This is a genomic window from Rhizobium sp. CF122, from assembly GCF_000282035.1.
Classification (GTDB): Bacteria; Pseudomonadota; Alphaproteobacteria; order Rhizobiales; family Rhizobiaceae; genus Rhizobium.
On the sequence record NZ_AKKA01000023.1, the window covers coordinates 1 to 55,550 of the forward strand.

56 protein-coding genes (1 of these 56 running past the window's edge) are annotated in these 55,550 nt (G+C 61.3%); 30 read left to right on the plus strand and 26 right to left on the minus strand.

Features of this window, described 5'->3' with window-relative positions; all coding sequences use genetic code 11:
• Together PMI09_RS05545 and PMI09_RS05550 are read right to left on the minus strand one after the other, a co-directional pair.
• Positions 1–784: alpha-E domain-containing protein (locus PMI09_RS05545; protein ID WP_007789745.1), on the minus strand; the 784-nt coding region annotated here is incomplete at its 3' end.
• Positions 784–2,193, minus strand: coding sequence for a circularly permuted type 2 ATP-grasp protein (locus PMI09_RS05550; RefSeq protein WP_007789746.1), 1,410 nt, complete (start codon positions 2,191–2,193; stop codon positions 784–786). The genes PMI09_RS05545 and PMI09_RS05550, both read right to left, overlap by 1 nt.
• Positions 2,194–2,548: 355 nt before the next feature.
• Here PMI09_RS05550 and PMI09_RS05555 point away from each other — a divergent pair, with 355 nt between their 5' ends.
• Positions 2,549–3,451, plus strand: a complete 903-nt coding sequence (locus PMI09_RS05555) for a DMT family transporter (protein ID WP_007789748.1) — start codon at positions 2,549–2,551, stop codon at positions 3,449–3,451.
• A 48-nt stretch (positions 3,452–3,499) separates the two neighbouring features.
• Here the strand turns inward: PMI09_RS05555 and PMI09_RS05560 are convergent, their stop codons facing one another.
• Positions 3,500–5,209 (minus strand): DEAD/DEAH box helicase, encoded by a 1,710-nt coding sequence (locus tag PMI09_RS05560; RefSeq protein ID WP_007789749.1) that lies wholly within the window; start codon positions 5,207–5,209, stop codon positions 3,500–3,502.
• A 335-nt stretch (positions 5,210–5,544) separates the two neighbouring features.
• Positions 5,545–5,955 carry a hypothetical protein gene (locus tag PMI09_RS30075; protein WP_007789751.1) on the minus strand — a complete coding sequence of 137 codons (411 nt, stop codon included), beginning with the start codon at positions 5,953–5,955 and terminating at the stop codon, positions 5,545–5,547.
• Positions 5,956–6,213: 258 nt separating this feature from the next.
• On the opposite strand from PMI09_RS30075, the gene PMI09_RS05565 reads away from it, so the two are divergent.
• Positions 6,214–9,054: a response regulator gene (locus tag PMI09_RS05565; RefSeq protein WP_007789753.1), complete on the plus strand. Its 2,841-nt coding sequence runs from the start codon at positions 6,214–6,216 to the stop codon at positions 9,052–9,054.
• Here PMI09_RS05565 and mnmD read toward each other — a convergent pair.
• On the minus strand, positions 9,051–9,767 hold the full coding sequence (mnmD, locus tag PMI09_RS05570; RefSeq protein WP_037082015.1) for a tRNA (5-methylaminomethyl-2-thiouridine)(34)-methyltransferase MnmD: 717 nt from the start codon (positions 9,765–9,767) through the stop codon (positions 9,051–9,053). The two genes, PMI09_RS05565 and mnmD, sit on opposite strands and share 4 nt — an antisense overlap.
• On the opposite strand from mnmD, the gene PMI09_RS05575 reads away from it, so the two are divergent.
• From PMI09_RS05575 to PMI09_RS05615, 9 genes are all read left to right on the plus strand, one after another.
• On the plus strand, positions 9,766–10,944 hold the full coding sequence (locus tag PMI09_RS05575; protein ID WP_007789757.1) for an NAD(P)/FAD-dependent oxidoreductase: 1,179 nt from the start codon (positions 9,766–9,768) through the stop codon (positions 10,942–10,944). The two genes, mnmD and PMI09_RS05575, sit on opposite strands and share 2 nt — an antisense overlap.
• A 112-nt stretch (positions 10,945–11,056) precedes the next feature.
• On the plus strand, positions 11,057–11,779 hold the full coding sequence (locus PMI09_RS05580; protein WP_007789759.1) for a DUF1045 domain-containing protein: 723 nt from the start codon (positions 11,057–11,059) through the stop codon (positions 11,777–11,779).
• Positions 11,780–11,877: 98 nt separating this feature from the next.
• A complete protein-coding gene (gene puuE / locus PMI09_RS05585) occupies positions 11,878–12,801 on the plus strand; it encodes an allantoinase PuuE (RefSeq protein ID WP_007789761.1) in 924 nt (307 codons plus the stop codon).
• Positions 12,801–13,298 carry a 2-oxo-4-hydroxy-4-carboxy-5-ureidoimidazoline decarboxylase gene (gene uraD / locus PMI09_RS05590; protein ID WP_007789763.1) on the plus strand — a complete coding sequence of 166 codons (498 nt, stop codon included), beginning with the start codon at positions 12,801–12,803 and terminating at the stop codon, positions 13,296–13,298. Before puuE ends, uraD begins: the two co-directional genes overlap by 1 nt.
• Before the next feature lie 51 nt (positions 13,299–13,349).
• Complete coding sequence (locus PMI09_RS05595) at positions 13,350–13,640, plus strand: nucleotidyltransferase family protein (protein ID WP_007789765.1); 291 nt, start codon at positions 13,350–13,352, stop codon at positions 13,638–13,640.
• The gene (locus PMI09_RS05600; protein ID WP_007789767.1) at positions 13,637–13,999 is read left to right on the plus strand and encodes a HepT-like ribonuclease domain-containing protein; all 363 of its coding nucleotides are present in this window, start codon (positions 13,637–13,639) and stop codon (positions 13,997–13,999) included. Before PMI09_RS05595 ends, PMI09_RS05600 begins: the two co-directional genes overlap by 4 nt.
• A 4-nt stretch (positions 14,000–14,003) precedes the next feature.
• Complete coding sequence (locus PMI09_RS05605) at positions 14,004–14,504, plus strand: ureidoglycolate lyase (RefSeq protein ID WP_007789768.1); 501 nt, start codon at positions 14,004–14,006, stop codon at positions 14,502–14,504.
• Entirely contained in the window at positions 14,501–14,857 is a 357-nt protein-coding gene (uraH, locus tag PMI09_RS05610; protein WP_007789769.1) for a hydroxyisourate hydrolase, read from the plus strand. Before PMI09_RS05605 ends, uraH begins: the two co-directional genes overlap by 4 nt.
• A 3-nt stretch (positions 14,858–14,860) precedes the next feature.
• Positions 14,861–15,601 (plus strand): metallophosphoesterase family protein, encoded by a 741-nt coding sequence (locus PMI09_RS05615; RefSeq protein WP_007789770.1) that lies wholly within the window; start codon positions 14,861–14,863, stop codon positions 15,599–15,601.
• A gap of 8 nt (positions 15,602–15,609) precedes the next feature.
• Here the strand turns inward: PMI09_RS05615 and PMI09_RS05620 are convergent, their stop codons facing one another.
• Together PMI09_RS05620 and PMI09_RS05625 are read right to left on the minus strand one after the other, a co-directional pair.
• Complete coding sequence (locus PMI09_RS05620) at positions 15,610–16,752, minus strand: alpha-hydroxy acid oxidase (protein WP_007789771.1); 1,143 nt, start codon at positions 16,750–16,752, stop codon at positions 15,610–15,612.
• Positions 16,753–16,828: 76 nt separating this feature from the next.
• Positions 16,829–17,797, minus strand: coding sequence for a quinone oxidoreductase family protein (locus tag PMI09_RS05625; RefSeq protein WP_007789772.1), 969 nt, complete (start codon positions 17,795–17,797; stop codon positions 16,829–16,831).
• 97 nt (positions 17,798–17,894) lie between these two features.
• On the opposite strand from PMI09_RS05625, the gene PMI09_RS05630 reads away from it, so the two are divergent.
• The gene (locus PMI09_RS05630) at positions 17,895–18,746 is read left to right on the plus strand and encodes a LysR family transcriptional regulator (RefSeq protein ID WP_007789773.1); all 852 of its coding nucleotides are present in this window, start codon (positions 17,895–17,897) and stop codon (positions 18,744–18,746) included.
• Positions 18,747–18,758: 12 nt separating this feature from the next.
• Here PMI09_RS05630 and PMI09_RS05635 read toward each other — a convergent pair whose 3' ends face one another.
• From PMI09_RS05635 to PMI09_RS05650, 4 genes are read right to left on the minus strand one after another with little or no spacing between them, the layout of a single operon-like run.
• Positions 18,759–19,436 (minus strand): dihydrofolate reductase family protein, encoded by a 678-nt coding sequence (locus PMI09_RS05635; RefSeq protein WP_007789774.1) that lies wholly within the window; start codon positions 19,434–19,436, stop codon positions 18,759–18,761.
• 57 nt (positions 19,437–19,493) lie between these two features.
• Entirely contained in the window at positions 19,494–20,207 is a 714-nt protein-coding gene (locus tag PMI09_RS05640) for an SDR family oxidoreductase (RefSeq protein WP_007789777.1), read from the minus strand.
• Between the two features lie 31 nt (positions 20,208–20,238).
• Positions 20,239–21,228: an aldo/keto reductase gene (locus tag PMI09_RS05645; RefSeq protein ID WP_007789779.1), complete on the minus strand. Its 990-nt coding sequence runs from the start codon at positions 21,226–21,228 to the stop codon at positions 20,239–20,241.
• A gap of 13 nt (positions 21,229–21,241) precedes the next feature.
• Complete coding sequence (locus PMI09_RS05650; RefSeq protein ID WP_007789781.1) at positions 21,242–21,637, minus strand: (R)-mandelonitrile lyase; 396 nt, start codon at positions 21,635–21,637, stop codon at positions 21,242–21,244.
• A gap of 123 nt (positions 21,638–21,760) precedes the next feature.
• Here PMI09_RS05650 and PMI09_RS05655 point away from each other — a divergent pair, with 123 nt between their 5' ends.
• Positions 21,761–22,654, plus strand: coding sequence for a LysR family transcriptional regulator (locus PMI09_RS05655; protein ID WP_007789783.1), 894 nt, complete (start codon positions 21,761–21,763; stop codon positions 22,652–22,654).
• A 50-nt stretch (positions 22,655–22,704) separates the two neighbouring features.
• On the opposite strand, the gene guaD is transcribed toward PMI09_RS05655, so the two are convergent.
• From guaD to puuD, 3 genes are read right to left on the minus strand one after another with little or no spacing between them, the layout of a single operon-like run.
• Positions 22,705–24,012: a guanine deaminase gene (gene guaD / locus PMI09_RS05660; RefSeq protein WP_007789785.1), complete on the minus strand. Its 1,308-nt coding sequence runs from the start codon at positions 24,010–24,012 to the stop codon at positions 22,705–22,707.
• A 41-nt stretch (positions 24,013–24,053) separates the two neighbouring features.
• Positions 24,054–24,479, minus strand: coding sequence for a COG3650 family protein (locus PMI09_RS05665; protein WP_037082019.1), 426 nt, complete (start codon positions 24,477–24,479; stop codon positions 24,054–24,056).
• A complete protein-coding gene (gene puuD / locus PMI09_RS05670) occupies positions 24,476–25,714 on the minus strand; it encodes a urate hydroxylase PuuD (protein ID WP_007789789.1) in 1,239 nt (412 codons plus the stop codon). The genes PMI09_RS05665 and puuD overlap by 4 nt, the downstream gene beginning before the upstream one ends.
• A gap of 765 nt (positions 25,715–26,479) precedes the next feature.
• Here puuD and PMI09_RS05675 point away from each other — a divergent pair.
• Entirely contained in the window at positions 26,480–26,812 is a 333-nt protein-coding gene (locus PMI09_RS05675) for a hypothetical protein (RefSeq protein WP_007789791.1), read from the plus strand.
• Here PMI09_RS05675 and PMI09_RS05680 read toward each other — a convergent pair.
• Positions 26,809–27,720, minus strand: a complete 912-nt coding sequence (locus PMI09_RS05680) for a LysR substrate-binding domain-containing protein (protein WP_007789794.1) — start codon at positions 27,718–27,720, stop codon at positions 26,809–26,811. The two genes, PMI09_RS05675 and PMI09_RS05680, sit on opposite strands and share 4 nt — an antisense overlap.
• Before the next feature lie 101 nt (positions 27,721–27,821).
• Here PMI09_RS05680 and PMI09_RS05685 point away from each other — a divergent pair, with 101 nt between their 5' ends.
• On the plus strand, positions 27,822–28,025 hold the full coding sequence (locus PMI09_RS05685) for a hypothetical protein (protein ID WP_007789796.1): 204 nt from the start codon (positions 27,822–27,824) through the stop codon (positions 28,023–28,025).
• A gap of 46 nt (positions 28,026–28,071) precedes the next feature.
• Here PMI09_RS05685 and xdhB read toward each other — a convergent pair whose 3' ends face one another.
• From xdhB to PMI09_RS05700, 3 genes are read right to left on the minus strand one after another with little or no spacing between them, the layout of a single operon-like run.
• Complete coding sequence (gene xdhB / locus PMI09_RS05690; RefSeq protein ID WP_007789798.1) at positions 28,072–30,411, minus strand: xanthine dehydrogenase molybdopterin binding subunit; 2,340 nt, start codon at positions 30,409–30,411, stop codon at positions 28,072–28,074.
• A complete protein-coding gene (gene xdhA / locus PMI09_RS05695; protein WP_007789800.1) occupies positions 30,411–31,877 on the minus strand; it encodes a xanthine dehydrogenase small subunit in 1,467 nt (488 codons plus the stop codon). Before xdhA ends, xdhB begins: the two co-directional genes overlap by 1 nt.
• Positions 31,878–31,911: 34 nt before the next feature.
• Positions 31,912–32,688, minus strand: coding sequence for a 3-hydroxybutyrate dehydrogenase (locus PMI09_RS05700; RefSeq protein ID WP_007789802.1), 777 nt, complete (start codon positions 32,686–32,688; stop codon positions 31,912–31,914).
• Between the two features lie 179 nt (positions 32,689–32,867).
• Here PMI09_RS05700 and glpK point away from each other — a divergent pair, with 179 nt between their 5' ends.
• From glpK to map, 8 genes are all read left to right on the plus strand, one after another.
• On the plus strand, positions 32,868–34,361 hold the full coding sequence (gene glpK, locus PMI09_RS05705) for a glycerol kinase GlpK (RefSeq protein ID WP_007789804.1): 1,494 nt from the start codon (positions 32,868–32,870) through the stop codon (positions 34,359–34,361).
• Between the two features lie 252 nt (positions 34,362–34,613).
• On the plus strand, positions 34,614–35,531 hold the full coding sequence (locus tag PMI09_RS05710) for an MYG1 family protein (RefSeq protein WP_007789806.1): 918 nt from the start codon (positions 34,614–34,616) through the stop codon (positions 35,529–35,531).
• Between the two features lie 216 nt (positions 35,532–35,747).
• A complete protein-coding gene (locus PMI09_RS05715; protein WP_007789807.1) occupies positions 35,748–36,122 on the plus strand; it encodes a YciI family protein in 375 nt (124 codons plus the stop codon).
• A complete protein-coding gene (locus tag PMI09_RS05720) occupies positions 36,119–37,378 on the plus strand; it encodes an RNA polymerase sigma factor (RefSeq protein WP_007789809.1) in 1,260 nt (419 codons plus the stop codon). Before PMI09_RS05715 ends, PMI09_RS05720 begins: the two co-directional genes overlap by 4 nt.
• Positions 37,379–37,479: 101 nt before the next feature.
• The gene (locus PMI09_RS05725) at positions 37,480–37,947 is read left to right on the plus strand and encodes an SRPBCC family protein (RefSeq protein WP_007789810.1); all 468 of its coding nucleotides are present in this window, start codon (positions 37,480–37,482) and stop codon (positions 37,945–37,947) included.
• A 30-nt stretch (positions 37,948–37,977) separates the two neighbouring features.
• A complete protein-coding gene (locus PMI09_RS05730; RefSeq protein ID WP_007789812.1) occupies positions 37,978–38,394 on the plus strand; it encodes a DoxX family protein in 417 nt (138 codons plus the stop codon).
• 152 nt (positions 38,395–38,546) lie between these two features.
• Positions 38,547–39,608, plus strand: a complete 1,062-nt coding sequence (locus PMI09_RS05735; protein WP_007789814.1) for an LLM class flavin-dependent oxidoreductase — start codon at positions 38,547–38,549, stop codon at positions 39,606–39,608.
• A 106-nt stretch (positions 39,609–39,714) separates the two neighbouring features.
• Entirely contained in the window at positions 39,715–40,473 is a 759-nt protein-coding gene (gene map, locus PMI09_RS05740) for a type I methionyl aminopeptidase (protein WP_007789816.1), read from the plus strand.
• Positions 40,474–40,477: 4 nt separating this feature from the next.
• Here map and PMI09_RS05745 read toward each other — a convergent pair whose 3' ends face one another.
• Entirely contained in the window at positions 40,478–41,047 is a 570-nt protein-coding gene (locus PMI09_RS05745; protein ID WP_007789818.1) for a PadR family transcriptional regulator, read from the minus strand.
• A 127-nt stretch (positions 41,048–41,174) separates the two neighbouring features.
• Here PMI09_RS05745 and PMI09_RS05750 point away from each other — a divergent pair, with 127 nt between their 5' ends.
• Positions 41,175–42,383, plus strand: coding sequence for a YbfB/YjiJ family MFS transporter (locus PMI09_RS05750; RefSeq protein WP_007789820.1), 1,209 nt, complete (start codon positions 41,175–41,177; stop codon positions 42,381–42,383).
• A 123-nt stretch (positions 42,384–42,506) separates the two neighbouring features.
• Positions 42,507–43,772 (plus strand): bacteroid development protein BacA, encoded by a 1,266-nt coding sequence (gene bacA, locus PMI09_RS05755; protein WP_007789822.1) that lies wholly within the window; start codon positions 42,507–42,509, stop codon positions 43,770–43,772.
• A 187-nt stretch (positions 43,773–43,959) separates the two neighbouring features.
• On the opposite strand, the gene PMI09_RS05760 is transcribed toward bacA, so the two are convergent.
• The 3 genes from PMI09_RS05760 to PMI09_RS05770 all read right to left on the minus strand — a co-directional run bounded on the left by PMI09_RS05760 (position 43,960) and on the right by PMI09_RS05770 (position 46,506).
• Positions 43,960–44,226, minus strand: coding sequence for a DUF2277 domain-containing protein (locus PMI09_RS05760; protein WP_007789825.1), 267 nt, complete (start codon positions 44,224–44,226; stop codon positions 43,960–43,962).
• Positions 44,227–44,528: 302 nt separating this feature from the next.
• Positions 44,529–45,299, minus strand: a complete 771-nt coding sequence (locus tag PMI09_RS05765; RefSeq protein ID WP_007789827.1) for an SDR family NAD(P)-dependent oxidoreductase — start codon at positions 45,297–45,299, stop codon at positions 44,529–44,531.
• Positions 45,300–45,507: 208 nt separating this feature from the next.
• Positions 45,508–46,506 carry a hypothetical protein gene (locus PMI09_RS05770; RefSeq protein ID WP_007789829.1) on the minus strand — a complete coding sequence of 333 codons (999 nt, stop codon included), beginning with the start codon at positions 46,504–46,506 and terminating at the stop codon, positions 45,508–45,510.
• Between the two features lie 117 nt (positions 46,507–46,623).
• Here PMI09_RS05770 and PMI09_RS05775 point away from each other — a divergent pair, with 117 nt between their 5' ends.
• The 3 genes from PMI09_RS05775 (at position 46,624) to der (ending at position 49,436) form a co-directional block, all read left to right on the plus strand.
• Entirely contained in the window at positions 46,624–47,208 is a 585-nt protein-coding gene (locus tag PMI09_RS05775) for an NnrU family protein (protein WP_007789831.1), read from the plus strand.
• 104 nt (positions 47,209–47,312) lie between these two features.
• Positions 47,313–47,996, plus strand: a complete 684-nt coding sequence (locus PMI09_RS05780; RefSeq protein ID WP_007789834.1) for a tetratricopeptide repeat protein — start codon at positions 47,313–47,315, stop codon at positions 47,994–47,996.
• 15 nt (positions 47,997–48,011) lie between these two features.
• On the plus strand, positions 48,012–49,436 hold the full coding sequence (gene der / locus PMI09_RS05785) for a ribosome biogenesis GTPase Der (RefSeq protein WP_007789837.1): 1,425 nt from the start codon (positions 48,012–48,014) through the stop codon (positions 49,434–49,436).
• Between the two features lie 10 nt (positions 49,437–49,446).
• Here der and PMI09_RS05790 read toward each other — a convergent pair whose 3' ends face one another.
• The gene (locus PMI09_RS05790) at positions 49,447–49,884 is read right to left on the minus strand and encodes a MarR family winged helix-turn-helix transcriptional regulator (protein WP_007789838.1); all 438 of its coding nucleotides are present in this window, start codon (positions 49,882–49,884) and stop codon (positions 49,447–49,449) included.
• Positions 49,885–50,044: 160 nt separating this feature from the next.
• Here PMI09_RS05790 and PMI09_RS05795 point away from each other — a divergent pair, with 160 nt between their 5' ends.
• Positions 50,045–51,058, plus strand: a complete 1,014-nt coding sequence (locus PMI09_RS05795; RefSeq protein ID WP_007789840.1) for an alpha/beta hydrolase — start codon at positions 50,045–50,047, stop codon at positions 51,056–51,058.
• A 5-nt stretch (positions 51,059–51,063) separates the two neighbouring features.
• Here PMI09_RS05795 and PMI09_RS05800 read toward each other — a convergent pair whose 3' ends face one another.
• Together PMI09_RS05800 and PMI09_RS05805 are read right to left on the minus strand one after the other, a co-directional pair.
• The gene (locus tag PMI09_RS05800) at positions 51,064–52,230 is read right to left on the minus strand and encodes a glycosyltransferase family 4 protein (RefSeq protein WP_085990667.1); all 1,167 of its coding nucleotides are present in this window, start codon (positions 52,228–52,230) and stop codon (positions 51,064–51,066) included.
• A gap of 176 nt (positions 52,231–52,406) precedes the next feature.
• Positions 52,407–53,327: a sugar kinase gene (locus tag PMI09_RS05805; protein WP_007789845.1), complete on the minus strand. Its 921-nt coding sequence runs from the start codon at positions 53,325–53,327 to the stop codon at positions 52,407–52,409.
• Between the two features lie 193 nt (positions 53,328–53,520).
• Here PMI09_RS05805 and bglA point away from each other — a divergent pair, with 193 nt between their 5' ends.
• The gene (bglA, locus tag PMI09_RS05810; RefSeq protein ID WP_007789847.1) at positions 53,521–55,170 is read left to right on the plus strand and encodes a beta-galactosidase BglA; all 1,650 of its coding nucleotides are present in this window, start codon (positions 53,521–53,523) and stop codon (positions 55,168–55,170) included.
• 4 nt (positions 55,171–55,174) lie between these two features.
• Here bglA and ade read toward each other — a convergent pair whose 3' ends face one another.
• A protein-coding gene (gene ade / locus PMI09_RS05815; RefSeq protein ID WP_007789850.1) for an adenine deaminase crosses the window boundary here: on the minus strand, positions 55,175–55,550 show its 3' portion. The gene runs 1,322 nt beyond the window's last position; 376 of the gene's 1,698 nt are visible here — the last part of the coding sequence; the start codon falls outside the window, past its right edge — the gene reads right to left on this strand; the stop codon is at positions 55,175–55,177.

Genomic DNA, 55,550 nt, shown 5'->3' on the forward strand with positions numbered 1-55,550 from the left:
GCAGCCGCTCGCCGTAATCCTTGGCGAGGTAGCCGAGTTCGCCGACGATCTTCTCGTAACAGTAGGCGAGCGAGCGCGGCATCTGGCCGTTGAGGATCAGGAAGTCGGCGATATTCATCGCGCGATACTCGCCGTCATAGGCCCAACTATAGGAGCGGTGGGCGGAGACGGAACGCAGGATCGACTCCCATTGGATGTTGTCGATCGACGTGCCGACGGCGGAGACCGCGGGCAGGAGCACATAGTACTTCACGTCGAGAATACGGCTCGTATTGTCAGCGCGCTCGATGAAGGTGCCGATGCGTGCGAAGTTGTAAAGTTCGTTTCTGAGCATGGAACCATGGAAGGCTCCACGGATCAGCCCTGCGCGATGCTTGATGGCATCGATCGCCTCAGGCAGTTCCGCCGCTTTCAGCCGCTTGGAGAGCAGAGCCTTGAGCTCGATCCAGAACTCGTTGGTCGCTTCCCAGGTTTCGCGGGTCAGCGCCGTGCGCACCATGCGGGCGTTGTTCCGTCCGTAGTCGACGCAGGACATGACGCTCGAAGGGTTGGAGCGGTCGCGCAGCAGGTAGTCGATCGCATCGGCGCTCGTCAGCTTGCTGTGGCCTTCGTCAAAGGTCTCGCGCACTCCCGCACTTTGCAGGACGCCATCCCAATCGTCGTCCCCGGTTCCGCTTCGCGTCAGCGACATGCGCAGGCCGGCGTCGATAAGGCGCGCGATGTTTTCGGCGCGCTCAATGTAACGGAACATCCAGTAGAGTCCGTTTGCGGTTCTTCCGAGCATCAGTCCTCCAATACCCAGGTATCTTTTGTGCCGCCGCCCTGGCTGGAATTGACCACCAATGAACCCTGCTTCAGGGCTACACGGGTCAGGCCGCCGGGGATGATCTGCACCTTGTCGGAGACGAGAACATAGGGGCGCAGGTCCACATGGCGCGGCGCAATTCCCTTGTTGACGAGGATCGGCACGGTCGAAAGTGAAAGCGTCGGCTGTGCGATGTAGTTGGCGGGCTTCGCCGTCAACTTCTCGCCAAAGTCGGCGCGTTCCTTCTTCGAAGCTGTCGGGCCGACCAGCATGCCATAACCGCCTGAACCATGTACCTCCTTGACGACGAGCTCTTCGAGATGCTCGAGGACATATTTGAGGCTTTGCGGCTCGGAACAGCGCCAGGTCGGCACGTTTTCCAGGATCGGCTTGCGCCCGGTGTAGAACTCTACGATCTCGGGCATATAGGAATAGATCGCCTTGTCATCCGATATGCCGGTTCCCGGCGCATTGGCGATGGTGATGTTACCCGAGCGGTAGACATCCATGATCCCCGGGATGCCGAGCGCGGAATCCGGACGGAAGGTGAGGGGATCGAGGAAGTCGTCGTCAACGCGGCGGTAGAGCACGTCGATCGCTTCGTAGCCGCGGGTCGTGCGCATCTTCACCTTGCCATCGATGACGCGCAAATCCGAGCCTTCGACAAGCTCGACGCCCATCGTGTCTGCGAGGAACGAATGCTCGTAGTAGGCGGAATTGTAGATGCCGGGGGTGAGCACGGCGACGCGCGGCTTGCCCTTGCAGCCCGGAGGCGCAAGCGACGCCAGGCTCTGGCGCAGCAGGTAGGGATAGTCCTCGACCGGCCTGACCTTATTGGCGTGGAACAGCTCCGGGAACATCTGCATCATCGTTTCCCGGTTTTCCAGCATGTAGCTGACACCGGACGGCGTGCGGGCGTTGTCCTCCAGCACATAGAACTCATCCTCGCCGGTGCGCACGATATCGGTGCCGACGATGTGGGTGTAGACGCCTCCCGGCGGCCGGAAGCCGATCATCTCGGGCAGGAAGGCGTCGTTTCTCTCGATCAGTTCGCGCGGAATGCGCCCGGCACGGATGATTTCCTGCTTGTGGTAGATGTCATCGAGAAAGGCGTTGAGTGCGATCACCCGCTGTTCGATGCCCTGCGCGAGCTTGCGCCATTCGCGGCCGGAAATGATGCGGGGGATGATGTCGAACGGGATGAGCTTTTCGGAAGAGTCTGCGTGTCCGTAAACCGCGAAGGTAATGCCGGTCTTTCGGAAGATGTTTTCGGCGTCCCGGCTCTTGGCAATCAGATGCGTTCGATCTTGGTTATTGTACCACTCAAAATATTTTTCATACGGCTGACGAGGACTTTCGTCCCCGGTGATCATTTCATCAAATGCCAAAGGTGTGGCTCCCCTTTTTTGTTCATTTGAATACAACGCAATAAGCAATGCAAGAACCATGCACAGTTGGAGGGCGAGATTCGTAAAATCCTCCCAAATGGCCAAAAGAGCCGAAAAACTGGGCATTCATCAAAATCTGGCATGGCCGTTGCCGTCTTCAATCCCTGGTGGCCGCTCAAAATGTAGGCACCCGATTATTTTCAGATCGGCATTCGATTCATTTTCGGGCGAGGCGGCAGAGCGACCGATCGCGCCACCCATCAACGAAACTGCAGGTAAGCATCAACGCTTCGACTTTGACGGAGAGGCTGTTGGTCGGTTATCTGCGGCACTCTCCGTGCCCCAGGATCCATCCATGTCGCTCGATCGCATTGCACCCGCCATTTTCGTTCTTCTCTGGTCGACCGGCTGGGTCGTGGCGAAATACGCCGCCATTCATTCGGAGCCCTTCACCTTCCTCGCGGTGCGTTATGGATTGTCGGCGTTGGCGTTTTTCAGCCTTTGTCTCGCAATGCGCGCGGCGTGGCCGGGCAGGGTGGTTGCTTTCAAGGCGGTCTACTCCGGTGTGTTCCTGCATGGCTTCTATCTTGCCGGCCTGTGGTGGGCGATCGCGAATGGCGTGCCGGCGGGGATATCAGGGATCATTGCCGCCTTGCAGCCGCTGTTGACGGCCATGGCTGCGCCACTCCTCGTCGGCGAGCGCTTGCAGGGCACCCAGAGGCTGGGCCTGCTGCTTGGCTTCCTCGGCATCGCCATCGCGATATCGCCGAAGCTCTTCGATCCGGCGACGGCCGATCTGGCGCATGCCGCCGTACCGCTGGCGATCAACCTCATCGCCATGTGTTCCGTCACTTACGGAACACTCTATCAAAAGAAGCATCTGCAGACGGGCAACCTTTTGCCCATCGCCACGCTGCAATATGTCGGCGCGCTGATCGTCACGGTACCGCTGGTGCTTACTTTCGAGCGCATGCATTTCGATGGATCGGCGCAGGCCATTGCGGCGCTTGTCTGGTCGGTGTTCGGATTGTCGATGGGCGGTGTCGGACTGTTGCTCTACCTCATCCGCCGCGGCCAGGTCTCACGGGCGGCTTCGCTCATCTATCTGATGCCGCCGACGGTGGCGCTTGAAGCCTTCGTCGCCTTCGGCGAGCCGTTGACGCTGCCCCTGATCCTCGGCACCATCGTGGTTGTGACCGGCGTCTATCTGACCAATCGGCAGGTGACCGAATCTCGGCTGCGTGAGCAGCTGCAATGAAAAACGGCGGGGTTTGCCCCGCCGCCGATCATCTTTAAACTTTGAAAACTAGGCGCGTTCGCGACGCTGGCCATTGCCGCCGCGCGGCGGGCCGCCGCGACGATTGCCGCCATTGCCTTCGCGACGTTCGCCGCGCTCGCCGCCGTGGGCCTGAGCGCCGCGCTCGCCGCCGCCGTGGGCCTGAGCGCTGCGATCTTCGCCGTGCTTGCGGGCCGGGCGGCCGTGAGCATTGCGGGCGCCGCCGGGGTGGTGGCGGTTGGCGTCGGCGTGGCCGTGGTTGCCATGCTGCGGGCGCTGCGGCTTACGGGCCGGACGGAAGTCCGACGTTGTGGCCAGATCATTGTCCGGACCGACGGCAGGCGTGGGCTCGCCACGGCGCTGGCCGCGGAAGTCCTCGTTGCGGGCGGTCTGGCGCTCCGGACGCGGACGACGCTCGCGGCGCTCCTCGTTGTTGGCGCGTACTTCGTCACCGGCTTCAGGGCGCGGACGACGCTCCGGGCGGCTGCCTGCACGGTGGCCTTCGCCACGGCCTTCGCCGCCACGACGCTCACCGCCACGCCCCTCGCCACCGCGACCTTGGCCACGGTTGCCGCCATTGCCGCGGCGTGGAGCCGCGTTCATGTTGGCCGGGGCTTCTCCGCTGGCAACCGTGATGCCGATGTTCATCAGACGTTCGATATCGCGCAGCAGGCGGGTTTCATCAGGTGCGCAGAAGGCGATCGCAACGCCGTCGCGGCCGGCGCGGGCCGTACGGCCGATGCGGTGGACGTAGGCGTCCGGAACTTCCGGCAGGTCGTAGTTGTAGACGTGGCTGACGGCCGGGATGTCGATGCCGCGGGCGGCAACGTCGGTCGCGATCAGCGTCTTGATGTCGCCGTCGCGGAAGGCCTTGAGGGCGCGTTCGCGTTGGCCCTGGCTCTTGTTGCCGTGGATGGAGGCGACGGAATAGCCGACGTGATCAAGATGCTTCATCAGCTTCTCCGCACCATGCTTGGTGCGCAGGAAGACGATGGCGCGGCCATCCGGGTTTTCGGTGAGAGACTTCTTCAGGAGGTCCGTCTTGTCGTTCTTGCCGTTGACGAAGTGGACATACTGCTCGACCTTGTCGGCAGCCTTGCCAGGAGGGGTCACTTCGACGGTGACCGGATTCGTCAGGTATTCGCCGGCGAGATCGGCGATCGACTTCGGCATCGTCGCAGAAAACAGCATCGTCTGACGCTTCTTCGGCACCATCTTGGCGATCTTGCGCAGGTCGTGGACGAAGCCGAGGTCGAGCATCTGGTCGGCTTCGTCGAGAACGAGGTAGCGCACGGCTGTCAGGCCGATGGCGCGACGGTTGACGAGGTCGAGCAGGCGGCCCGGGGTGGCGACGAGGATGTCGGTGCCCTTTTCAAGCTGCAGCTGCTGCTTGTTGATCGATACGCCGCCGACGACGACGTTGATACGCAGGTGCGACTTGCGCAGGAAGTTCTTCAGGTTGGTGGCGATCTGGTTCACCAGTTCGCGGGTCGGCGCCAGGATCAGCGTCCGGGTGGTGCGGTTGTCGGGGCGGCGTTCTTCGGGGATGAGCTTTTCGATGAGCGGCAGGCCGAAGGCGGCCGTCTTGCCGGTGCCGGTCTGGGCGAGGCCGATGAGGTCACGGCCTTCGAGGAGAAGCGGGATCGCCTTTTCCTGAATGGGGGTCGGCGTTTCAATGCCGAGCTGGAAAAGAGTGGCGACGATCGGCTTGGAAACACCAAGCGATTCAAAATTGGTCAAGTCATAACCTTTTTAGGGCGCGCCAAAATAATATCGCCGGAACGCAGAGTGCGGCCCGGTGTCATTCTGGCGTCAAGCACCCCGCGTGAAGTGGGAACTTGTCTTGTTGGAAAAAGCTTTCCAGCGCTTCCGCCGCGTCTTGGGATGCGGCCTGTATGAAATGCGCTTTTGTCCTTCTTCCTGCATCCTATTTGCTGGCAGGAGCACGCTCACGCGGCGGCCGGAAGGTGAAAGCTGGCCTGCATTTGGTCTAGTTCGGGCCAAAAGTCAAGAGCAGCCAGCTCAAGGAGCGGCTGTGCGCGAAGGCCCTGTGACGCTTCAGACCAGCTCAGTCCTCAGTAGCATACCCTTGCACGGTAAGCCTCGCCCCATCCATTGCGCTGCCATTGAACATAACAACGGGGTGCGTAGTAGTCGCGGCGGTAGTACGGTCTGTAGTAGCTTCGATAGGTCGGATATGGCCGATAGTAAGATCCGTAATAGGGCCGGTAATAGGGCCGATAGTAGGAGCCGTAGTAGGGCCGATACACCGATCCGTAGTAAGGCCGATAGTATGGCCGCGGATAGTAGCCGTAGTTGGGGTAGGGACGTACAGCCTGCGACAGTAGGATGCCACCGACAGCCCCAGCCGCGACGCCGCCCCAGAAGTCGCTGTTAGCATTCGCGGGCGTTGCCGGGAGGAAGGTTGTCCCAGTCAGGGTCAATGCCATTAAGCCCGCCGCCATGCTTTTACGAAGTACGGACATGGTCGTCTCCTTTCGTTGACGAAGCTTGTTCTTGAAGCCGTCAGGAGAAGCCGTTCGGGTTTACGGGCCAGCTGAACGAGTTCATTTTAGAAACGACTGAAACTATACCACAGTTCCCGGATGTTTACTGCTTGTGATCATACAGCGCCGGCCAACACGCAAATTGCTCATGCCCTCAAGAATCATGGTTAAAGCCTTGTTAAAGCGGCGCGGCTATAGTCGTTCGACGAACAAACTTTTCCTGACCGAGGACTGATTTTGACACCGAACGGGGACCTTCTCGAACTGGCCTGCCGCCGGATCGCAGATCTGGATCGCCCCGCCTATGTCAAGAACAGCGAGCTTCGCTACGTCGCCGTCAACGGGGCCTATGCGTCCTTCTTTGGAAAGGAGATCTCCGATTTTATCGGCCGCCGGAGCCGAGAACTGATCGATACGCCGGAAGAGGAGACCCGCGAGGACAAGGAGCGGCGCGCTCTCGTCTTTGCAAGCGAGGAAAGCGCCGCTTGCTTCGGTTCCCGTGGTGCCGAGCACGAGCGGGTGCGCATTGAGAGCTTCTCGCCCTCCGCAGACCGTGTCTACGTGCTCGGCATCTTCGAGAAGAGGGCGCCACGCCGCAGTGACGATCGGCCTTCGGCGTCGGATTTGGCCCACAGCCAAGCGCTGACGGAGGATCTTCAAAACATCCTCCACGCTCTTCCCGTCGGTGTCATGATCCTCGACGACAAGCGCAACGTTCTCTACGCCAATGACGAGTTTTACGATGTCTGGGAACTGCCGCGTGACAACCGCTTTGACGGCTGGGCCTTCATCGACGTAATCCGTTACAATCACGAGCTCGGGCGTTACGGCGCCAAAGTGACGCCGGAGCAGATCTTTGCTCGGCGGGAGGCGCATTTCCACGTGGCGGAGAGGGGACAGCAGCCGGTGGAGCTCGGCTGGGTCGGCGGTAAGCGCGTGCTTTTCGATGGCCGAAGTCTCTCCAATGGCCGGGTTCTGCTTTCCTATGCTGATGTGACCGCAGTCCGTGAGCGCGAAAAGGAAGTCCACGAGACGCGGGCGGCGCTCGAGCATCTGGGCGATCTGATGCACGACGCAACGCGCGCGATGTCCCAGGGCCTCCTGATCGTTCAGGACGGGATCATCCTGCTCGCCAGCGACCCGCTCAGCGACATCCTCGCCATTCCGCCCGAATACCTCGCGGTCGGCCGGGGGTGGATCGATCTCTTCCGGTTCTGCGCTGAACGGGGGGATTTTCACGGCCAGGAAGATGAAATCCTGACGAGTTGGCGAGACAACATCGCGGCCAAGAAACCGATCTCGACGCCATTTCATGTCGCTGGAGAGCGTTGGGTCAACCTGGACGCTACCATCAGCGAGCGGCAGCATTGGATTGCGTTGTTCACCGACGTCACCGAAGCGAAGGAGCGCGAGGCCGAGCTCGAGCGGCTGCTGTCACGGGCGGAAGCCGCTGACCGCGTCAAGTCGGAGTTCCTGGCGAACATGAGCCATGAGATCCGGACACCGATGAATGGCGTCCTCGGCATGGCTGAGCTGTTGGCAAAGACCGATCTCGATACGCGCCAGAAGACCTTCATCGATATCATCGTCAAATCAGGCAATGCGCTGGTGACGATCATCAACGACATTCTCGACTTCTCGAAGATCGATGCCGGACAGATGACACTCAGGCGCACGACGTTCGATCTGGTTGACGCGATTGAGGATGTTGCGACCCTCTTGTCTTCATCTGCGGCCGAAAAGAATATTGACTTGCTTGTGCGCACGGCGCCTGATTTGCCGTCGGCGGTGATCGGCGACGCGGGACGCTTCCGGCAGATCATCACCAATCTCATCGGCAATGCCGTAAAGTTCACGGAGCGCGGTCACGTCCTTGTGGACGTTGGCTTCACGCCGGGCGCGCAAGATGAGATCATGGCGAGCATCCGGGTCGAAGATACCGGCATTGGTATTCCGGGCGACAAGCTCGAGTCCATTTTCGACAAGTTCTCGCAGATCGATACATCCTCCACGCGTCGCCACGAAGGAACGGGCCTTGGCCTTGCCATCACGACAGGGCTGGTTGACCTGTTCGGCGGTTACCTCGAGGTGGACAGTCAGCCGGGGGAAGGCTCGGTCTTTACCGTGAACCTGCCTTTCGTCGTGGCCGCGGCGCGGTTGGCGCCAAAGCCGCTGCCCGTCAACGTGAGGGGCGCGCGTGTTCTCATTGTCGACGACAACGCGGTCAACCGGCAGATACTGACTGAGCAATTGGCTGTTTGGGGCTTCGATGGAGCGGCCGCCGGGGATGGACTGGAGGCCGTTGCGATCCTCGAGGCGGCGGACGAGCTTGGCATCGGGATCGATGCGGTTGTGCTCGACTACCAGATGCCCGGCATGAACGGCGCCGAGATCGCGCGAAAACTGCGTGCGGACTGCCGGTTCGAGCGCTTACCAATCATCTTCTTGACGTCGATGGACATTTCAGGGACGGAGAAGGACTTCGCGGCGCTTAATGGCCAAGCCTATCTCATGAAGCCGGCGCGGGCCAACGTGCTGAGGAACACAATCGTCGACGTCGTGCGTACCAGTCGCACGAAACAGATCGCCACGGCGGTCAACATACTCCCCAATGTTCAGGAAACAGCACCGTCGCTGCTTCCCAAAGTTGAGTCTTCCGAAAGAATGCCGGCGGGGTTCATTGATGTGCTGGTCGCCGAGGACAACGAGGTCAACCAGATCGTCTTCAAGCAGATCCTGCAGGAAACCGGCGTCAGCTTTCTCGTCGTCAGCAACGGCCAGGAGGCGGTGGAGGCGTGGGACCGCTACACCCCGCGCATCATCATGATGGATGTCTCGATGCCCGTGATGAACGGCCATGATGCGACGCGTGCAATACGCGATCGCGAGCGCGGACAAGGCCACCGGGTGCCAATCATCGGCGTGACGGCGCATGCGCTGGATGTCGACCGTGATCTCTGCCTGGAGGCCGGCATGGATGACTATATGTCGAAACCGATCAGCCCGGAACTGCTTGAAGAAAAGCTGGGGCTATGGCTGGGCAGAAGTGAGCAGCGGGCGGACCGCTCGGCCAGCTAGGATTTGATGCCACAAAGCATCTCACGTTTTCCCGCAAAACCGCTGCGGCGCTCCACAACAAAGCCAGCGGCAATCAGATTGCGCCTGACGAAGCCCGCCGCCGCATATGTCGCGAAGGTCCCGTTAGGCTTCGTCTTCTCGCGGACGAGGCGCATCAATTCCGCAGACCACATGTCGGCATTGCGCGACGGAGCAAAGCCGTCGAGATACCAGGCATCGAAGCCCGCCTCAGCGGCGGCAACACCTTCGAGTGCGCGGCCGCAGACGACGCTGAGGGATGTCTGGTCATCGAGCCTCAGGGATACGGTTCCCTGCGGCGTTTCCGGCCAGGCTGCCGTCAGGGCTTGCCGTTCGGAATCGATCTCTGTCCAATGAGAAAGTGCACGGTCGATTTCCCGGCGCTGCATCGGATAGAGCTCGAACGACATGAAGTGCAGTTGCTGGCCGATGCGCCGATTGAGCTTCCACTGTCGCCATGTTTCGGCAAAGTTCAGGCCGGTGCCGAAGCCGAGTTCGCCGATCAGGAAGTCGCTCTGCTCCTGCCAACGTTGCGGCAAACCGTTGCCAGCCAGAAAGACATGCCCGCATTCCAACCTGCCATCGCTCTGGCAATAAAAATGATCGCCAAAGGCCGGTGAATAGGGCATATCGCCGTCGCGCCACTCCAACGGCCCATGTGCGCCAGCGATTTTTTCAGGATCTGTATCTGTCATGCCCAAAGCCGATAGTCCGGCCTTGTCTTCCGGTCAATCATCGACCGCCCTATTGATCGTCGGCGGTGGGATCATGGGGCTGTGGGCGGCAGTTCACGCCGAAAGGCTGGGTATCGATGCAGTGCTCGTCGATGCCGGTCGGCTTGGCCACGGTGCGAGCGGCGGCCTGCTCGGCGCGCTGATGCCCCATATGCCGGACAAGTGGAACGCCAAGAAGCAATTTCAGTTCGATGCGCTGGTTTCGCTGGAAGCGGAGATTGCCGCGTTGGAACAGCAGACGGGCCTTTCCGCCTGCTATCGCCGCTCTGGGCGCCTTATCCCGCTGCCGAAGCCGCATTTGCGTGAGATCGCCTTTGGTCATTCCCGCGATGCCGAAGATAGCTGGATCGCGGGCGAGCGGCGTTTCCACTGGCACGTCCTCGACAGGCCTCCCCAGGAGAATTGGCTTGACGCAGCGGCCGGCGAAAGCGGCTTCGTGCACGATACGCTTGCGGCAAGGGTTGCCCCCCGATCGCTGACTGCAGTACTGGCCGCATCGACGCGCGACGCACGGCATGTGCGGGTTGCCGAATACGTTTCGGTCGATGATATCGATTTTGAGCGCAAGGTTGCGAAAACGACCGCAGGTAACATTGCGTTCGGCCGCTGCATCGTCGCAGCCGGTCACGAATCCTTTCCCTTGCTGGGGCGTTACACCGCCGGCCTTGCGCGGCCGCTCGGCCAGCCCGTCAAAGGGCAGGCGGCGTTGTTGAAAGCCGATGTCGACCCATCCTTGCCGACCATCTTCCGTGACGGGCTCTATATCGTTGCACACGAGGGCGGCCACGTCGCCGTCGGCAGCACCAGCGAGAATCGTTTCGACGAGCCGTTCTCGACCGATGGACAGCTCGACGCACTGCTTGAGGCAGCCGGACAGCTGGTGCCGCTATTGAAGAGTGCGCCTGTGCTTGAACGGTGGGCCGGTTTGCGGCCGAAGGCAATCGACCGTGATCCGATGATTGGCGTGCACCCTGACTACGACGGCCTGATCGCATTGACCGGTGGCTTCAAGGTCAGCTTCGGCTTGGCGCACCGTCTAGCGGCGGCAGCTGTCCACTTAGCCGCCGGTCTTCAGCCGCCCTTTGCGCTGCCCGAAAATTTCCTGCTTGCCAATCACATCCGCGTGGCTTCACGCTAAACGTGAATTAGCATTTCCTGCCTTTCGTCAATTTGTCACGCAAATCACCTATCTGCTAGCGCAATCGCGGCGCCGACGGAGGGCTGCGCCGTTTGTCTACGGAGGAAATTTGATGCGCTACGCCATTTGCTTTACGCCCGCTGCGAGCGACCCGCTCTCGCATGTGGCCGCAAATTGGTTGGGTCGGAACGTGTTTTCCGGCGATATGGTCGAGCCGATTGCGATACGCGGCCTGAGCATTCACGAGATCGCCTTCCATACGGCGATGCCACGCCGCTACGGGTTTCACGGTGTCCTGAAGGCGCCCTTCCGCCTGGCCGCCGATGTGACGGAGGCGCAACTTCTGCGTGATCTCATGCGCTTCTGCGGCACGCTGACGCCGTTTCACATCAATCGGCTGGAGGTGGCCCGGCTCGGTGGATTCTACAGCCTTGTGCCGTCGCTGCCTTGCGAACACGTCCACTATCTTGCCAATGCCGTTGTTCAGGAGTTCGACCGATTCCGCGCGCCGTTAAGCGAGGCGGAAATCGAGCGCACCGATCCGGGCGGTCTGTCGGCGGCGCAGTTCGCCAATCTGCACCGCTGGGGAAGCCCCTATGTGATGGACGAATTTCGCTTCCACATGCCGCTGACCGGACCGGTCAGCCATTGTGACATGCCACGAGTCGAGCACGCGCTACGCGACGTCTTCGAGCCCGTGCTTGCCGATTCCGTGAAGGTTGCGAATGTCGCGCTGATGATCGAAGAGGGAAATGGCGGACCGTTTCGCGTGCATTCGCTGCATCCGATGGGCAAAGTCAGCGCCCGGAAAGATCGCGTCCCCGCGCTAGCCTAGGAGTTGTGCCACAACGGCAAAACTCTGTTGCGTACTTTCCGTCTCGACATTCCGTCTCCGGGTGTTACCGTTTCGCCGACTTTCAGGAAGGTGATTTCATGGTATCCGAGACTTATCCGCGCAATCTGATCGGTTATGGACGCAATACGCCCGATCCGAAGTGGCCGGGCGACGCGCGCGTGGCCGTCCAGTTCGTCATCAACTACGAGGAGGGCGGCGAGAGTTGCATTCTCGATGGCGATCCGGCCTCCGAGAACCTGCTGTCGGAAATTGTCGGTGCTGCAGCCTGGCCGAGCCAGCGCAACCTCAACATGGAATCGATCTACGAGTATGGTTCGCGCGCCGGCTTCTGGCGCTTGTGGCGTATGTTCACCGAGCTCAACGTTCAGGCCACCGTTTATGGCGTGACGCTGGCCATGGCGCGCAACCCGGAAGCGGTCGCGGCCATGAAAGAGGCCGGCTGGGAGATCGCCAGCCATGGCTACCGCTGGCTGGAATACAAGGACTTCCAGGAGGACGTCGAGCGCAAGCACATTCAGGAAGCCGTGCGCTTGCACACGGAACTGACTGGCGAGCGCCCTTACGGCATGTATCAGGGCAAGCCCTCAGACAACACGCTGCGCCTCGTCATGGAGGAGGGCGGTTTCCTTTATTCCTCGGATTCCTATGCCGACGACCTGCCGTTCTGGGTGAAGGGTATCGACGACAATCCGTTCCTGATCATCCCCTATACGCTCGAGACCAACGACATGCGTTTCGCCACACCGCAGGGCTTCAACTCGGGCGATCAGTTCTTCACCTACCTCAAGGATGCCTTCGATACGCTCTATGAAGAGGGCAAGGCGGGCAGCCCGAAGATGATGTCTGTCGGCCTCCATTGCCGCCTCGTCGGTCGTCCGGGCCGCGCGGCGGCGCTGAAGCGGTTCATCGAGTATGTGCTGAAGCACGACAAGGTGTGGGTGCCACGGCGTCTCGAGATCGCCCAGCATTGGCACACCCACCACAAGGCTGAGGCGATCTGATGCTGTCGCGTGACGAGTTCGTATCGCGTTACGGCGGCGTTTTCGAACATTCGCCGTTCATTGCCGAGCGCGCTTATGACGACGGTTTCGTCGGAGACGAGTTGACGGTGGACCGGGTGCATACGGCGCTCGTCGCCATCTTCCGAGCGGCGAGCCCGGAGGAGCGGCTGGGTGTGCTGCGCGCCCATCCGGATCTTGCAGGACGCCTCGCGATAGCAGGTGAGCTCACCGACGACAGCAAGAAGGAGCAGGCAGGCGCCGGGCTCGACCGACTAAGTGCGGAGGAACATGCCCGTTTCACCGAGCTCAACACGGCCTATGTCGAGAAATTCGGCTTTCCCTTCATCATTGCCGTCAAGGGCTTGAACAAGGGCGACATTCTGGCGGCCTTCGAAAAGCGCATCGGCAACACCCGCGACGAAGAGTTCGACACGGCCACGGCTCAGGTCGAGCGCATCGCGTTGCTGCGACTGGAAACGATGCTGCCGGCGCGTTGAAACAAGCGTCTCCGACTTTTCTCTTTCGCATCCGTGACTTATAGTTGCGCCATGAAGCCGTCAGAAGTGCTGGAGAAGAACAGGCAGGCGATCCGCGAAGCGACGAAGCGCTTCAACGCGGCGAATCCGCGTGCCTTCGGTTCCGTGGCGCGAGGGGAAGATCGGCCGGACAGCGATCTGGACATTCTGGTGGATACCTTGCCAGGCACTACCTTGTTCGATCTCGGAGGGTTGCTTGAGGAGTTGAAAGAGACGCTTGGTATCGAGGTCGATCTTGTAACGCCCGGTGGCCTGCCGGAGAAAATACGCGAACGCATTCTTTCGGAAGCGGTCGTTGTATGAGCGTCGAGCGGCTGGTGGAGTACATTGATCGTATGCAGCAGGCCGCTGAACAAGCACGCGCGCTAACCGAAGGTTTGACCAAAGAAACCTTTCTGGCGGACCTTAGAACCCAGCTGGCTGTCACAATGTCCCTGGTCCTTTTGGGCGAGGCAGCGGCTCGCATCGGCACGAACCACCCTGATTTCCTTCGCGATCATCCGGAACTCCCCTGGTCAAAAATAAAGGGAATGCGGGATCTGATTGTGCACGACTACTATCGTGCAGATCTTTCGGCGATTTGGGGTACGGTGCGAAGCGATCTGGCGGATCTTATCTCGCAGCTTCAAGCGATACGCCATTGGCGCATCCAAGGCGAATAGTGAAATGTCTCAATTACTCGATATTCTTCCCCTCACCAAATCCGCCTTCGCGCCCTTCGGCGACGTTATCGCACCAGATCCGGCAACGATGCGCTATATCAACAACGGCACGACCGAGCGTTTTCATGCGCTGGCCACCGCCGAAGCGGCAGGCGAGGGTGCGCGTGTCATCATCAACCTTTTTCGCGGCCGGCCCAGGGCCTTTCCCTATGAAATCGGCATGATGGAGCGGCATCCGTTCGGCAGCCAGAGCTTTTCGCCGATCTCTGGGCGGCCTTACCTTGTCGTCGTCTCCGAGGACGAGGGGGGAAGGCCCGGCCGTCCTTGCGTATTCCTCGCGCGCGGCGATCAGGGCGTGAACTATCGTCGCAACGTCTGGCATCATCCCCTGATGTCGCTCGGTGCCGTCAGTGATTTCCTCGTCGTCGACCGCGAGGGACCTGGCAACAATCTAGAAGAATACGTCTTCGACACGCCCTTCATCATCAGCGAGCCCAGCCTATGACCGGACTGACCACGCATGTTCTCGACACCGCTTCCGGCAAGCCAGCCGAAGGGCTGCGGATCGATCTTTTCCACCTGGAAGGAGACGTCCGCCGGCACATCAAGACGGTCAGCACCAATTCCGACGGCCGTGTCGATGGGGGGCCGATCCTGATCGGCGACAGCTTCAAGGCGGGAACCTACGAACTGCTCTTCCATGCCGGCGATTATCTGCGTGCAAAAGGTATTGCTTTGCCGCATCCGGCTTTTCTGGATCTCGTGCCCATCCGCTTCGGCATCGCCGACGTGACCGCGCATTATCATGTGCCGCTATTGATCTCGCCCTACGGCTATTCGACCTATCGCGGCAGCTAGACCATGTGTTTTGCGGCGATTGCGGACATTCATGGCAACCATCTGGCGCTCGAGGCTGTATTGGCCGACATTGCGGCGCAGGGCATCACCGATATCGTCAATCTCGGCGACTGCTTCAGCGGTCCGCTGACCGCAGGACGAACCGCGGAACTGCTGCGGGCGCAGGACATGCTGACAGTCCGCGGCAATCACGATCGCTACCTGATCGAACAGCCGCGGGACGCCATGCATGCTTCGGATGCGGCCGCTTTCGATCAGCTGACAGTGGATGACCTGCAATGGTTGCGCAGCCTGCCGACGAGTGAGGTCTATCGTGACGAAGTCTATCTCTGCCACGCGACGCCGGCGGACGACAGCACCTATTGGCTCGAGTCCGTGTCTACGGAAGGCGACGTCTTCCTGAAGCCGCTTGCGGAGATCGAAGCGCTGGCCAAGGGCGCGGATCTCCCGCTGATCCTCTGCGGCCACAGCCATATCCCGCGCGTGGTTCGCCTCAGCGACAACAGGCTGATCGTCAATCCCGGCAGCGTCGGCTGCCCCGCCTACGACGACGACGTGCCGCGCTACCACAAGGTCGAGACCGGCCATCCGCTCGCGTCCTATTGCATCCTCGAGAAGGGACAGGCTGGCTGGCTTCCGGCTTTCCGCACTGTCGCCTACGACCACATGGCTATGTCGCGCCTCGCAAAAGAAAACGCCCGCCTGGATTGGGCAGGCGCGCTTGCGACGGGCTGGATGCCGTAGCTCTGTCTTTACTGACGGCCGAGCAGGATCGACGCGTTGACGTCGTTGATGTCGCGCTTGCCGCAGAGCGCCATGGTGACATCCATTTCCTTGCGCAGAATGTTGAGGGCAAGCGTCACGCCCTCCTTACCCATGGCACCGAGGCCGTAGAGGAAGGGGCGGCCGATATAGGTGCCCTTGGCGCCGAGGGCGATTGCCTTCAGCACGTCCTGTCCCGAGCGAATGCCGCCGTCCAGATGCACCTCGATCTTGTGGCCGACGGCATTGACGATCGGCTCCAGCATGCTGATCGAGGAGGGGGCGCCGTCGAGCTGGCGACCGCCATGGTTGGAGACGATGATGGCGTCGGCGCCCGTTTCGGCTGCCGCCTTGGCGTCCTCGACGTCGCAGATGCCCTTGATGATCAGCGGGCCGCCCCATTGTTCCTTGATCCAGGCGACGTCGGCCCAAGAAAGCTGCGGGTCGAACTGCTCGGCGGTCCAGGAGGAGAGCGAGGAGAGATCGGAAACGTTCTTGGCGTGGCCGACGATGTTGCCGAAAGTGCGGCGCTTGGTCTGCAGCATGTCCAGGCACCAGAAGGGGCGCGTCGCCATCTGCCAGATGTGTTTCGGCGTGAACTTCGGTGGTGCGGAAAGGCCGTTGCGCAGGTCCTTGTGGCGCTGGCCGAGGATCTGTAGGTCGGCGGTCAGCACGAGGGCAGAGCACTTTGCCGCCTTCGCACGATTGATCAGGTTGAGCACGAAGTCCTTGTCGCGCATCACGTAGAGCTGAAACCAGAAGGGCTTAGTCGTAACCGAAGCGACATCTTCGATCGAGCAGATGCTCATCGTCGACAGCGTGAAGGGAACGCCGAATTCCTCGGCGGCACGGGCCGCCAGCATTTCACCGTCGGCGTGCTGCATGCCGGTCATGCCGGTCGGCGCAAGCGCCACCGGCATCGCCACCTTCTGGCCGATCATCGTCGTCTCCAGCGTCCGGTTCGTCATGTCGACGAGCACGCGCTGGCGCAGCTTGATCTTGGCAAAATCGCTCTCGTTCGCCTGGTAGGTCGACTCCGTCCAGGCACCGGAATCCGCATAGTCGAAAAACATCTTCGGGACGCGGCGCTGGGCGAGGCTTTTCAGGTCGGCGATCGTGAGAGGCGTGGCCATGGATAAGACTTTCACATCTGAATAATGCCATGGCCCTTAACATGATTTCCGAGGCTTTGTGTATCTCTTTCGTCGCCTATGGAACAAGAATCAGGCTGCCTGCGGCACGCCCTTCTTCGAGGAATTGCTGGGCTTCTGCTGCCTCCTCCAGAGCGTATTTGCGGGCGATCGTTGCGGTGATGCCGGAGGCCAGCATTTTGACCACTGCTTCGGCTGCGCTCAGATAGTCCGCAGTATCCGTGATGTAGGCCATGATGCTTGGATGCGTCAGCCATTTCCCGGGGCGAAGCTCGTCGACCGAGACAGGCGGGATCGGCCCGCCGGCCTGCCCAATCGTTGCGACGACCCCGAAGGGACGGACGGATTGGATGGATTTTACGAGCATGCCGGCGCCGATGCCGTCATAGGCAACATCGACCCCGCGATTGCCGGTCAGCGCCTTCGCGGTGGCGACGACATCCGCGTCGCGGCCGACGATCACGTGATCGGCGCCATAGCCACGGGCGAGATCAGCCTTTTCCTCCGAGCTTACGGTTGCGATCACCGTTGCGCCGAGGTGCTTGGCCCATCGCACGAGAATACTTCCAAGCCCGCCGGCGGCGGCATGGACAAGCACGGTGGTTCCCGGCTTGACGCGGTAGGTCTTCGTCAACAGCATATAGGCCGTCAGTCCCTTCAGCATGGATGCGGCTGCGACGTTCGAAGGCACGCTATCGGGCAGGCGAACGGCGCGGGCTGCCGGCAAGAGCCGTGTTGCGGCATAGGCGCCGACAGGCGCGCCGGCATAGGTGATGCGATCGCCGGGCTCTAGATCCGTGACTAGGCTCCCAACAGCCTCCACGGTGCCGGCGCCTTCGACGCCGAGCACGGCGGGATAGGCCGGCAAAGCGTAGAGCCCGCGCCGGTGGTAGATATCGAGGAAATTCATCCCGATCGCGTTGTGGCGTATCCGGATCTCGGTTGCGCCGGGTTCTTGCGGCGCTTGTTCCGAAACCTGCAATTGCTCGATGCCACCCGGCGCGAGAAGTGTAACGACCTTGTCCATGAAAAGTGCACTCCGATTGCTGTTGCAGTCAGCATCGCGCATGGCATAATGATCGAAAATTCCCTATTATTTATCATTGAATGGGAAAAAATGAACAATGATCGATTGGGAAAGCCTTCGCTACTTTGCGGCTTTGGCTCGCGCCGGAACCTTGCTTGGGGCCGCTCGCGCCCTTGGAGTGGAGCATGCGACGGTTGCCCGCCGGGTTGCCGGGCTCGAGGAACAGATGGGTGTGAAGCTGGTGGATCGGCGTGGCCGCCGCATCGTGCTGACGCCGGAGGGTGAGCGGATCGCGGGAATGGCGGAGCGTATGGGGCAGGAGGCGCTTGCCATCGAACGGCTAGGGCTTGCGGCCGGCGCAACGCTTGCCGGCGAGGTCCGGATCAGCGCGCCACCGACACTCGCCGCCGCAATGATGCCGGCAACGCTTGTTGCTTTGCGAGGCCGCCACCCCGATATCGGCATCACTATCGTTGGCGAGACGCGCTACGCCTCGCTCGACAGGCGGGAGGCGGACATTGCGGTTCGCATGACGAAGCCGGAGCAGGGCAACTTCGTCATCAGCAAGCTTGGAGATGTCGCCTTCGGCTTTTATGCCACGGCTACCTATCTGGCGGCGACGCCGAAGGAGCAGAGAACCTTCATCGCCTATGACGAAACGATGGCGAGCGCGCCGCAATCGATGCGGCTTGCCGAGGCGACTGAGGGGAGGAAGGTGACGCTCAGGGCAACGACGCTGGAATTCCAGCTGGCGGCGGCGCGCGCCGGCGGCGGCATCGCCATGCTGCCGAATTTCATGCTGGCCGAGCTTGACGACTTGGTCGAGGCGATCCCTCAGCGGCAGCCGCTGACGCGTGAACTCTGGCTGGTCGTGCATGCCGACATCCGTAATGTGCCGATCATCCGGGTTGTCATGGACGCGCTGAAGTCGATTGCGTGGTCGAAATAGCGGCCGCCAGCATTATCGTGGACGATAGCGCAGGTAGACGACGTCGCCTTGGAGTTGCTCGACCGAAACAAGCTGCAGGCTCGTTACCGGCACGGCGGCGCGGTCGAAGGTCATCGGCATGTTCACGCTGCCGTCGGCAACAGGCAGGATCAGCAGGCTGATCTCGTCGATGAGCCCTGCGGACAGGAAGCTGCCGTTGATACCGCCACCGCCTTCGAGCAAGAGCCGGTCAATGCCGAAGTCGGCACGGATGCGTTCGAGCGCCAGAGCAAGATCGATCTCATGCCGACCGGCAAAGAGATAGGAGATACCGTCGCGGCGCAGTTCCGCCAGATGGTTGTCCGGCACCGTCTCCGGCAGGATCATCACGATCGGATCGCCGTCGATCGTGTCGATGTTCATATGCAGCCTGGCACCCTGATCGACGGCAATGGCGTAGGGACCTTTTCCAGCCCCTGGTGCTTTCCAGGTCGTGCGAGGGAAAACCTCGCCAGCTTCAACAGGGCGGGGATCGCCTTCCGCGAATTCGGCCATGGTCACGCGTCCGACGATCCAGGCATCACCTCTCATCTGCTGGTGCAGGCGTTCATAGATCGCTGTGAAGGCGGCAGTCATCTCCTTCGGCCATTGCGACGTCACGATCCGGCCGTCGATGCTCGATCCCATATGCAGGATGACGTAAGGCTTCACGTGGTCCTCCGATCCCGGTAGGTGGCGAAAGGCGGCCGGAGCCGGTCGCCCTCGATGTCAATATTCCTGCTTTGTCGGCCTGAACAGGATTTCGTTCACGTCGACGTCCTCCGGCTGGCTCATTGCGAAGGCCACCATGCTTGCGAAGGAATCGGCGGGGACCGCCATCTCGTAGACTTTGCGCACACGCTCGGCGACGTCCGGCTCGGTGATACTATCGGGCAGCTCGGTCGCAACTGCGCCCGGCGAGATGATCGTGGTGCGGATGTTGTAGGGCTTCACCTCCTGCCGAAGCCCTTCGGAGATGACGCGCACGCCGTGCTTGGTCGCGGCATAAACGGCGCCACCCGGATTGACCTTGTGCCCGGCCACCGACGAGACGTTGATGATATGGCCGCTCTTCTGCTCCTTCATGTAGGGCAGCGCCGCGGCAATGCCGTAGAGCACGCCTTTCAGGTTGACGTCGATCGTGCGATCCCAATCCTCGTGCGGCATCAGGCCGGCGTTGTTGATGATGACATCGATGCGGCCGTGCAGCCGAACGGCATGATCGACCAGGTGCTTGACCTGATCGACCTGCGTTACGTCTGTCTCGACGACGACATCCGCGCCGAGGTCGAGTTCATCCGCGATCGCCTTCAGCCGGTCGAGACGCCGGGCGCCGAGAACGAGCTTGGCTCCGTCTCGAGCCAGGCGTCTGGCGGCAGCTTCGCCAAGGCCGCTGCTTGCACCCGTGATCACGACGACCTTATCCTTGATACCGTCAGTCATGGCAGATCCTTTCCGTCCGCTTCGCCGCCGCTCAGCGGTCGACTCTCGCCTGCAGATGCGCCGGGTAGCGGTCGCCCTCGACCTTTATGTCGGCGAGTGCGGTCTCGATGGCAGCGAGATCGTCGCTTGCTAGTTGTACCGCGGCGGCGCCGATATTCTCGTCCAAGCGGTGCATCTTCGTCGTGCCGGGGATCGGAACGATCCAGGGCTTGCGGGCCAGCAGCCAGGCAAGAGCGATCTGCGCCGGCGTCGCGTCCTTCTGGCGCGCGAGCTCGCTGAGCCGATCGACGAGCGCCTGGTTGGCCGTGCGGGCCTCGGCGGAGAAGCGCGGCACGACGTTACGGAAGTCCTTGCTGTCGAAGGTCGTCGCCTCGTTGATCGCGCCGGTCAGGAAACCTTTCCCGAGCGGGCTGAACGGAACGAAGCCGATGCCGAGCTCCTCGAGCGTCGGCAGGATTTCCTGTTCCGGCTCGCGCCACCACAGCGAATATTCGCTCTGAAGGGCGGCGACGGGCTGCACCGCATGCGCGCGGCGGATCGTCCTGGCGCCCGCCTCGGAGAGGCCGAAATGCTTGACCTTGCCTTCGCGGATCAGATCCTTGACCGTGCCGGCGACGTCCTCGATCGGCACGTCGGGATCGACGCGGTGCTGATAGAAGAGATCGATCACGTCGGTGTTGAGCCGCTTCAGCGCCGCATCAGCAACCTGCCTGATATGAGCAGGCCGGCTATTCATGCCGCTCTGGCCGCCGTCGGGGCCGAAGTTGAAGCCGAACTTGGTCGCGATGACGACCTTGTCGCGGAAAGGCGCCAGCGCCTCGCCGAGCAGGCTCTCGTTCTTGTAGGGGCCGTAGGCTTCTGCTGTGTCGAAGAAAGTGACGCCGCGTTCGAAGGCGGCGCGGATCAGTTTGATCGCATCCTTGGTGTCCGTTGCCGGGCCGTAGCCATAGCTCAAACCCATGCATCCGAGGCCGATGGCGGATACTTCGAGGCCGCTGTTTCCGAGTGTGCGCTTCTGCATGGAATTCCCTTTCCTAGCCCCGGTATTGTTCGTCGGTGACCTTTTCCATCCAGTCGACCACCTTGCCGTCGAGGGCTTCGGCGATCGCGATGTGGGTCATGGCTGTCGTTGCGGATGCTCCGTGCCAGTGCTTCTCGCCCGGCTCGAACCAGATGATGTCGCCGGCGCGGATCTCTTCCACTGCTCCGCCTTCGCGCTGCGCGCGACCGCTGCCGGACAGGACGATGAGCGTCTGACCGAGCGGATGGGTGTGCCAGGCAGTCCGCGCGCCCGGCTCGAAGGTTACCGTCGCACCGCTGACCTGCGCCGGTATTGTTCCCTGGAACGGCGCATCGATACGGACCGTTCCGGTGAAATAGTCCGCCGGTCCCTTCGCGGATGGATCGGAGCCGTTTCGCTTGATTTTCATCTCTCATCCTTTCGTGAGTTCAGGAGGGTGGTGCTCGGCTGACGTTCGGAGGAAGATCTAGTGCGAATGCTTTCCTGCGATTAGATGGTATAAATGGCATAAGCCTATGAGTGAGATTCATGAATGACGCGGCAATCGATCAACGACCTCATTGCCTTTCTGGCCGTGGCGCGGGAGAGAAGTTTCACCAAGGCTGCGGCCAAGCTCGGCGTGTCGCAATCCGCGCTCAGCCATACGATCCGCGGCCTTGAAACACGCCTCGGCCTGCGGTTGCTGACGCGCACGACACGCAGCGTGTCGCCGACAGAGGCCGGTGAGCGCCTGCTGAGCTCGATCGGGCCGCGTTTCGACGAGATCGAGAGCGAGCTGGCCGCGCTCAGCGAATTTCGCGAGAAACCGGCAGGTACGATCCGCATCACGGCGGGAGAGCACGCCGCTGACGCCATCCTCTGGCCGGCGCTGGAAAAGCTGCTGCCGCATTATCCCGACATCAATGTCGAGATCATCGTCGATTACGGGCTGACCGACATTGTCGCCGAGCGTTGCGACGCAGGCGTTCGGCTCGGCGAGCAAGTGGCGAAGGACATGATCGCGGTGCGTATCGGGCCTGACATGCGGATGGCCGTCGTGGGAGCGCCTGCCTATTTCGAGCGGCGGCCGAAGCCAAAGACGCCGGCCGATCTCACCGACCACAACTGCATCAATCTACGCCTGCCGACCTACGGCGGGGTTTATGGCTGGGAATTCGAGAAGGACGGGCGCGAAGTGAAGGTACGCGTGGAGGGGCAACTGGTGTTCAACAATGCCCAGCTGCGGTTGAATGCTGCGCTTTCAGGACTTGGCCTGGCCTTTGTGCCAGAAGCACTGGTGCGACAGCCTCTGTCCGATGGACGGCTTGTCCGCGTGCTTGAGGATTGGTGTGCGCCTTTCCCCGGATACCACCTCTATTATCCGAGCCGCCGGCAAACGTCGCCGGCTTTCGCCCTGCTCGTAAACGCGCTTCGCTACCGGGCGTGAGACGTGCTACGTCGGCCCGCCGTCTGCGGGCGGCCTGTCGCCGCGGAACCTCAGATCGCACTCTTGGCCGCAACGCCCGCCACGTAAGTCTCGACGATCGCGCGGTCGTCGCCCATGGTTTGCAGCAGGAACAGTTCTTCCGGCAGCGTCTTCACGACCTCCATCTTCAGCGCCATGGCAGGCGTTGCGGCGGCGTTGAGGACAACGATATCGGCGTCCGAGCCGACATCAAGCGTACCGATCCGATCGGCGAGCGAGAGCGACCGGGCGTTGCCGAGCGTCATGTGGTAGTAGCTTTCCAGTGGGTTCAGGCGCTCGCCAAGCAGCTGCTGGATCTTGTAGGCCTCGTCCATCGTGCGCAGCATGGAATAGCTTGAGCCGCCGCCGATATCGGTGGCGACGCCGATGCGTACCGGTTTTTCGCGGCGGGCGAGCGCCTTCAGCGGGAACAGGCCGGAGCCGAGGAAGAGGTTCGAGGTCGGGCAATGGACCGCGACCGAGCCTGCCTCGCTCATTGCATCCGCCTCGCGATCCGAGAGATGGATGCAGTGGCCGAAGAGCGTCTTGTCGCCGAGCAGGCCGTAGCGTGCGTAAATATCGGTGTAGTCGATCGCCTCGGGATAAAGCTCGCAGGTGAATTTGATTTCGTCGTGGTTTTCCGACAGATGCGTCTGGATGTGCAGGTCGGGAAATTCGCGGGCAAGCGCCTGCGTGGCCTCCATCTGCGCCGGCGTCGAGGTAATCGCGAAGCGCGGGGTGATCGCGACGTGGTTGCGACCCTTGCGGTGCCATTGCGCGATAATCTGGCGGGTTTCGTCGTAGCCCATCTGAGGCGTATCGAGCAGGCCCTGCGGGGCGTTGCGGTCCATCATCACCTTGCCGCCGACCATGCGCATGTTGCGCCTCAACGCCTCAGCGAAGAAGGCATCGGCTGAGGTCTTGTGGACGGAACAATAGGCGACCGCCGTCGTCGTCCCGTGACGCACGAGCTCGTCGTAGAAATGCGTGGCGATACGTGCGGCATGGGCGCTTTCGACGAAGCGGCATTCCTCCGGGAAGGTATAGGTATTCAGCCATTCCAGCAGGTTTGCAGCATAAGAGGCGATCACCTGCATTTGCGGGAAATGCAGGTGCATGTCGATGAAGCCCGGCATGATCAGATGCGGACGATGATCGACGGTCACGGCATTAGCGGGGGCTTGCGCGCTCACCGTGTCATAGGCGCCGCAGGCGACGATCAGACCGTCCTTGATCAAGAGGGCACCGTCGCTTTCGTAGAAGTAGCTTCCGCTATCGCCAAGGTCTTGCGGGGCACGCAGGAAGGAGAGGAGGCGGCCGCGGAGAAGGGTGTGTGTCATGGCTTTCTGCCTCTCGATTGTCTTGTTGCGCGGCTTTCGCGTCAGGGCGCCGGCTGGGCGGCGATGGACGCCGGCGTGGCGGCGCAGCCGTACATGGTCTTGTCTGCGAACACCAGAACCGCGTTCATCGCGTAGTGGCGATCGGACATGCCGTCTGAGCAATCCCCTTTGGTCAGCGTCAGCTTGAACGGTGTCGGTCCATCGGCGACTGTCCACGTGGCACGATCGTTCTCGATGACTGGACCAGGGTTGGCGCTCTTGACGTCCTCGACGCCCGGACGGCTGAACGTGAGACCGTCGGCACGGATTTTGATCGCCCAGAAGGGTTCGGTACCAAGCGCGTTGAGGTCACCGGCGAAATCGCCTGCTGTCGGGCTGCTTGCCGTCGCCGTTGCATCCGCACCGCTCTGGCCGCAACCGGTCAGAGCGGAGGCGAGGAGCATGACGCGAAGGGCGGCTGACATCATTCCTGCTTGCCTTCGACTGCGCTTTCGAACCAGGCGACGAGCAGCTTGCGCTCGTCCGGGGTGATATCGGTCACGTTGCCGGGCGGCATGGCGTGGCTGCGGCCCGCCTGTATATAGATCTCCCGGGCGTGAGCGGCAATTTCCGCATCGGTTTCGAGGATGACGTTGTTCGGCGGACGGGCCAGTCCTTCATAGACCGGTTCGGCGGCATGGCACATGGAACAGCGCGTACCGACGAGCTGCTTGACCGCGGGGAAATGTGCATCGCCAGCGAATTGCTGGAAAGCGGGAGCGACGGCCTGCGCATCCTTCTCTCCGGTCAGCACCTTTGGCACGGTCGACAGCCACATGATCAGGATGAAAAGGATGACGGTGACGATCCAGGTCCAGGTCGGCCGTCCCTTGCGCGCATGCGTCGTGTTGAACCAATGACGGATGGTGACGCCCATCAGGAAGACGAGGGCGGCGATCACCCAGTTGTAGGCGGTGCCGAAGGCCAGAGGATAGTGGTTCGACAGCATGAAGAAGATGACGGGCAGCGTCAGGTAGTTGTTGTGGAGCGAGCGCTGCTTGGCAATCGCGCCATACTTCGCATCGGGCGTGCGCCCGGCAATCAGGTCGGCAACGACGATCTTCTGGTTCGGGATGATGATCATGAAGACGTTGGCCGACATGATCGTTGCCGTGAAGGCGCCTAGATGCAGGAAGGCGGCGCGGCCGGTGAAGAGCTGCGTATAGCCCCAGCCCATGAAGACGATCACGGCGTAGAGCACGACCATCAGGCCCCAGGTGTTCTTGCCGAGCGGCGACTTGCACAGCCGGTCGTAAACGATCCAGCCGACGGCCAACGAGGCGAGCGAGATCAGGATCGCCACCGGCGCGCTGATGTCGAGCACATGGCGGTCGATGAGGAAGAGGTCGGCGCCGCCGTAGTAGACGATGCAGAGCATCAGGAAGCCGGAGAGCCAGGTGAAATAGCTTTCGTACTTGAACCAAGTCAGGTGCTCGGGCATCTGTGCGGGTGCCACGAGATACTTCTGGATATGATAGAAGCCGCCGCCATGGACCTGCCATTCCTCGCCATAGGCGCCGGGCGGCAAATGCGGCCGCTTCACCAGGCCGAGGTCGAGTGCAATGAAATAAAAGGACGAGCCGATCCAGGCAATCGCGGTGATGACGTGGAACCAGCGGGCGGCAAAGGCCAGCCATTCCCACGCGATGGCATATTCATACATTGAGTTCCCCTGTTCTTCCTCCGACTCGTCACATTGCAGAAAGTCGTGCCAGGAGGAAAGGGGATTGGCGATCACTCGGAGCTAATGCCGGGAATAACGCAACGCCGATCGTGGTAACGAACTTTTGAAAAGCCCCACGGGGCAGCCTCGCATTCCCGAAGTTCAGAACCTATGGGTGAAGCCAGCCCTGTTCTTTTGATTTCATTCTCGGCCAGAGATCAAGGCGGCTTTGCCTTGTCCGAAGCATGGGAGCCGGTGATCGACAGGACGGCGCAGCTGCCTTCGCGCCCCTGTAACCGATTGCCTCGAGCCTCGCATTTGTCTTGTCTCGTCCTTCAAACGAAGAACGAAACTTAATCCCGATACGGCTGCAATACACAAACCATATCAATGCCCCTTTCGAGGCTGCTGGTCTTGCGTGTATCGCCACGCAATCAGATTCTCTGCCCGAAGTTGATGTTCCCTGGCATGCAGCAAGGGCGGCGTAAAAACACCACGCACTAAGCCAACATATCGACGTTTTTTCATCGGATGCTCTCCCGTGCTGGAGATGTCCGCCGGTTGCGGAGACGGCTTGCCAACGGTCGATTGGTGAGCGCCGCGAATGGTGAAACGCCTTTGAAAATGCGGTCCGTCGACGCCGCCCTGCAGCCTGCAAAGTGGCTTGAAATGTAACGGTTCGATTACAGTTTCATTTTGAGGCCGCCGGAATGAGGTGGAAACCGCTTCATTCCGGCGGCGCATTCATCAACGGAGAAGGTGCCAATGCGCAGTATTCTTGTGTGTGTGATGATTGCATTCGCGTCCTGCGCTTACGGCCATGACGCGCCTTCGGGTTGGAGTTATGAGCCCTTCTGTTGCAATGGCGATAGCGAAACCGGGGACTGCCAGATGATCCCGCCGAAAAGCGTGGCGATTACCCCCCATGGCTATCGGGTGACGCTGCTGCCGGGCGATCACCGACTTGTCACGCATGCGCATGTCTTCCTGCTTCCCATGGGAAAGGCCATGCGTTCAGGTGACGGCGACTATCATCTCTGCCTGTTCCCGAACGAGGATACGCCGCGTTGCTTCTACGCGCCACAGATGGGCTACTAGCTGCCCTTGATCTCAGAGACGTTCATTTCCTCGAGAATCCAGTTTCGGAATGCCTTGATCTTAGGAACGTTGCGACGGCTCTCCGGATAGGCCAGCCAGTAGTCCCAATCGTTGTCGCTGCAGACGATTGGAAAAGGCTGGATCAGCCGACCTGCGGCAATGTCATCGCGATAGAACGCGGGCGTCAGGATCGCCACGCCTTGTCCCGCAAGAGCAGCGCTCGCCTCGAAGGACTGTGCGCCGAGCCGGCTGCGCGGCCGGCCCGCGAGGTCGGGATTGTGGACACCGGCCGCCTCGAACCATGAAGCCCACCACGAGTCGCCGGCGTCGATCAGTCGCAGTTTGAGGAGATCACTCGGCTGGCGGATGCCGCCGGCGGCGCTAGCCGCAAGTTCGGGGCTCAGCATCGGCGTGAAATCAATCGCCATCAGCCGATGCGATACAAGGCTCGGCCAGTTTCCCTTGCCGCTACGGATCGCGATGTCGGCGGACTCCCGGGCAAAATCGATCAGCGTATCTGATGTGCGCAGGCGTACGGCGGTCGCCGGATACTTGAGATGGAACGAGCCGAGGTGACGTGCCAGCCATTGCGAGGCGAATGTCGGGGTAGAGTGAATAAGCAGCGTTTCCTCGGCAGCGCCCCGAACCGAGGCCATCGCTTCGTGCAACATGGCGAAGGCTTCGGTCACTTTGGGTGCCAGCCGCTCGCCGGCGTCGGTCAGCCTGATGTGGCGTGGGCGCCGCATGAAGAGGGGCTCGCCGATATTCTCTTCCAGCAGCTTCACCTGGTAGCTGACGGCCGTCTGCGTCATGCCGAGCTCTTCGCCGGCCTTGGTAAAACTACCGAGCCTCGCGACCGCCTCGAAGACCCGCAGCGCGTTCAGGGGAAACTGTTTCGACAGCTTCATGGATAAGTTCTCTTTATGTGTCCAGACGATCGTTCGATTGGAATTGCAGCATTTATTGGCGCAGTCTGCAACCCAACGGATCAAATTGTCGAGGTGATGTTATGGATTGCGCCGCTATCGAACAGGACAGGCAGGCAAGGGCTGCCGGGACTTTCAGTTGGCTGTCCGACCTTGGCCGGAGACTGCTGCGCCGGCTTTCGGGATGGGACCGGCTGGAACTCGAGGGTATGCCGGATCGCGTCAAGCGCGATCTCGGTTTCATGGACGGGCGCGAGCCGCGCTACAACAGGGAGTTCCGGCGGTAGGCCGTGAGGTTGGCGTGGCAGTGCCCCGAGGTATTGCCACTTTAGCCTATGCCTTCTTCATTCTCTCCACGGCCATCAATACCCGCTCGGGCGTCGCCGGCGCATCGAGCCGCGGGCAGAGCTTGTAGTTGGCAACGCTGGCGACCGCCATCGAAAGCGCCTCGAGCACCGAAATCGCCAGCATGAAGGGTGGTTCGCCCACCGCCTTGGATCGGCCGATCGTATGCTCGGCATTCTCCGACCACTCGGCCAGCCGGACGTTGAAGATCTTCGGCCGATCGGAGGCGAGGGGGATCTTGTAGGTCGAGGGGGCGTGCGTGCGCAGCCGGCCCTTGTCGTCCCACCAGAGTTCTTCCGTGGTCAGCCAGCCCATACCCTGAACGAACGCGCCCTCGACCTGGCCGATATCGATCACCGGGTTCAGCGAGCGGCCGACATCGTGCAGGATATCGGTGCGTTCGATCATGTATTCGCCTGTCAGCGTATCAATCGATACCTCCGAGCAGGCCGCGCCATAGGAATAATAGTAGAACGGCGTGCCGCGGCCGGCGGCCCGGTCCCAGTGGATCTTCGGGGTCTTGTAGAACCCGGCAGCGGAAAGCTGCACACGGGCGAAGTAGGCCTGCTTGACGAAGTCGGGGAAGGGGAACTCCTTGTCGCCAACCCGCACGCGGTTCGGCAGGAAGACTACGTCCGTCGGAGGTACAGCCCATTTTTCGGCGGCAAAGGCGACCAGCCGTTCCTTGATCTGGCGGGCGGCATCGTAGGCGGCCATGCCGTTCAGATCCGATCCGGACGATGCCGCCGTGGCCGAGGTGTTCGGCACCTTGCCTGTTGTCGTTGCCGTGATCTTTATCCGCTCGATGTCCACCTGGAAGCTGTCGGCCAGCACCTGCGCCACCTTCGTGTAGAGGCCCTGGCCCATCTCGGTGCCGCCATGGTTCAGATGGATCGAGCCATCCTGATAGACGTGAACGAGGGCGCCAGCCTGGTTAAAGGCCGTCATGGTGAAGGAGATGCCGAACTTCACCGGCGTCAGTGCAATGCCCTTTCGGATGTAACGGTTGTTGCGGTTGAACTCGATGATTGCGTTGCGGCGCGCCTGATAGTCGGCGCTGTCTTCAAGCTCGTCGACGATCCGGCCGATGATGTTGCCTTCGACCTCCTGATGATAGGGGGTGAGCGTGCGACCGGAGCCGGGCTGTCCGTAAAAGTTCAGCTTGCGGATCTTTAGCGGGTCCTTGCCGAGCGCATAGGCGATTTCCTCGATAAAGCGCTCTCCGCCCAACATGCCCTGTGGGCCGCCGAAGCCACGGAAGGCGGTGTTCGAGACGGTGTGAGTCTTCAGCGGCTTCGATGCTAGGTGAACATGCGGGTAGAAATAGCTGGAATCCGCATGAAACAGCGCGCGGTCCGTGACCGGCCCCGAAAGATCGGAAGAAAAGCCGCAGCGGGCCGCGTAGGTTGCATCGACCGCGTGGATTCGCCCGTCTTCGTCGAAGCCAAGTTCGTAGTCGACAAGGAAGTCATGGCGCTTGCCGGTGGCAGCCATATCCTCGTCGCGGTCGGGCCGGAACTTGATGGCACGCTTCAGCTTTTTGGCGGCAATCGCCGCCAGAGCTGCGAACTGGTTGCCCTGCGTTTCCTTGCCGCCGAAGCCGCCGCCCATGCGGCGAACGTTCACGGTCACCGCGTTCGACGGGATATCGAGAACATGACCGACGATATGCTGGATCTCGCTCGGATGCTGGGTCGATGACCAGACGGTAACCTCGTCGTCTTCGCCGGGGATCGCCATGGCAATATGGCTTTCGAGATAGAAATGTTCCTGGCCGCCGATCCGCATCTGGCCCTTCAGGCGCCGCGGCGCGTTCTCCATTTCCGTCTTGGCGTCGCCGCGCTGCAGGGTCATCGGCGTGACGACGAGGGGGCTGCCGTTGGCGAGCGCGCCATCGATATCGCTCCAGTGGGGCAGGTCGCGGTACTCGATCTTGGCCTTGCGGGCGGCTCGCCGGGCAATCTCGCGCGTTTCGGCGATGACGGCAAAGATCGGCTGGTTGTGGAATTCGACCTTCTTTTCGGCAAGCAGCGGCTCATCGTGGCTGCCGTTCGAGCTGACATCATTGACGCCGGGAACGTCCTTGCCGGTGAACACCCAGACGACGCCGGGCGTCGCCTTGACCTCGGAAAGATCCATGCTGACGATCTCGGCGTGGGCTCGATCGGACAAGCCGAGCGCGCCATGCAGCAGCCCGGTGGGCTCTGGCAGATCGTCGATGTAGTCGGCAGCTCCGGTAACGTGCTTGTGGGCGGAATCGTGGCGCAGCGCATCGTGCATCGCGCCATTGATGATGAATTTTGGGTCTGCGAAGGTCGACTTGTCCATTACGCAACCTCCTCGAAGCGATGGAGCTCGGCCGGTGCGCCGGAGGTTTCCAAGAAGAAGCGCGTTAAAAGGTTCTTTGCCGTCAGCTGACGATACTCGGCCGTTGCGCGCCAGTCGGTCAGGGGCTGGAAGTCGGCGTCGAACTCTGCGCGCGTCGCCTCGATCGTTGCTTCGTTCCACGGCTTGCCCATGAGGGCGTTTTCGACGTGGCGCGCGCGCTTCGGCGTGGCGGCCATGCCGCCGAAGGCGATGCGGATGTCGTTGACGTCTCCCTCCGTATCCAAGGTCAGATAGAAGGCGCCAAGAACCGCGGTGATGTCCTCGTCACGGCGCTTGCTGATCTTGTAGACGGCGAATTGGGTGTCCTCGGCCGGATAGGGCACGAAGATGCTCTCGACGAATTCGCCGCGGCGGCGATCCTGCTTGCCGTAGTCAATGAAGAAATCCTCGAGACGCAGCATTCGGGTCCCGGCCAGAGAGCGCAGCTTTACGGTTGCGCCAAGGGCAATCAAGGGCGGCGGCGTGTCGCCGATCGGCGAACCATTCGCGATATTGCCGCCGATCGTGCCCATGTTGCGCACCTGATCGCCGCCGATACGGTTGATGAGGCGGCCAAGGGTCGGCACCTTGCGGGCGATGGTCTCGAAGGCGCGGGTGTAGGTGACGCCGGCACCGATGGTGAAGCCGCCGTCGCCAGATGTGATCGACTGCAGGTCTGTCAGGTGGTTTATGAAGACGACAGGGTCCAGGGCGCGCATCTGCTTCGTCACCCACAGGCCAACATCGGTGGCCCCTGCAACAAGAGTGGCGGTGGGCTCTTCGGACAGCACGCGCGCCAGCGCGTCCAGCGAACCCGGCACGACCAGCCGGCCTTCGGCCGTCGTGATCGAGATGGTCTGGCTGTTCCGCATTGCCCAGAGGCGGGAGATGATATCGGAGCGGGTCTTTTCGAGCGGGTCGAAGAGCGCGCTCGGGCGGGTGTGGCTCACCTGCTCGGCGGCCTTCACGATCGGCTCGTAACCGGTGCAGCGACAGAGATTGCCTTGCAGGGCCTTTTCAATGTCAGCGCGGCTCGGCTTGTCGTTGGAAAGCCAGAGGCCATACATCGACATGACGAAACCCGGCGTGCAGAAGCCGCACTGCGAGCCGTGGCAATCGACCAAGGCCTGCTGCACCGGATGCAGCGTTCCATCCTTGGCCGCCAGATGCTCCACCGTGACGACATGGGTGGCGTTGAGCGACCCCATGAAGCGGATGCAGGCATTGACGGACTCATAGTGCAGCTTGCCGTCGATCAGCCGTCCGACAAGGACGGTGCAAGCGCCGCAATCTCCTTCCGCGCATCCTTCCTTCGTGCCGGTCAGCCGGCGCTTCAACCGGAGATAATCGAGAAGCGTCTCGGTCGGCCGGACATCGCCAAGCGTGACGTCCTCGCCATTCAGGATGAAGCGGATGCTGTCGTTCATGTGGTTCCCTGGTTTTTATGCTTATCTTGAATGGTTATGCCGCGGTCCAGCCACCGTCAATCGAGATGTGGGTACCCGTCACCTGCCGGGCTTCGTCGCTTGCGAGGTAGAGAGCCAGCGCGCCAATCTCCTCCGCCTTGACGAATTCATGCGTCGGCTGGGCCTTGAGGATCACTTCGGTCTTGACCTGCTCCTCGGTCATGCCGCGTGCCTTGGCCGTATCCGGTATCTGCTTCTCGACGAGGGGCGTCAGCACGTAGCCCGGGCAGATCGCGTTCACGGTCACGCCAAATTCGGCAAGCTCCAGTGCCGCGGTCTTCGTCAGGCCCAATATACCATGCTTTGCCGCCACATAGGCGGATTTGAACGGCGAGGCGACCAAGCCGTGCGCGGAGGCGATGTTGATGATCCGCCCTTGGCTTTTCGCCTTCATCAGCGGAATGGCCGCCCGCATGGTATGGAACGAGCTGGACAGATTGATCGCAATGATCTGGTCCCACTTTTCGATCGGGAAATCCTCGATCTTTTCCACATGCTGAATGCCCGCATTGTTGACCAGCACATCGACGCTGCCGAAGGTCTTGGCGGCTGTTTCGATCAGATCCGCGATTTCAGCCGGCTTTGTCATGTCTGCCGGATGGTGGGTCACCTTCGCCTTCGAGACGGATTCAAGTTTCTCGACGATCGCCTTGATTTCCTCGGGCTTTCCAAAGCCGTTGATGACGACGTTGTCGCCCTTGCCGGCAAAGGCTGTTGCGATCGCAAGCCCGATGCCGCTGGTGGATCCGGTGACGACGACTGTTCTTGCCATGCTCTTCTCCTAAAGCCGTTTTGCGACGCAATAGAGCTGAGGTTATGCGCAAAGCATCTCTGCTGGCAATTGCGATCACGGCAAATCTCTTGTGTCGAAGAGGCGGTGAGGTTCTTTCCTCGCCCGCCGTCCTGTCCTATTGATTTTTCCCGATAATCACGATCTTGGGGAGGACTGGCATGAGCGGATATGTTCTGGCGATCGATCAGGGGACGACGTCGACGCGGGCGATCGTTTTCGACGGCGAGATGAAGATCGCCGGTGCGGGCCAGAAGGAATTCCGTCAGATCTACCCTCAATCCGGTTGGGTCGAGCACGATCCGGAGGAAATCTGGGATTCCGTGGTCTCGACCATCAAGATGGCGATCCGCGAGGCGAGGATCGAGGCAAAGGACATTGCGGCGCTCGGCATTACCAACCAGCGCGAGACCGTGCTCGTCTGGGAGCGCGACAGCGGCAAGCCGATCCACAACGCGATCGTCTGGCAGGACCGCCGCACGGCAAGCTATTGCGACAAGCTTAAGAGGCAGGATCTCGAAAAGACCTTCACCAGGAAGACCGGCCTTCTCCTCGATCCATATTTCTCCGGCACCAAGCTCTCGTGGCTGCTTGCCAACGTCAAGGGCGCGCGGGCGCGTGCCGCCAAGGGGGAGTTATGCTTCGGGACCGTCGATACTTTCCTGATCTGGCGGCTGACCGGCGGCAAGGTGTTTGCGACCGATGCGACGAACGCTTCCCGCACGCTGATCTACAACATTGCCGACAACAAGTGGGACGCGGATCTCCTCGATATCCTGCGTGTTCCCGCAGCGATGCTGCCTGAGGTAAAGGATTGTGCCGATGATTTCGGCATTACCGAGAAAGCTATCCTTGGCGCCGAGATCCCGATCCTCGGCGTTGCCGGCGACCAGCATGCCGCGACCATCGGGCAGGCCTGCTTCGAGCCCGGCATGATGAAGTCCACCTACGGCACCGGCTGTTTCGCATTGCTCAACACCGGAAGCGACATTGTTCGTTCGAAGAACCGGTTGCTGACGACCATCGCCTATCGGCTGAACGGCGAGACGACCTATGCGCTCGAAGGCTCGATCTTCATCGCGGGTGCTGCCGTGCAATGGCTTCGCGACGGGCTCGGCATCATCGATACGGCCTCGCGCACGGGGGAACTTGCCGATGCCGCCGACCCGACGCAGGAGGTCTATCTGGTTCCCGCCTTCACCGGGCTTGGCGCGCCGCATTGGGATGCGAATGCCCGCGGGGCGATTTTCGGCCTGACGCGCAACAGCGGCCCGAAGGAATTCGCCCGCGCCGCGCTCGAAGCGGTCTGCTATCAGTCCCGCGATCTGCTCGACGCCATGCACAAAGATTGGAAGGGCGGTGTGGAGAGCACCGTCCTTCGCGTCGATGGCGGCATGGTCGCTTCCGATTGGACGATGCAGCGGCTTGCCGACATTCTCGATGCGCCCGTCGACCGGCCAGTCATCCTCGAGACCACGGCGCTTGGCGCTGCCTGGCTTGCCGGTAGCCGGGCCGGTGTCTGGCCGGACCGCGTAGGCTTTGCCAAGAGCTGGAAGCGCGACCGCCGTTTTGAACCCGACATGGACGAGAAGACGCGCGCCGCAAAGCTCAAGGGGTGGCGTAGCGCCGTCAAGCGCACGCTCGCCGATCTGTGACGCGCGCAAGGCGGCAGGCAGGCGGAACGGGGCTCATTCGTGTCTCGGATGTGAGGCGTGAGATTGCAGAGCAGTTCCGGCCAGGCGGCTTGATGGCGCCGACGTAGACGCCACGGCCGGGATGATACCGCGGCTTTTCCATCGCGAGCCAAAACAGGATTTGGGCCAATGACGGGTTGAGATGGCAGCCAGCAATGGTTATGTGCTGCCAACCGCAAGCGGACTTCTGCAAACAACAAGGCGCATCCTGGCATGAATCCAGATTTCCTCGTCACCCATTCCGGTGGCTTCCATGCCGATGAAGTGCTGTCGAGCGTCATCCTGACCCGTCTTTTCCTGCAGGCTCGTGTGATCCGCAGCAGGGCGCCGGAGTGGATCACGCCGGGCGCCGACCGCATCATCTATGACGTCGGGGGTGCATATGACGCCTCAAAGGGCATCTTCGACCACCATCAGCGTGGCGCGCCGCTGCGAGAGGACGGGCAGCCCTACAGCTCGTTTGGGCTGATCTGGAAGCACTACGGCCGCGACTACCTGGTTGCCACCGGCGTTCCCGAAGCCCACGTCGAGGCATTGCATACCTCGTTCGATCTCGCTTTCGTGCTGCCGATCGATCTCACGGACAATGGCGCGCTCAGCCCGTCAGGGCCGATCGCCGGTCTGACGCTGCCGGCCTTGCTGGAAACCTTGAAGCCGGTTTTCGACGATACCGATCCGGATGCCGATGATCGCAAATTTCAAGATGCCGTGGCCATCGCCCGCAGCTTTGTCGAGGCGAAGATCGCCCAAAGCGCTGCCAAATTGCGGGCCGAAGCGCTCGTCCTTCAAGCCATAGAACGTACCGGGCAAGGGCGTGTTCTCGAACTTCCGACGGGAATGCCTTTCCGTCCCGCCATCGTGAAGGCGCGCGCCGATCACCTGCTCTTTGTCGTTCATCCGCGAGAAAAGGATTGGTGCGTCACCGGCATCCGCCGCGGGGATGAGGGGTTCGAACTTCGGGCGGATCTGCCGGCTGCCTGGGCAGGCCTGACCAATCACGATCTGGAGGCGGTCTGCGGCGTTCAGGGCGCAACCTTCTGCCACAACGGTCGCTTCGTCGCCGCTGCCAAGACTCGCGAAGCCGCATTGGCGATGGCGGAGCTGGCTGTGCAGGAAGCCCTTGCCGTCTGAGCCGTGAGCTGAGGTAGGCGTAACACTCTTCGGTCTGGCAGCTGCCTGCCAAGATGGCCGCGAGGTGCGCGCCCGTCCGTTTGTGTTATGTCGCATTCGCCGCCTTCAGCTGCTGCCGGCGAACACTTAACCATCTCCGTCTACACGCTGTAATTTTTTGCTGCGTCCTGTCGGATGTCGCGTTACTCCTTCGTCATTCAGGAAGAGGAGTACGACATGCTTTATGCAATCCTTTGTTATGCCAATGAAGAGACCGTGTTCTCCTGGACCAAGGAGGAAGAGGACGCCGTTATGGCGAAGCTCTACGCTGTTCAGGCACCCTTGGCCGAGCGCGGCAAGCTTGGTCCGGTGGGCCGGCTGATGCCGACGACGGCGGCGACCACCGTGCGCAAGGGCAAGGAGGAGCCGCTGGTTCTTGACGGTCCCTTCGCAGAAACGAAGGAAGCGCTCCTCGGTTTTTACGTGGTTGATTTCGATACGCTGGAGGAGGCGGTCGCCTTCTCCAAGGAGCTTTCCGTGGTCAATCCCGGTTCCACCTCTTATGAAATTCGGCCGTTCTACGTGTTCCGGCCGGGAGCTTCTGCGACATGACAGACATTGCCTGGATCGACGTGACGCTTGCTTCGGCCCGACCGAAGGCGCTTGGCGCGCTGCTCAGATACTTCCGCGATCTCGACATCGCGGAAGAGGCCTTCCAGGAGGCCTGCCTGCGCGCCATCCGCACCTGGCCGGACAAGGGGCCGCCGCGCGATCCGACGGCATGGCTGATCTTCGTCGGACGCAACAGCGGCATCGATGCGGTCCGCAAGCGCTCGAAGACCCAGGCGCTTCCCGATGAGGAGCTGATCTCCGATACCGGCGACGCCGAAAGCGACATCGCCGAGCGGCTGGACGATTCCAACTACCGCGACGATATCCTGCGGCTGCTCTTCATCTGCTGCCATCCGGATCTGCCGGCAACGCAGCAGATCGCACTGGCGCTGCGGATCGTCTCGGGGCTTACCGTCCAGCAGATCGCGCGTGCCTTCCTCGTCGGCGAAAGCGCGATGGAGCAGCGGATCACGCGAGCCAAGGCGCGCGTTGCCAAGGCCGGCGTGCCCTTTGAGACGCCGGATGCGCAGGAACGGGCCGAGCGGCTCTCGATCGTCAGCACGATGATCTACCTTGTTTTCAACGAGGGCTACAGCCAGGCCGATCCGAAGCACGAAGCATGTGCCTTTAGCGACGAGGCGATCCGGCTCGCGCGGCTGCTGCTGCGCATTTTCCCCGGTGAGCCCGAGCTGATGGGCCTGCTGGCGCTGATGCTTCTGCAGATTTCGCGGCGCCAGGCCCGCTTCAACGGCGAAAACGACATCGTGCTGCTCGAGGATCAGGATCGCTCGCTGTGGAATCGCGAGCTGATCAACGAGGCGCTGGCGCTGCTCGACAAGGCGATCCGCCATCGCCAACCGGGACCCTACCAGCTGCAGGCGGCGATCGCGGCGCTGCATTCACGTGCCAAGCGTGCCGAGGATACCGATTGGGAAGAGATCGAGCTGCTTTATCGGGCGCTGGAGCGTGTTCAGCCGTCGCCTGTCATTACGCTTAACCGCGCCGTTGCCGTCTCGAAGCTCAAAGGGCCGGAAGAAGCGCTGGCGCTCGTCGAAACACTCGGCGAAAAGCTCGGCGGTTACTTCTATTACCACGGCCTGCGTGGCGGCTTGCTAAAGCAGCTCGGCCGCGCTCACGAGGCGCATGAGGCGTTCGACCGCGCCATTGCGCTTGCTCATTCCGCAGCGGAAGCCGCCCACATCCGCCAACAGATCGACAGCCTCGTCCATGGGGCCGCGCAACCGATCGCGAAATAATTCTCAAAAAGTCAGATCCGGTTGTCGGAACCGGAAAACCTCCCACGTCTTTGTAACAACCTGATCGAAAACAGGTTTCGCTCAACAGGAGGAAGGCTGAAATGACCGCAGAAGCTCAACATGAACTGATTCTCGTCCGTGAATTCGATGCCCCGCGCGAGAAGATTTTCAAGGCCTGGACCGATCCTGTCTTGATGAAGGAATGGTTCGTCCCGCGTCCCTGGACCCTGTCTGATGTGAAGGTCGATCTACGCCCGGGCGGATCAAACCTCATCGTCATGCGCAGCCCCGAAGGCCAGGAATTTCCCAACCGCGGCGTCTATCTGGAGATCGTCGAAAACGAGAAGATCGTCTTCACTGATGCTTTCGCCAGCGCCTGGGTACCGTCCGAAAAGCCGTTCTTCGTCGGCATCATTCTGCTCGAAGACCTCGGCAACGGGCGCACGAAATACACCGCCAAGGCCCGGCATTGGACGGCGGCCGACAAGGAACAGCACGAGCAGATGGGCTTCCACGAGGGCTGGGGCAAATGCGCCGACCAGCTCGCCGAGCTGCTTCCCAGGATCTGAAATCGGGAATCGAAACAGGGGGATAGGGGCATGTCTGCAATTGTTGATTCACATGCGCGGCTTCCGCGTTGGCAAACTGTTACTGGCACTGTCATGAGCGGGCTGATCGTCGCCTTTCTCGTTTTCGACGGGGCGATCAAGCTTGTGCCGATCGCGCCGGTTACGGAAACGATGACGGCGCTCGGCTACTCGGGCGATCCGATGCTGGCCCGAGGTCTGGGTATCGTGACGCTGTTGTGCGCGCTGCTTTACGCAATTCCACGCACGTCGGTGCTCGGGGCGATCCTGCTTACGGGTTTGCTCGGCGGTGCGATCGCGACGCATCTGCGCGTCGGGAGCCCGATCTTTTCGCACCTGCTGTTCGGCGTTTATCTCGGGCTGATTGCCTGGGGAGGTCTTTATCTCAGATACGAAGCCGTTCGGAAAATGATTCCATTCAAGCTTTGAAGTCGTTGATTTCAGAATCAAAGTTCGCCGCGATCCCCGGGTCGCGGCGGTGCTGCCTATCGATATTCTCGAACGATCGGTTCCAGAATTTATATTTGCGCTGAGGCCGCTCCATCCTTATCTCCATCTGTAGATTCAACGGGATGCGAGCCATGGAACTAGGCCTCTACACCTTTGCCGACGTGAACCCGAATCCGAGCCGAGGCAAGGGTGAGGAAGGGGCCGAGCGACTGAAGCATCTGCTCGAAGAAATCGAACTCGCCGATCAGGTCGGGCTCGATGTGTTCGGGTTGGGCGAGCATCACCGGCCAGACTATGCGGCTTCCGCTCCCGCCGTCGCTTTGGCTGCCGCTGCCGTGAAGACCAAGAACATCCGGCTGACCAGTGCGGTGACCGTGCTGAGCTCGGACGATCCCGTGCGGGTCTTCCAGCAGTTCGCGACACTCGATCTGCTTTCCAATGGACGTGCCGAGATCATGGCGGGGCGAGGCTCGTTCATCGAGTCCTTCCCTCTCTTCGGCTACAATCTGGAAGATTACGATCAGTTGTTCGAGGAAAAGCTCGACCTGCTGGTGGCCCTGCGCGACAACGAGACGGTCAGTTGGTCGGGCGAACTGCGTGCGCCGATCAATGGGCGCGGGGTTTATCCGCGGCCGCTGCAGGATCCCTTGCCTTTGTGGATCGCCGTCGGCGGCACGCCGCAATCGGTAGCGCGTGCAGGCGCGATGGGCCTGCCGGTGGCGCTGGCGATCATCGGCGGCGAGCCACGGCGCTTCGCACCGCTGTTTGATCTCTACCGCGAGGCGGCCCGCCGGGCCGGGCAGGAGGCGTCGAAGCTCAAGACCAGCATCAACGTCCACGGGTTCATTGCGGACACGACGGACGTTGCTGCCGATCAGTTCTACGGCCCGCAGGCCGAGGTCATGAACCGGATTGGCCGCGAACGTGGCTGGGGACCGACGAACCGGGCACATTTCGACATATCGCGCGGGCCGAACGGCGCGCTCTTCGTCGGTGAGCCGGAACTGGTGGCGGAAAAGATCATCGCGCATCACCGGCTCTTCAAGAACGACCGCTTTTTGCTGCAGATGGCGATCGGCCTGATGCCCCATGATCAGATCATGCGCGGCATCGAATTGTACGGCACGAAAGTCGCGCCGATCGTCAGAAAGGCATTGACTGAAAGCGACGAAGAGGCGAAAGCCACCGCCTGAAGCTGGAGCATGATGCCGTAAAGGATGAATTGGATTCCCAACGCCGTCGTGCTCTCATCCTGATCGAGAGCCGGCCGACCGGCCGAAGAAGGCCGGGTAGAGATTCATGATCATCGAAAACGAAGACGAACTCCTCAAGCTGAAGGAAATCGGCCGTATCTGCGCCAATGCCCTGCAGGTGATGGGGGCGTCACTGGAGCCCGGCATCACGACCCTGGAGCTCGATCAGATCGGCCGCAAGGTGCTCGAGGAGGCCGGCGCACGCTCCGCGCCCGAGCTTTGCTATCAGTTTCCCGGGGCTACCTGCATCAGCGTCAACGAAGAGATCGCCCATGGCATTCCGGGGCCGCGCATCATTCGCCCGGGAGATCTCGTCAATATCGACGTCTCCGCCGAGAAGGATGGATTCTTTTCCGATACCGGCGCGTCCTTCAGCCTTCCACCGCACAAGTCGAAGATCGAAAAGCTCTGCCGCGACGGTAAAAGGGCGCTGTGGGTTGGCCTAAACCAGGTGAAATCGGGCGAGCCGCTCGCCAAGATCGGCCAGGCCGTCGGCGCCTTCGCCCTGAAAAACCGCTATACCCTTGTCGCCAATCTGGCGAGCCACGGGATCGGCCGTTCGCTGCATGAGGAGCCGGCCGAGCTCTCGACCTGGCCGGATCCATCCGAGAAGCGGATGATAACGGAAGGCCTTGTCTTCACGGTCGAGCCGTTCCTCTCGCTTGGCGCAACATGGGCGGAGGGGGGCGACGACGCCTGGACGCTCTACGGGGAGCCTGAGGCTCCGACCGTGCAATACGAACACACGGTCGTCGCCACGCGAAATGGTCCGCTGATCCTGACGCTGCCGGAAGGCGGCGCTTGAGGCCTCACTCGCCCGAACGGCCGCCGGCAAGAATTTCGCCGGCCGCGCGCTCCAGAATGCCAGCGATGCGCTTGGCCTCGTCCTTCGACCAGGGGTAACGCAGGCGAAGCGCCGATTTTAGCAGCATGCGCGCAGTTGCGACCTCGCTCTTGTCTTCCGGAAAGCCGTCCTCATCCCGATCGCCATTGCGGCTTTCGGGGTCAAATATCTTGCGCACGTGCGCCATCTTCGCGCCGATCTTCTCCAATTTTCCGAGCGTCATGTCGATCATCGTTTGGTTCTCTTCGACGAGCCTGCGGCCACTCTCCGTGATGCGATAGAGCTTCTTGGTGCCCTCGCTCTCCACGTCAGCAAGGCCGGTTTCTTCCAGGTAGGTCAGTGCCGGATAGATCACGCCCGGGCTTGGAACATAGAAGCCACCCGAACGCTCTTCCAAGAGCTTGATAAGCTCGTAGCCATGGCGGGGCTGTTCCACCAACAGGGCCAGGATCACCAGTTGCAGGTCGCCTGACGCAAATTTCCGCCCCATGCGAAAACCGCCACCACCCATCATTCCACCTCTAAAACCTCTCATAGGTCACTCCTTAGATGTATCGTTCACTATGTCGTAAAATGTATATCGTAAGATAATTGCGTTCAAGGGCGAATGCATGATTTCGTCCGATTGATCGATCGATCAGAAATTCTTGATTGTCGGCGCCATGCTGCAGCGCGATAAGCAATCCATGTTGGCACGCAATGACACCTTCCCCGAAAACCTGTTCCGAACCGGCCTCGCAGGCGCCATCGCCATGGCTGCCGCCATGGGCTTCGGCCGTTTTTCCTATACGCCGATCCTGCCGAGCATGATCAGCGGCGTGCCGCTCTCGGCCGCAGATGCCGGCTTCATCGCTTCGGCGAATTTCGTCGGTTACCTCGTCGGTGCCGTGCTGGCCGCCTATGGCTGGGCGACAGGACGCGAGCGCAAGGTCGCGCTCCTTGCTCTTGCGGCGACAGCAGTCCTTCTGGCGGCCATGGCCATGACGACTTCGGTTTCGGCCTTTGCCGTCATCCGGTTCCTCGCCGGCGTTGCGAGCGCCTTTGCTCTCGTTTTCAGTTCGCAGATTGTGCTCAGCCACGGGGCGATCGCCGGCAACGATCACGTGCAGGCGGCGCATTTCGGGGGGCCAGGCGCCGGTATCGCGCTTTCATCGGTTATGGTGCTGCTGGTGGGACTGCTCTTTGATGGAAGCGCAGATGCCTGGCGGGCATCCTGGATCGGTGGCGCAATCTATTCGGCGGTCAGTCTGCTGGCGGTCTGGTGGTTGCTGCCGGCAGGCCCGGCTGCCGCGGCACAGACCGGCAAGGAACCGCGGATCGCCTGGAGCCTGCCGATGCTGCTCGTCACGGCATCTTATGGCCTGTTCGGGTTCGGCTATGTGATCACGGGCACGTTTCTGGTCACGATCGCGCGCATGGATGCTGCCGGACCGACTGTCGAGTTTCTCTGCTGGTTCATCGCCGGTCTAACCGCTTCGGTGGCGCTCTTCGCCTGGAAGCCATTCGTCCGCCCGCTGGGATTGGGGAAGGTGTATGTGGCCGCACTGCTGATCGAGGCAGCCGGCGTGCTGGCGACCGTACTCCTGCCGCACTCGGTGGCTCCGCTTATCGGCGGCGCGCTGTTTGGAGCAACCTTCCTCGCGATTACCGCCTATGGACTGCAGATCGGCCGCAAACTTTCGCCGGCCAGCCCGCGCCGGATACTCGCGACGATGACGGCCGCCTTCGGGGTCGGGCAGATCATCGGCCCCATCGTCGCGGGGTGGATGGCCGAGCAAACGGGCAGCTTCACGACGCCGACCTATGCCGCGGCCGCAGCGCTGCTCGTGTGTGCGGCGCTGGTGATACCGGTCGCCAGGAAGTTGTCGTAGCGCGTTACAAGTGCGTAACAATGGGGCGAGCCCATTGCCGCTCTTTGCGAACTGCCGTAGTTTTCGCCGCAATTGGTCTGTTAGAGACTCCGAAGACTCCAGTTCAGGAAAGCAACCTCTCCCGTGTTCGTATCCTACTTCCCCAAGCCTAGGCTCTTCTTCATCTCAGCTGTTGCTTGGGCGCTTCTTGCCGTTCTCTTTTGGTATTTCGTGGGTTCCGGCCTCGGCGCAGCAATTGGTCTGCCGCCGCTGGCACCAGGTCTGGAGTCGCCGATTGGTGTGTCTGTCTTCTGGTCGGCCCCGTTCCTATGGTTCTACATCTACTATGTGTTGGCGGTCGCGCTCTTTGCCGGCTTCTGGTTCGCCTATAGCCCGCACCGCTGGCAGATGTGGTCGGTGCTCGGCTCCGCGCTGATCATCTTCAACACCTATTTCTCGGTGCAGGTGAGCGTTGCCATCAACGCCTGGTACGGACCGTTCTACGACCTGATCCAGCAGGCGCTCGCGAAGACGGCGCCAGTCACCGCGGCGCAGCTCTACCTCGGCATGCTGGGCTTTGCCGGCATCGCTTTCGTGGCAATCACCGTCGGCGTGCTGAACCTGTTCTTCGTCAGCCACTGGATATTCCGCTGGCGCACGGCGATGAACGAATACTACATGGCGCACTGGCCGAAGCTTCGACACATCGAGGGTGCCTCGCAGCGTGTTCAGGAAGACACGATGCGCTTCTCCTCCACGGTTGAAAGCCTCGGCGTCAGCCTCGTCAGCTCGGTCATGACGCTGATCGCGTTCCTGCCGGTGCTGTTCAAGATCGGTGCCAACATCACCGAGCTGCCGCTGATTGGCGAAGTGCCGCATGCGCTCGTCTGGGCGGCGATCTTCTGGTCGATCTTCGGAACCGTGTTCCTGGGGCTCGTCGGCATCAAGCTGCCGGGGCTCGAGTTCCGCAACCAGCGCGTCGAAGCGTCCTATCGCAAGGAGCTCGTCTACGGTGAGGACCATGCGGAGCGCGCGACGCCGCCGACGGTGGCCGAACTCTTCGCCAACGTGCGCCGCAACTACTTCCGCCTCTATTTTCACTACATGTATTTCAACGTCGCCCGCATCTTCTATCTGCAGGCCGACAACCTGTTCAGCCTGATCGTGCTTGTGCCGTCGATCGTCGCCGGTAAGCTGACGCTCGGCCTGATGACGCAGATCAACAATGTTTTCGATCAGGTGCGCGGCTCGTTCCAGTATCTCGTCAATTCCTGGACGACGATCGTTGAGCTGCTGTCGATCTACAAGCGCCTGCGCACTTTCGAATCCGCGATCGAGGGTGAGCCGCTGCCTGATATCGACCAGCGCTACCTGGAGCGTGAGGCCGGCATCATTCACGCCGACGGCTGACGTCGTCGGCTGCAGAAAGCCGGAACTCGGTCATAAATGCTGCCACGCCTTGGCGAGGGCGCAGACGGCCTTTGCGCCAAGGTGGCCGTTGATTGACCCGGCTCGGTCTGTTGAACCTGACCTTTCGCTGGCCGGATGTTCACCCCGTCGACCCGAACGATGATCTCCTGTGCGCGACAGGACTCTCTTACGCGAACCGGATTGCAGTTCTCGCGCGGGCCTTTGCAGCTACTTCCCCACGATCGCGAGGTGGTTGAGAAGTCTCCAGCGAATTGAGCAGCTCGTGAGCGCATCTCGCAATCGAAATGACCGCGTGCTCGAACGCGGCCTCATTGCGTTTCGATGGCTTGGTGGTGCCGCTCAACTTGCGCACGAATTGAAGCGCGGCATCATGGATCTCCTCGTCTGTCGCTGGCGGATCGAAATTGAACAGCGGTTTGATATTTCGGCACATGGCTTGCTCCCGGTCGTTTTCTCTCTGCCAATGAGAGGAGGGTAACCTAGTATAAGAACTAGTCGCATAAGCCTTCATGGCAAACGGACCAGATGGCCGTGGTGGAAAGCTATGGACCGCAAGGCAGGCGTCCTCACTTCGTTGCTGTCGTTTCTGGCTTTAGGCTAGAGGCGCACGGCGGTTGCTTCTCGCTGGTGGTCGAAATCTTAGATCGCCACCGCCTTTGCCGTAAGGCGATCCTTATCCGGGGAAATTGCCGTTTTCGTCCGCGTAAGACTAGCCACTCCAGGAGCACCTCGACCTCAGGCGACGGACCATCCACCGTCCACCAGCAGGTTCGCGCCTGTGATTAGGCTCGCGGCCGGCGATGCAAGGAAAACGACGGCACCCACCACATCATCGGTTTCGCCGATCCGGCCGAGTGGAATGTGACCAAGCGTTGCTTTGTGGTTGTCGGCATCGGATAGAAACGGTGCTGTACCATCCGTGTGGATGAACGTCGGCGATACGGTATTTACGGTGACATCATAGCGTGCCCATTCAGCCGCAAGACAGCGCGTGAGGTGATTAATTGCCGCCTTGCTCATGCAATAGATTGCCTCGCCGCGCAGTGCCACGGTACCGGCCTGTGAGCTGATGTTGATGATTCGGCCGCTATTGCGCTCGATCATGTGACGGCCAACGGCCTGCGTCATCAGGAAAGTGCCCTTGATGTTGACATCGAGTATCTCGTCAAGGTCCTTCTCCTCAACGAGCTCCGCGAGATTGCCCGGCGCCACGCCGACGTTGTTGACGAGGACGTCGATCCGACCGAACGTCGTAAGCGCCGCGTCGACGGCTTGTGCGATGTGGGCCTTATTGGGAATGTTGAGTTCAACAGGGAGAACCTTTCGTCCCGCACCCTCGAGTTCGGCAACCAGGCCCGCCGACGCCGCGACATCGCGGACCCCCAAAACAATATCGGAACCTGCTGCGGCACAGGCTAGTGCGCAAGCTCGACCGATGCCACGGCTCGCTCCCGTCACCAAAGTCACCTTGCCCTGAAGGCTAAAGTCCGGCGCATTCTTCTGCATCATGATGCCTCCCTCGATGAAGCTCATTTATGGCAGCGTCGGCGTGTGGATGCCAGATGTTCCGCGCATGCAGGGGAGTGTCTCCTTGACCAACCGGTGATCCCCGAGCGTTTCTGGAGTCAGATTGATCGGGCAGCCCGAGCGTTGCGTGTTCACGCCGCAGCGCTTTTCACACCCGGCAAGAAGCGGGAAGAGGCCGAATGCTCGCTTAAAGACCCGAGGCTTGTGCCTGCTCCCGCAGCTTGCCACGTGCCTCGATCATGGGAATAGCCTCGGAATAGCTGACGCAGGCGACATCCGCGCGATGACAGACATCGCTGACGAGCCTGTCGAGCGCGCGCCAGTAGGCGCCGCCGTTCATCTCGACGAAGTGGAAGCCGAGCTGCAGCGGAACACGGTTGCCCGCATACTGCTTGTCGAAGGCCTCCTTGAAGGCCGCATAGGAGCGGTCTTCGAATGCCTTTGAATCGGCCTTGTCCTCGGTGCCGTTGGAGTGGCGAACAAAGAGGTTGTAGTCCATGCCGATGATCGGCTTCTCGCGCGGGCCTTCGGGGATCAGCGGCAGGCCGAAGCGGACGATGCCGGCTTCCTCGACGGGCATGGCCGGTCCCTTCGTCACCAGGCTTGCGTCATAGGCGAAGCCGGCCTTCTTCTCTGCCGCGATCATGTCGGCACCCGGCGTTGCCGAGAGATAGGGGGCACGGAAGCCGCGGATGCCGTGGTCGACCAGATCCTGCCAGCCTTTCGGCTCCTCCAGGTCGACGCTCTTCCAGGCGTTTTTCAGCGTGGCGTGGAAGGTCGCGAACTCCTTCGACCAGTCGGCTTCGCTCCACTGGCGGCCATCGAAGTGGCCGCAGGCATGGCTCGAAATGTCGTGGCCCTCAAGATGGGCGTGCCAGATATTGCCGAGCCGCTCGCGGATCTCATCGTCGCTCTGGGCAAAGCCCACATTCGACTTGCCCTGTTTCTGGTGCGGCGCCTGATAGGCCTTCTTCGCTGCCAGGTTCATCAGGAAAGTGCAGGAGAGGAAGTAGGTGAAATGCGCGCCGTTTTTCGCCGCCATCTCACGGCTCTTTTGCCAGAGCGCGTTGTCGTGTGCGCCGTCGAACGAGATGATCACCAGCTGCTTCGGCTGGTCGCTGGCGCCCGCTGCGCCAGGAATGAACAAAGAAAGGGCGAGGGAGGCTTTGAAAAACGAACGAAACATAGACACCGCGACAATTTGTTTGCGGCTTTCCTGTTACAGAAATGCGGCGAAGCTGCGGTGACGCTGGCGTTTTTGCGTGTCTCCGGCTAAGTCTCGGAAAACGCACAGGAGATCACCATGGCATTGCTCATCGTCGGGATCGTCATTTTCCTTGGGCTTCATCTGATACGTGTGATTGCGCCCGGTCTTCGCCAGTCCATGATCGACCGTCTCGGCGAGAGCGGCTGGAAAGGCGTCTACTCTGTCGTCAGCATCCTGTCCCTGATCCTGCTGATCTACGGCTTCGGTCAGGCCCGCCAGGTGACTGGCATGCTCTACAATCCGCCGGTCTGGATGGCGCACATCGCTCTGACGCTGATGTTGCTCGCCATGATCTGTCTGGCCGCCTCGCTGCTGCCGGCGGGGCATATCGCGGTCAAGACGAAGCATCCGATGGTTTTGTCGGTGAAGATCTGGGCACTTTCGCATCTGCTGGCAAACGGCGAGACGTCCTCGGTGCTGCTGTTCGGCGCCTTCCTTGCATGGGGCGTCATCCTCCGCATTGCGCTGAAGCGCCGTGAGCGCGCCGGTGAGCTTACCCGTCGGCCCTTCGTCTCCGGCAAATATGACCTCTATGCCGCGATCATCGGCGTCGTTGCCTGGGCACTCATCACGTTCAAGCTGCACGAGTTGTTGATTGGCGTGGCCCCGATCGTAATGTGACGAATCTTTCCGATCCCCCTTACAACTGCTGAAAAATGGGGTAGAAGGCCCCACAATGTGCGTGCAACCCGCATGCCGAAGCATATCCGTGGCCGGAGACGAGAATGGCATTCAACGACGACAGCTTCATTCGTGAAGTCAATGAGGAACTGCGTTCCGACCAGGTGAAGGGCGCATGGCGCCGGTTCGGCCGCTACCTGATTGCGCTCGCTGTCCTCATCGTTCTCGGTACCATCGGCTACAAGGCGTACGAGTATTGGGACGACAACAAGTCCTCCGGTACGGGCGACCAGTTCATCGCTGCCATGAAACTCGCCGACGAGAACAAGACCGACGAGGCACTCGCTGCCCTCGCGAAGCTGGAGAAGGAAGGTCACGGAGCCTATCCGATCCTTGCGCGTATGCGCTCGGCGACCGTGCTGGCGCAGAAGGGCGACGCAGCGGGCGCCGTTGCCGCTTTCGACGCGATCGGCAAGGACACAGCAGCGCCGCAGGCGGTTCGCGACGCCGCCAAGATGCGCGCCGGCTGGCTGCTGATCGAAGGCGGCACCTACGAGCAGGTTTCCGCCCAGGTCGAGGAAATGGCAGTGCCCAGCAACGCCTTCCGCCACTCGGCCCGCGAAGCGCTCGGTCTTGCCGCCTACAAGGCCGGCAATATGGCGCAGGCGCGCCAGTGGTTCAAGGCGATCGCCGACGACGCGCAGAGCCCCCGCAATGTTGCCAATCGTGCCCAGATGATGCTTGATAACATCACCGCATCCGGCAAGGCGCCCGCCGCACAGGGCTGAATGTAAGGAATTTCAATGAGCTTCACGGTCGCCATCGTCGGTCGCCCGAATGTCGGCAAGTCGACGCTTTTCAACCGTCTGGTTGGAAAGAAGCTGGCGCTCGTCGATGACACACCGGGTGTCACCCGCGACCGCCGCCCCGGCGACGCGCGGCTGATCGACCTGCGCTTTACCATCGTCGATACCGCTGGCCTTGAGGAGGCCCACGAAGAGAGCCTGCAGGGCCGCATGCGCGCGCAGACCGAGGCCGCGATCGACGAAGCCGATCTCTCTCTGTTCGTCGTCGATGCCAAGACCGGTCTGACGCCGGTCGATACGGCGCTTGCCGAAATGCTGCGCCGTCGCGGCAAACCGGTGATACTTGTCGCCAACAAGTCCGAGGCGCGCGGCTCCGACGCTGGTTTCTATGATGCCTACTCGCTGGGCCTCGGGGAGCCCACGCCGATTTCGGCCGAACACGGACAGGGTATGCTCGACCTGCGTGACGCGATCGTTGCAGCCCTTGGCGAGGAGCGTGCGTTTCCGCCGAAGGAAGATGTCGCCGTCACTGACGTCGATATCCCGCAGTCGACCGGTGCCGACGGCGAAGAAGAGGAAGAGCCGGCTTACGACGACAGCAAGCCGCTGCGTGTGGCGATCGTCGGCCGCCCGAATGCCGGCAAGTCGACGCTGATCAACCGCTTCCTCGGTGAAGACCGGCTGCTGACCGGACCGGAAGCCGGCATCACGCGCGATTCCATCTCCGTCGAGTGGGACTGGCGCGGTCGCACCATCAAGATGTTCGACACGGCAGGCATGCGCCGCAAGGCGAAGGTGATCGAGAAGCTGGAAAAGCTCTCCGTTGCCGATACGCTGCGCGCCATCCGATTTGCCGAACTCGTCGTCATCGTCTTTGATGCGACGATCCCGTTCGAGAAGCAGGACCTGCACATTGTCGATCTCGTGCTGCGCGAGGGCCGCGCTGCCGTTCTCGCCTTCAACAAGTGGGACATGATCGAGGATCCACAGGCCGTCCTGGCTGACCTGCGTGAAAAGACCGACCGGCTGCTGCCGCAAGCGCGCGGCATCCGCGCCGTGCCGATTTCCGGCCAGACGGGCCGCGGTCTCGACAAGCTGATGCAGTCGATCATTGACACGGACAAGGTCTGGAACAAGCGCATTTCGACGGCACGTCTCAATCGCTGGCTGGAACAGCAGCAGGTCCAGCACCCGCCGCCGGCCGTTTCCGGCCGCCGCATCAAGCTCAAGTATATGACGCAGGTGAAGGCGCGCCCGCCGGCCTTCATGATCTCCTGTACGCGTTCGGACGCGCTTCCGGAATCCTATACGCGTTATCTGATCAATGGCCTGCGCGCTGATTTCGACATGCCGAGCGTGCCGATCCGCATTCACTACCGCTCGCCTGACAATCCGTACGAATCAAAGAAGAAACGGACCTGATAGAGCGAGTTCAGGTTGCGCTGCGCTCCAACGCATCGCGTAGCGCAACAACCTCCGCCCTTAGCCGCTTCAGTTCAGCGAATTCCTGGCCCGACGCGCTGACGATGCAGCCGGGGATGGAAGCTGCGCGCTTTCTAAGTTCCCGGCCTTCCTCGGTCAGCCGGATAATGACGACACGTTCGTCGTCCATGCCGCGTTCACGCTTGACGTAGCCGGTCGCTTCCAGACGCTTGAGGAGGGGGGTGAGGGTGCTCGATTCGAGGAGCAGCTTCGCGCCGATGGCACCCACCGTCTGGCTATCTTCCTTCCAGAGCGTGACCATGACCAGGTATTGCGGATAGGTCAGGTTCAGTGCGTCCAGCATCGGCTTGTAGACGCGGTTCATCGCGTGGTTCGCGGTGTAGAGGGCGAAACAGATGAAATCGTCGAGATTCAGATCGTCGCTCATATCGTGATCTCCAAAATCGCACAATAATATATCGCGCGATAAATAGTAGCAAGCATGCTTTTTGCATGGCTGCCATGCTCAGATTTATATCGCGCAATAAATAATCGTGCGATAAGCATAATGCGTGTTCACAACGAACCGCAACCAAAAGGACAAGACGATGTCGACCATCAAGACCGCAGTCTGCGCAGCAACCATCCTGGCAGCCACCGCCTTCGGCGCCGCTGCCGATCCGGTGCTGGAACCGACGACCCAAAAGTTCATCGACGCGCTGGCCGGCGCCAAGCCGATCTATACGCTGTCTCCGTCCGACGCCCGCGGCGTTCTTGCCGGGGCGCAGAAGGGCGACGTCAAGAAGCTCGCCGCCAAGGAAGAGAACCTGACGATCAAGGCCGGTCCGACCGGCAGCATCAAGTTGCGCATCGTTCGTCCGGAAGGCGCGAAGGGCGAGCTTCCTGTCGTCATGTATTTCCACGGCGGCGGTTGGGTTCTCGGCGATGCCGACACGCATGACCGGCTCGTCCGCGAGATTGCCAATGGCGCCAAGGCCGCCGTCGTCTTCGTCGACTACGAGCGCTCACCGCAAGCGCGTTATCCGATCGCGATCGAACAGGCCTATGCCGCCACGAAATATGTTGCCGAGCATGAGAAGGAATTCAATGTCGATGCGAGCCGCCTGGCCGTGGCCGGCGATAGTGTGGGCGGCAACATGACGGCGGCAGTCACCTTGCTTGCCAAGGAGCGCGGCGGCCCGGCAATCGATCAGCAGGTTCTCTTCTATCCGGTGACCGACGCCAACTTCGAGACCGGCTCCTACAATCAGTTCGCCAATGGCCCGTGGCTGACGAAGGAAGCGATGAAGTGGTTCTGGAACGCCTATCTGCCTGATGAAGCCAAGCGCAAGGAGCCGACGGCTTCACCGCTGCAGGCGTCGCTCGATCAATTGAACGGTCTGCCGCCGGCACTGATCATCACCGATGAGAACGACGTGCTGCGCGATGAAGGCGAGGCCTATGGCCGGAAACTGAGCCAGGCCGGCGTGAAGGTGACCTCGATCCGCTACAACGGCACGATCCACGACTTCGTGCTTCTGAACGCCATTGCCGAGACGCCGGCGGTGCGCAGCGCGATTTCCGTCGCCAACCAGACGCTGCGCGACGCGCTCAGGAAATGACGGGATCAGGTTCCTGACGAGATAGGCCCGGCGGCCTCGCCGGGCTTTTTCGCTCTTGGCAGCGACTTGGCGGCAAACTGCCAAGCCTTTTTCCATTTTGGCGTGATGACGCCGTTGGCGGCGCGAATGTTGTTGATGAACTGCGTGGTCGCCGCTTCCCAGGAATATTGCAGGGCAAGTTCACGGGCCTTTTCGCGCGAAGCAGACAGAGCCGCCAAGCAGGCTGTCCTCAGGTCATTGTCGAGTGCGCCGACCTCGTTGTCTTCGCCGATGATGTCGAGCGGCCCAGTCACGGGGTAGGCAGCGACGGGAACGCCGGAGGCGAGCGCCTCCAGAATCGTATTGCCGAACGTATCCGTCAGCGATGGGAAGACGAAGACGTCCGCCTGGGCATAGGTCTTTGCCAGTTCCTCGCCGACTTTCAGACCGGTGAAAAGTACATCCGGGTAGCGCTTCTCGAGTTCGGCGCGGGCCGGTCCGTCACCCACGACGACTTTCGATCCGGGCAGGTCGAGATCCAGAAAGGCCGGGAGGTTCTTCTCCAATGCTACTCGGCCAACCGTCATGAAGACCGGGCGGGGCAGTCCGAACGGTGCATCTTCCAGCGGTGTCGGGTGGAACTGGCCGGCGTCGATGCCGCGGCTCCATGGCATCAGGTTGCAGATACCCTTCTCGGAGAGCTCACGCGCAAGACTTGGCGTTGCGACCATGCAGCCCGCACCCGAATTGTGGAACCAGCGGACGAAAGCGTAGAGCCAGCTTTTCGGTAAAGGCAGGCGCGCCGAGACATATTCCGGAAAGCGGGTGTGATAGCTGGTCGAAAACGGCATGCGGTTCCTCAGGCACCAGCGCCGCGCCGTGAGACCCAAAGGGCCTTCCGTCGCGATGTGAACGTAGGACGGCATGTGCTTTTCTATCTCGCGCGCGACGCGGCGATAATTGGCGATCGAAAGGCGAATTTCACGATAGGTGGGGCAGGGGATGCTGTGAAAGCCCTGCGGCGTCACCATCGCCACCTCGATGCCCATCTTCGCGAGTTCGCGATTGGTATTCTCGATCGAGCGAACGACGCCGTTGACCTGAGGATGCCAGGCATCACTGACAATAACCAGCCGTTCCGCCACGCCCTGCCGAGACATAGCCAGGCTTTCGTCGCTTCCAACATCCGACATATGTTGCAGCACGCCCCAATTCCATACACGCCGCGCCGCGGGGGGCGCCGGCTCAATTCCGGGTAGGCCCGGAGACTCGATTCCCGCGCTACCTATTCTGGAGGCCGTCGATGATGGAAATATTACAGTCGCGTTACGCCGACAGATGAGTGGTCGTTAGCGGGGCTCGGTGCTGCCTAGGCCTTCTTCAGGCCGAGCTTTTCCCGTGCGACGAGGGCACCGTGTTCGCTGACGACGCGTGCAGCGACCTTTGCGGCAAATGCGGCTGCGGCCGGCGCGTTCCTGGTCTCGAGATAGCGTGCGAGAAATGCGCCATTGAAACTGTCACCGGCGCTTGTCGTGTCGACGACCTGCTCGACCTTTTCAGCCGGGACGAAGTTCTCCACGCCATCGAAACTCAGCGTAGCGCCTTCCGCGCCATTCTTGACGACGACATCGGCCGCCCCAAGTGTGCGATACCGCTGGATCGTTGCCGCTATCGAGACGTCGCCGAAGTGAGTTGCCTCGTCATCAAAACTCGGCAGCACCAGGGAAGAGGCGCGCGCGCCTTCGCTGATTGTCGCATGCATCACGTCATAGCCCGACCAGAGCCGTGGGCGAATGTTGGGGTCGAAGGCAACAATCTTGCCGGCCGCCTTGGCACGGCGAACCTCGGCCAGCAACGTGTCGGCGTCATTGCGCGACAGGATCGCAAGCGTGATGCCGGAGAAATAGATGACGTCGCAGGCCTCGATCACCTCGCGCAAAAGTTCCGCATCAGCTGCCAATTGGCGAGCCGCGGAGTTGTCGCGCCAGTAACTAAAGGAGCGTTCGCCATCCTTCAGGCTGATCATGTAGAGACCGGGCGCCTTGCCCTTGATGCGCCTGATAAACTCGGTGCCGATGCCGGCTTCCTTGAAGAAGGCGATCATCTCATCGGACATAGGTTCGTCACCGAGCGCGGTAAAATACTCCACCGACCAATCGGCCGGCAGGCAGGCGCGAGCATACCAGGCGGTGTTCAGCGTATCGCCGGCGAAGCCCTTGCGCAGCAAGCCGGCGCCGGCCTGCGAAAGCTCCACCATGCATTCACCGATCGATAGAAAACGCCCGCTCACAGAAAGCCTCCCCGAATTTTCTCCTTTCGCTGATACGCGCAGAGCACTTCGCTGACAAGCTACGAACTGGCGGCTTTGGGTCTGATAATCGGTTGGATTGGCGGGGCCATTGGCGACGCTTCCGGCTGAAGGTTGTTTTTTGTCCCACCCGCTTTAGTGTGCAACGTCATTGCATGAATGCAGGAGATGAACAGTGGCGGTTGCGGACAAGACGGCGGACTGGTGGCGGGGTGCAGTCATTTATCAGGTCTATCCACGTTCCTTTCAGGATACGAACGGAGATGGCTTGGGCGATCTCAAGGGCATTACTCGGCGATTGCCCTATATCGCCAGCCTCGGTGTCGATGCCATCTGGCTGTCGCCGTTCTTCAAATCGCCCATGGCCGATATGGGCTACGATGTTTCGGACTATTGCGATGTCGATCCGATTTTCGGCACGCTTGCCGATTTCGACGAGATGATGACCGCGGCTCACGGGCTCGGCATCAAGGTCGTCATCGACCAGGTGATCTCGCATACGTCGGACGTTCATCCCTGGTTCATCGAGAGCCGCTCGAGCCGGACCAATTCGAAGGCGGACTGGTATGTCTGGGCCGACCCGAAACCGGACGGCACTGCGCCCAACAACTGGCTCTCGATCTTCGGCGGACCCGGCTGGGAATGGGACGGCGTGCGCCGGCAGTACTACCAGCACAACTTCCTGACCTCGCAGCCGGATCTCAACTTCCACAGCCCGCAGGTTCAGGATGCCGTGCTTGCCACGGTGAAGTTCTGGCTCGACCGCGGCGTCGACGGCTTCCGCCTCGATACCGTCAACTATTACTTCTGCGACAAGCTGCTTCGCGACAACCCTGCGCACGCGCCTGACGAGAGTGACGCCGGCCTCGATGCGCCGGATACGAACCCCTATGGCATGCAGAATCACCTCCATGACAAGACGCAGCCGGAGAATATCGGCTTCCTCCAGCGGTTCCGGGCTCTGCTCGATCGCTACGAGGCACGCACGACGGTCGGCGAGGTCGGTGACGGCGCCCGCTCGTTGAAGACCGTGGCCGCCTATACGACCGGCGGCGACAAGCTGCACATGTGCTACACCTTCGATCTGCTCGGGCCGGATTTCACCGCCACGCATATCCGCAGTTGCGTCGACGCCTTCCAGAAGTCTGTCGCAGATGGATGGGTCTGCTGGGCCTTCTCCAACCACGACGTCAACCGCCATGTCAGCCGCTTTGCCAAGACGGAAGCGGAGCGACCTGTTATCGCCAAGCTCGCCATGTCGGTGCTGGCGGCACTGCGGGGCTCGATCTGCCTCTATCAGGGTGAAGAGCTTGGCCTTCCGGAGGCACAGCTTGCCTTCGAGGACCTGCGCGACCCCTACGGCATTCGCTTCTGGCCGGCCTTCAAGGGGCGTGACGGGTGCCGCACGCCGATGCCCTGGGAGGCGGCCAAGGCGCATGCCGGCTTTACGACGGCCGAGAAATCCTGGCTGCCGGTGCCTTACGAGCAGGCAGCACTTTCGATCGATACGCAGGAGAGTGATCCGCATTCCGTCCTGCATCACTACCGGCAGACGCTCAAATTCCGCAAAGGCCACCCGGCGCTGCTCGACGGCACCATGGAGTTCATTGGAACCAATCAAGATCTTCTGGCCTTCACGCGTTCGAAGGGAAGCGAAAAGCTGCTCTTCGTCTTCAACCTGACGCGCAAGCCCGCACAGTTCGTTCCGCCAGCGGGAATGGTGATCGGAGAGCGGCTGGCGATACCTGGCTTCGAGACGGTGACCGGAACCGGGCCGATCAAGCTGGCGGCGCTGGATGCGTTCTGCGCGCGGGTGGCGGGCTAGGCGCTCACACGATCAACGCGAACTTGTCGACATCCACCATTCCGCGGTCGGAGATCTTCAGGTGCGGGATGACCGGCAGCGGCAGGAAGGCGACCTGCAGGAAGGGTTCTTCCAATGTCGTGCCAAGCGCGTAGGCGGCTTGGCGAAGGTGGTGGAGCGTGTCGCGCACCGTCTCGTAGGGCTCAAGGCTCATCAGCCCTGCAACGGGCAGGGCGATCTCGCCTGTGACCCTGCCACCCTCGACGACCACGAAGCCGCCGTTGATTTCGCCGAGGCGATTGGCGGCGAGCGCCATGTCGTCCTCGCTGACGCCGACGACGCAGATGTTGTGGCTGTCATGGCCGACGGTCGAGGCGATCGCACCCTTCTTCAGGCCGAAG

Excerpts from the sequence above, each read along its gene's own strand:
- PMI09_RS05750 (WP_007789820.1), top strand. The coding sequence starts at position 41,175 with ATGCTGCAGCGCGATAAGCAATCCATGTTGGCACGCAATGACACCTTC.
- uraH (WP_007789769.1), top strand. The coding sequence starts at position 14,501 with ATGACCGGACTGACCACGCATGTTCTCGACACCGCTTCCGGCAAGCCA.
- PMI09_RS05615 (WP_007789770.1), top strand. The coding sequence starts at position 14,861 with ATGTGTTTTGCGGCGATTGCGGACATTCATGGCAACCATCTGGCGCTC.
- PMI09_RS05600 (WP_007789767.1), top strand. The coding sequence starts at position 13,637 with ATGAGCGTCGAGCGGCTGGTGGAGTACATTGATCGTATGCAGCAGGCC.
- PMI09_RS05800 (WP_085990667.1), bottom strand. The coding sequence starts at position 52,230 with ATGTCGGATGTTGGAAGCGACGAAAGCCTGGCTATGTCTCGGCAGGGC.
- xdhA (WP_007789800.1), bottom strand. The coding sequence starts at position 31,877 with ATGAACGACAGCATCCGCTTCATCCTGAATGGCGAGGACGTCACGCTT.
- PMI09_RS05790 (WP_007789838.1), bottom strand. The coding sequence starts at position 49,884 with ATGAGCGACGATCTGAATCTCGACGATTTCATCTGTTTCGCCCTCTAC.
- PMI09_RS05675 (WP_007789791.1), top strand. The coding sequence starts at position 26,480 with ATGCGCAGTATTCTTGTGTGTGTGATGATTGCATTCGCGTCCTGCGCT.
- PMI09_RS05620 (WP_007789771.1), bottom strand. The coding sequence starts at position 16,752 with ATGGCCACGCCTCTCACGATCGCCGACCTGAAAAGCCTCGCCCAGCGC.
- PMI09_RS05730 (WP_007789812.1), top strand. The coding sequence starts at position 37,978 with ATGTCTGCAATTGTTGATTCACATGCGCGGCTTCCGCGTTGGCAAACT.
- PMI09_RS05680 (WP_007789794.1), bottom strand. The coding sequence starts at position 27,720 with ATGAAGCTGTCGAAACAGTTTCCCCTGAACGCGCTGCGGGTCTTCGAG.
- PMI09_RS05725 (WP_007789810.1), top strand. The coding sequence starts at position 37,480 with ATGACCGCAGAAGCTCAACATGAACTGATTCTCGTCCGTGAATTCGAT.
- guaD (WP_007789785.1), bottom strand. The coding sequence starts at position 24,012 with ATGACACACACCCTTCTCCGCGGCCGCCTCCTCTCCTTCCTGCGTGCC.
- puuE (WP_007789761.1), top strand. The coding sequence starts at position 11,878 with ATGGTATCCGAGACTTATCCGCGCAATCTGATCGGTTATGGACGCAAT.
- PMI09_RS30075 (WP_007789751.1), bottom strand. The coding sequence starts at position 5,955 with ATGTCCGTACTTCGTAAAAGCATGGCGGCGGGCTTAATGGCATTGACC.
- uraD (WP_007789763.1), top strand. The coding sequence starts at position 12,801 with ATGCTGTCGCGTGACGAGTTCGTATCGCGTTACGGCGGCGTTTTCGAA.
- PMI09_RS05795 (WP_007789840.1), top strand. The coding sequence starts at position 50,045 with ATGTCGACCATCAAGACCGCAGTCTGCGCAGCAACCATCCTGGCAGCC.
- PMI09_RS05770 (WP_007789829.1), bottom strand. The coding sequence starts at position 46,506 with ATGTTTCGTTCGTTTTTCAAAGCCTCCCTCGCCCTTTCTTTGTTCATT.
- der (WP_007789837.1), top strand. The coding sequence starts at position 48,012 with ATGAGCTTCACGGTCGCCATCGTCGGTCGCCCGAATGTCGGCAAGTCG.
- PMI09_RS05780 (WP_007789834.1), top strand. The coding sequence starts at position 47,313 with ATGGCATTCAACGACGACAGCTTCATTCGTGAAGTCAATGAGGAACTG.
- xdhB (WP_007789798.1), bottom strand. The coding sequence starts at position 30,411 with ATGGACAAGTCGACCTTCGCAGACCCAAAATTCATCATCAATGGCGCG.
- PMI09_RS05640 (WP_007789777.1), bottom strand. The coding sequence starts at position 20,207 with ATGACTGACGGTATCAAGGATAAGGTCGTCGTGATCACGGGTGCAAGC.
- glpK (WP_007789804.1), top strand. The coding sequence starts at position 32,868 with ATGAGCGGATATGTTCTGGCGATCGATCAGGGGACGACGTCGACGCGG.
- PMI09_RS05650 (WP_007789781.1), bottom strand. The coding sequence starts at position 21,637 with ATGAAAATCAAGCGAAACGGCTCCGATCCATCCGCGAAGGGACCGGCG.
- PMI09_RS05710 (WP_007789806.1), top strand. The coding sequence starts at position 34,614 with ATGAATCCAGATTTCCTCGTCACCCATTCCGGTGGCTTCCATGCCGAT.
- PMI09_RS05760 (WP_007789825.1), bottom strand. The coding sequence starts at position 44,226 with ATGTGCCGAAATATCAAACCGCTGTTCAATTTCGATCCGCCAGCGACA.
- PMI09_RS05700 (WP_007789802.1), bottom strand. The coding sequence starts at position 32,688 with ATGGCAAGAACAGTCGTCGTCACCGGATCCACCAGCGGCATCGGGCTT.
- PMI09_RS05655 (WP_007789783.1), top strand. The coding sequence starts at position 21,761 with ATGACGCGGCAATCGATCAACGACCTCATTGCCTTTCTGGCCGTGGCG.
- PMI09_RS05765 (WP_007789827.1), bottom strand. The coding sequence starts at position 45,299 with ATGCAGAAGAATGCGCCGGACTTTAGCCTTCAGGGCAAGGTGACTTTG.
- PMI09_RS05605 (WP_007789768.1), top strand. The coding sequence starts at position 14,004 with ATGTCTCAATTACTCGATATTCTTCCCCTCACCAAATCCGCCTTCGCG.
- mnmD (WP_037082015.1), bottom strand. The coding sequence starts at position 9,767 with ATGACAGATACAGATCCTGAAAAAATCGCTGGCGCACATGGGCCGTTG.
- PMI09_RS05555 (WP_007789748.1), top strand. The coding sequence starts at position 2,549 with ATGTCGCTCGATCGCATTGCACCCGCCATTTTCGTTCTTCTCTGGTCG.
- map (WP_007789816.1), top strand. The coding sequence starts at position 39,715 with ATGATCATCGAAAACGAAGACGAACTCCTCAAGCTGAAGGAAATCGGC.
- PMI09_RS05575 (WP_007789757.1), top strand. The coding sequence starts at position 9,766 with ATGCCCAAAGCCGATAGTCCGGCCTTGTCTTCCGGTCAATCATCGACC.
- PMI09_RS05630 (WP_007789773.1), top strand. The coding sequence starts at position 17,895 with ATGATCGATTGGGAAAGCCTTCGCTACTTTGCGGCTTTGGCTCGCGCC.
- PMI09_RS05625 (WP_007789772.1), bottom strand. The coding sequence starts at position 17,797 with ATGGACAAGGTCGTTACACTTCTCGCGCCGGGTGGCATCGAGCAATTG.
- PMI09_RS05745 (WP_007789818.1), bottom strand. The coding sequence starts at position 41,047 with ATGAGAGGTTTTAGAGGTGGAATGATGGGTGGTGGCGGTTTTCGCATG.
- puuD (WP_007789789.1), bottom strand. The coding sequence starts at position 25,714 with ATGTATGAATATGCCATCGCGTGGGAATGGCTGGCCTTTGCCGCCCGC.
- PMI09_RS05580 (WP_007789759.1), top strand. The coding sequence starts at position 11,057 with ATGCGCTACGCCATTTGCTTTACGCCCGCTGCGAGCGACCCGCTCTCG.
- PMI09_RS05645 (WP_007789779.1), bottom strand. The coding sequence starts at position 21,228 with ATGCAGAAGCGCACACTCGGAAACAGCGGCCTCGAAGTATCCGCCATC.
- PMI09_RS05720 (WP_007789809.1), top strand. The coding sequence starts at position 36,119 with ATGACAGACATTGCCTGGATCGACGTGACGCTTGCTTCGGCCCGACCG.
- PMI09_RS05735 (WP_007789814.1), top strand. The coding sequence starts at position 38,547 with ATGGAACTAGGCCTCTACACCTTTGCCGACGTGAACCCGAATCCGAGC.
- PMI09_RS05665 (WP_037082019.1), bottom strand. The coding sequence starts at position 24,479 with ATGATGTCAGCCGCCCTTCGCGTCATGCTCCTCGCCTCCGCTCTGACC.
- PMI09_RS05715 (WP_007789807.1), top strand. The coding sequence starts at position 35,748 with ATGCTTTATGCAATCCTTTGTTATGCCAATGAAGAGACCGTGTTCTCC.
- PMI09_RS05775 (WP_007789831.1), top strand. The coding sequence starts at position 46,624 with ATGGCATTGCTCATCGTCGGGATCGTCATTTTCCTTGGGCTTCATCTG.
- PMI09_RS05595 (WP_007789765.1), top strand. The coding sequence starts at position 13,350 with ATGAAGCCGTCAGAAGTGCTGGAGAAGAACAGGCAGGCGATCCGCGAA.
- PMI09_RS05685 (WP_007789796.1), top strand. The coding sequence starts at position 27,822 with ATGGATTGCGCCGCTATCGAACAGGACAGGCAGGCAAGGGCTGCCGGG.